At 70.8% G+C, this 53,189-nt stretch carries 58 protein-coding genes and 2 pseudogenes (2 of these 60 cut by a window edge); 31 read left to right on the top strand and 29 right to left on the bottom strand.

Annotated features, from left to right (window positions below; translation table 11 throughout):
• Positions 1-239, bottom strand: partial view of an ABC transporter permease gene (locus ACGGCP_RS09605; RefSeq protein ID WP_392963491.1) — the start only. 430 nt of this gene lie to the left of the window's left edge; the window shows 239 of its 669 coding nt (coding positions 1-239); its start codon is at positions 237-239; the stop codon falls past the left edge of the window.
• Positions 236-1,048 (bottom strand): ABC transporter ATP-binding protein, encoded by an 813-nt coding sequence (locus ACGGCP_RS09600; RefSeq protein WP_392963605.1) that lies wholly within the window; start codon positions 1,046-1,048, stop codon positions 236-238. The genes ACGGCP_RS09605 and ACGGCP_RS09600 overlap by 4 nt, the downstream gene beginning before the upstream one ends.
• A gap of 267 nt (positions 1,049-1,315) precedes the next feature.
• On the opposite strand from ACGGCP_RS09600, the gene ACGGCP_RS09595 reads away from it, so the two are divergent.
• Complete coding sequence (locus tag ACGGCP_RS09595) at positions 1,316-2,134, top strand: NAD(P)H-binding protein (RefSeq protein WP_392963488.1); 819 nt, start codon at positions 1,316-1,318, stop codon at positions 2,132-2,134.
• A 393-nt stretch (positions 2,135-2,527) separates the two neighbouring features.
• Positions 2,528-4,510: a potassium transporter Kup gene (locus ACGGCP_RS09590; protein WP_392963486.1), complete on the top strand. Its 1,983-nt coding sequence runs from the start codon at positions 2,528-2,530 to the stop codon at positions 4,508-4,510.
• A 53-nt stretch (positions 4,511-4,563) separates the two neighbouring features.
• On the opposite strand, the gene ACGGCP_RS09585 is transcribed toward ACGGCP_RS09590, so the two are convergent.
• Positions 4,564-5,430, bottom strand: a complete 867-nt coding sequence (locus ACGGCP_RS09585; RefSeq protein ID WP_392963483.1) for an SDR family oxidoreductase — start codon at positions 5,428-5,430, stop codon at positions 4,564-4,566.
• A 98-nt stretch (positions 5,431-5,528) separates the two neighbouring features.
• Between ACGGCP_RS09585 and ACGGCP_RS09580 the strand changes: the two genes are divergently transcribed.
• The 3 genes from ACGGCP_RS09580 (at position 5,529) to ACGGCP_RS09570 (ending at position 10,302) form a co-directional block, all read left to right on the top strand.
• Positions 5,529-5,921, top strand: coding sequence for a winged helix-turn-helix transcriptional regulator (locus ACGGCP_RS09580; RefSeq protein WP_392963480.1), 393 nt, complete (start codon positions 5,529-5,531; stop codon positions 5,919-5,921).
• Between the two features lie 61 nt (positions 5,922-5,982).
• On the top strand, positions 5,983-7,089 hold the full coding sequence (locus ACGGCP_RS09575) for a PP2C family protein-serine/threonine phosphatase (protein WP_392963478.1): 1,107 nt from the start codon (positions 5,983-5,985) through the stop codon (positions 7,087-7,089).
• A gap of 267 nt (positions 7,090-7,356) precedes the next feature.
• Complete coding sequence (locus tag ACGGCP_RS09570; protein ID WP_392963475.1) at positions 7,357-10,302, top strand: RICIN domain-containing protein; 2,946 nt, start codon at positions 7,357-7,359, stop codon at positions 10,300-10,302.
• 133 nt (positions 10,303-10,435) lie between these two features.
• On the opposite strand, the gene ACGGCP_RS09565 is transcribed toward ACGGCP_RS09570, so the two are convergent.
• The 3 genes from ACGGCP_RS09565 to ACGGCP_RS09555 form a co-directional block, all read right to left on the bottom strand.
• Positions 10,436-11,029, bottom strand: a complete 594-nt coding sequence (locus ACGGCP_RS09565) for a 3'-5' exonuclease (RefSeq protein ID WP_392963472.1) — start codon at positions 11,027-11,029, stop codon at positions 10,436-10,438.
• A 92-nt stretch (positions 11,030-11,121) separates the two neighbouring features.
• Positions 11,122-12,066, bottom strand: coding sequence for an aldo/keto reductase (locus ACGGCP_RS09560; protein ID WP_392963469.1), 945 nt, complete (start codon positions 12,064-12,066; stop codon positions 11,122-11,124).
• A gap of 118 nt (positions 12,067-12,184) precedes the next feature.
• On the bottom strand, positions 12,185-12,961 hold the full coding sequence (locus tag ACGGCP_RS09555) for an SDR family oxidoreductase (protein ID WP_392963466.1): 777 nt from the start codon (positions 12,959-12,961) through the stop codon (positions 12,185-12,187).
• 168 nt (positions 12,962-13,129) lie between these two features.
• Here ACGGCP_RS09555 and ACGGCP_RS09550 point away from each other — a divergent pair, with 168 nt between their 5' ends.
• From ACGGCP_RS09550 to ACGGCP_RS09530, 5 genes are all read left to right on the top strand, one after another.
• Positions 13,130-13,981 (top strand): helix-turn-helix transcriptional regulator, encoded by an 852-nt coding sequence (locus tag ACGGCP_RS09550; protein WP_392963464.1) that lies wholly within the window; start codon positions 13,130-13,132, stop codon positions 13,979-13,981.
• An 82-nt stretch (positions 13,982-14,063) separates the two neighbouring features.
• Positions 14,064-14,516, top strand: a complete 453-nt coding sequence (locus ACGGCP_RS09545; RefSeq protein ID WP_392963461.1) for an SRPBCC domain-containing protein — start codon at positions 14,064-14,066, stop codon at positions 14,514-14,516.
• Positions 14,513-14,866, top strand: a complete 354-nt coding sequence (locus ACGGCP_RS09540) for an ArsR/SmtB family transcription factor (protein WP_392963459.1) — start codon at positions 14,513-14,515, stop codon at positions 14,864-14,866. The genes ACGGCP_RS09545 and ACGGCP_RS09540 overlap by 4 nt, the downstream gene beginning before the upstream one ends.
• 12 nt (positions 14,867-14,878) lie before the next feature.
• Complete coding sequence (locus tag ACGGCP_RS09535) at positions 14,879-15,322, top strand: SRPBCC domain-containing protein (protein WP_392963457.1); 444 nt, start codon at positions 14,879-14,881, stop codon at positions 15,320-15,322.
• Between the two features lie 114 nt (positions 15,323-15,436).
• On the top strand, positions 15,437-15,976 hold the full coding sequence (locus tag ACGGCP_RS09530) for a hypothetical protein (RefSeq protein WP_392963454.1): 540 nt from the start codon (positions 15,437-15,439) through the stop codon (positions 15,974-15,976).
• Between the two features lie 13 nt (positions 15,977-15,989).
• Here the strand turns inward: ACGGCP_RS09530 and ACGGCP_RS09525 are convergent, their stop codons facing one another.
• Positions 15,990-16,790: a class I SAM-dependent methyltransferase gene (locus tag ACGGCP_RS09525; protein WP_392963451.1), complete on the bottom strand. Its 801-nt coding sequence runs from the start codon at positions 16,788-16,790 to the stop codon at positions 15,990-15,992.
• Between the two features lie 96 nt (positions 16,791-16,886).
• Here ACGGCP_RS09525 and ACGGCP_RS09520 point away from each other — a divergent pair, with 96 nt between their 5' ends.
• Both ACGGCP_RS09520 and ACGGCP_RS09515 read left to right on the top strand, forming a co-directional pair.
• A complete protein-coding gene (locus ACGGCP_RS09520; protein ID WP_392963449.1) occupies positions 16,887-17,528 on the top strand; it encodes a TetR/AcrR family transcriptional regulator in 642 nt (213 codons plus the stop codon).
• Positions 17,528-18,325, top strand: a complete 798-nt coding sequence (locus ACGGCP_RS09515) for an NAD(P)H-binding protein (RefSeq protein ID WP_392963446.1) — start codon at positions 17,528-17,530, stop codon at positions 18,323-18,325. The genes ACGGCP_RS09520 and ACGGCP_RS09515 overlap by 1 nt, the downstream gene beginning before the upstream one ends.
• Here the strand turns inward: ACGGCP_RS09515 and ACGGCP_RS09510 are convergent.
• Positions 18,261-19,622 (bottom strand): APC family permease, encoded by a 1,362-nt coding sequence (locus ACGGCP_RS09510; protein ID WP_392963443.1) that lies wholly within the window; start codon positions 19,620-19,622, stop codon positions 18,261-18,263. The genes ACGGCP_RS09515 and ACGGCP_RS09510 overlap by 65 nt on opposite strands.
• 80 nt (positions 19,623-19,702) lie before the next feature.
• Between ACGGCP_RS09510 and ACGGCP_RS09505 the strand changes: the two genes are divergently transcribed.
• Positions 19,703-20,167: an Lrp/AsnC family transcriptional regulator gene (locus tag ACGGCP_RS09505; RefSeq protein WP_392963440.1), complete on the top strand. Its 465-nt coding sequence runs from the start codon at positions 19,703-19,705 to the stop codon at positions 20,165-20,167.
• On the opposite strand, the gene ACGGCP_RS09500 is transcribed toward ACGGCP_RS09505, so the two are convergent.
• The gene (locus ACGGCP_RS09500; RefSeq protein ID WP_392963437.1) at positions 20,164-20,583 is read right to left on the bottom strand and encodes a hypothetical protein; all 420 of its coding nucleotides are present in this window, start codon (positions 20,581-20,583) and stop codon (positions 20,164-20,166) included. The two genes, ACGGCP_RS09505 and ACGGCP_RS09500, sit on opposite strands and share 4 nt — an antisense overlap.
• 91 nt (positions 20,584-20,674) lie before the next feature.
• On the opposite strand from ACGGCP_RS09500, the gene ACGGCP_RS09495 reads away from it, so the two are divergent.
• Positions 20,675-21,034 carry a MerR family transcriptional regulator gene (locus ACGGCP_RS09495; protein ID WP_392963434.1) on the top strand — a complete coding sequence of 120 codons (360 nt, stop codon included), beginning with the start codon at positions 20,675-20,677 and terminating at the stop codon, positions 21,032-21,034.
• Here ACGGCP_RS09495 and ACGGCP_RS09490 read toward each other — a convergent pair.
• Positions 21,015-21,635 (bottom strand): TetR/AcrR family transcriptional regulator, encoded by a 621-nt coding sequence (locus ACGGCP_RS09490; RefSeq protein WP_392963432.1) that lies wholly within the window; start codon positions 21,633-21,635, stop codon positions 21,015-21,017. The two genes, ACGGCP_RS09495 and ACGGCP_RS09490, sit on opposite strands and share 20 nt — an antisense overlap.
• 37 nt (positions 21,636-21,672) lie before the next feature.
• On the opposite strand from ACGGCP_RS09490, the gene ACGGCP_RS09485 reads away from it, so the two are divergent.
• Together ACGGCP_RS09485 and ACGGCP_RS09480 are read left to right on the top strand one after the other, a co-directional pair.
• Positions 21,673-21,999, top strand: a complete 327-nt coding sequence (locus ACGGCP_RS09485; protein ID WP_392963430.1) for a rhodanese-like domain-containing protein — start codon at positions 21,673-21,675, stop codon at positions 21,997-21,999.
• 93 nt (positions 22,000-22,092) lie between these two features.
• Positions 22,093-22,578: a DUF2871 domain-containing protein gene (locus ACGGCP_RS09480; RefSeq protein ID WP_392963427.1), complete on the top strand. Its 486-nt coding sequence runs from the start codon at positions 22,093-22,095 to the stop codon at positions 22,576-22,578.
• A gap of 9 nt (positions 22,579-22,587) precedes the next feature.
• On the opposite strand, the gene ACGGCP_RS09475 is transcribed toward ACGGCP_RS09480, so the two are convergent.
• Positions 22,588-23,493 (bottom strand): NADP-dependent oxidoreductase, encoded by a 906-nt coding sequence (locus ACGGCP_RS09475; RefSeq protein WP_392963425.1) that lies wholly within the window; start codon positions 23,491-23,493, stop codon positions 22,588-22,590.
• A 213-nt stretch (positions 23,494-23,706) separates the two neighbouring features.
• On the opposite strand from ACGGCP_RS09475, the gene ACGGCP_RS09470 reads away from it, so the two are divergent.
• Positions 23,707-24,324, top strand: coding sequence for a cellulose binding domain-containing protein (locus tag ACGGCP_RS09470; protein ID WP_392963422.1), 618 nt, complete (start codon positions 23,707-23,709; stop codon positions 24,322-24,324).
• A gap of 1 nt (position 24,325) precedes the next feature.
• Here ACGGCP_RS09470 and ACGGCP_RS09465 read toward each other — a convergent pair whose 3' ends face one another.
• The 4 genes and pseudogenes from ACGGCP_RS09465 to ACGGCP_RS09450 all read right to left on the bottom strand — a co-directional run bounded on the left by ACGGCP_RS09465 (position 24,326) and on the right by ACGGCP_RS09450 (position 27,331).
• Entirely contained in the window at positions 24,326-24,796 is a 471-nt protein-coding gene (locus ACGGCP_RS09465; protein ID WP_392963419.1) for an OsmC family protein, read from the bottom strand.
• Positions 24,797-24,995: 199 nt separating this feature from the next.
• A pseudogene (locus ACGGCP_RS09460) lies at positions 24,996-25,982 on the bottom strand (winged helix DNA-binding domain-containing protein); the annotation flags it as partial.
• A gap of 4 nt (positions 25,983-25,986) precedes the next feature.
• The gene (locus tag ACGGCP_RS09455; protein WP_392963417.1) at positions 25,987-26,796 is read right to left on the bottom strand and encodes an NAD(P)H-binding protein; all 810 of its coding nucleotides are present in this window, start codon (positions 26,794-26,796) and stop codon (positions 25,987-25,989) included.
• 121 nt (positions 26,797-26,917) lie between these two features.
• Positions 26,918-27,331, bottom strand: coding sequence for an SRPBCC domain-containing protein (locus ACGGCP_RS09450; RefSeq protein ID WP_392963415.1), 414 nt, complete (start codon positions 27,329-27,331; stop codon positions 26,918-26,920).
• Between the two features lie 201 nt (positions 27,332-27,532).
• Here ACGGCP_RS09450 and ACGGCP_RS09445 point away from each other — a divergent pair, with 201 nt between their 5' ends.
• Positions 27,533-28,114, top strand: coding sequence for a pyridoxamine 5'-phosphate oxidase family protein (locus tag ACGGCP_RS09445; protein WP_392963412.1), 582 nt, complete (start codon positions 27,533-27,535; stop codon positions 28,112-28,114).
• Between the two features lie 47 nt (positions 28,115-28,161).
• Here ACGGCP_RS09445 and ACGGCP_RS09440 read toward each other — a convergent pair whose 3' ends face one another.
• A complete protein-coding gene (locus tag ACGGCP_RS09440) occupies positions 28,162-29,289 on the bottom strand; it encodes an FAD-dependent monooxygenase (RefSeq protein ID WP_392963409.1) in 1,128 nt (375 codons plus the stop codon).
• A 162-nt stretch (positions 29,290-29,451) separates the two neighbouring features.
• On the opposite strand from ACGGCP_RS09440, the gene ACGGCP_RS09435 reads away from it, so the two are divergent.
• The 5 genes from ACGGCP_RS09435 to ACGGCP_RS09415 all read left to right on the top strand — a co-directional run bounded on the left by ACGGCP_RS09435 (position 29,452) and on the right by ACGGCP_RS09415 (position 33,942).
• Complete coding sequence (locus tag ACGGCP_RS09435; RefSeq protein WP_392963407.1) at positions 29,452-30,399, top strand: GntR family transcriptional regulator; 948 nt, start codon at positions 29,452-29,454, stop codon at positions 30,397-30,399.
• Positions 30,400-30,455: 56 nt separating this feature from the next.
• Complete coding sequence (locus ACGGCP_RS09430; protein ID WP_392963404.1) at positions 30,456-31,379, top strand: NAD-dependent epimerase/dehydratase family protein; 924 nt, start codon at positions 30,456-30,458, stop codon at positions 31,377-31,379.
• A 75-nt stretch (positions 31,380-31,454) separates the two neighbouring features.
• Entirely contained in the window at positions 31,455-31,772 is a 318-nt protein-coding gene (locus ACGGCP_RS09425; RefSeq protein ID WP_392963402.1) for a DUF4190 domain-containing protein, read from the top strand.
• A gap of 31 nt (positions 31,773-31,803) precedes the next feature.
• Positions 31,804-32,937 (top strand): trypsin-like serine peptidase, encoded by a 1,134-nt coding sequence (locus tag ACGGCP_RS09420; RefSeq protein WP_392963399.1) that lies wholly within the window; start codon positions 31,804-31,806, stop codon positions 32,935-32,937.
• 12 nt (positions 32,938-32,949) lie between these two features.
• Positions 32,950-33,942 (top strand): hypothetical protein, encoded by a 993-nt coding sequence (locus ACGGCP_RS09415; RefSeq protein WP_392963397.1) that lies wholly within the window; start codon positions 32,950-32,952, stop codon positions 33,940-33,942.
• On the opposite strand, the gene proC is transcribed toward ACGGCP_RS09415, so the two are convergent.
• The 5 genes from proC to ACGGCP_RS09390 form a co-directional block, all read right to left on the bottom strand.
• The gene (gene proC / locus ACGGCP_RS09410) at positions 33,939-34,727 is read right to left on the bottom strand and encodes a pyrroline-5-carboxylate reductase (RefSeq protein WP_392963395.1); all 789 of its coding nucleotides are present in this window, start codon (positions 34,725-34,727) and stop codon (positions 33,939-33,941) included. The two genes, ACGGCP_RS09415 and proC, sit on opposite strands and share 4 nt — an antisense overlap.
• A gap of 90 nt (positions 34,728-34,817) precedes the next feature.
• The gene (locus ACGGCP_RS09405) at positions 34,818-35,315 is read right to left on the bottom strand and encodes a DUF1990 family protein (protein WP_392963392.1); all 498 of its coding nucleotides are present in this window, start codon (positions 35,313-35,315) and stop codon (positions 34,818-34,820) included.
• Positions 35,316-35,317: 2 nt separating this feature from the next.
• On the bottom strand, positions 35,318-35,842 hold the full coding sequence (locus ACGGCP_RS09400) for a GNAT family N-acetyltransferase (protein ID WP_392963389.1): 525 nt from the start codon (positions 35,840-35,842) through the stop codon (positions 35,318-35,320).
• Positions 35,839-36,474, bottom strand: a complete 636-nt coding sequence (locus ACGGCP_RS09395; RefSeq protein ID WP_392963386.1) for a GNAT family N-acetyltransferase — start codon at positions 36,472-36,474, stop codon at positions 35,839-35,841. The genes ACGGCP_RS09400 and ACGGCP_RS09395 overlap by 4 nt, the downstream gene beginning before the upstream one ends.
• A gap of 40 nt (positions 36,475-36,514) precedes the next feature.
• Positions 36,515-37,507, bottom strand: coding sequence for a hypothetical protein (locus ACGGCP_RS09390; protein ID WP_392963384.1), 993 nt, complete (start codon positions 37,505-37,507; stop codon positions 36,515-36,517).
• 178 nt (positions 37,508-37,685) lie between these two features.
• Between ACGGCP_RS09390 and ACGGCP_RS09385 the strand changes: the two genes are divergently transcribed.
• Both ACGGCP_RS09385 and ACGGCP_RS09380 read left to right on the top strand, forming a co-directional pair.
• A complete protein-coding gene (locus ACGGCP_RS09385; protein WP_392963381.1) occupies positions 37,686-38,792 on the top strand; it encodes a sensor histidine kinase in 1,107 nt (368 codons plus the stop codon).
• The gene (locus tag ACGGCP_RS09380; RefSeq protein ID WP_392963379.1) at positions 38,789-39,454 is read left to right on the top strand and encodes a response regulator; all 666 of its coding nucleotides are present in this window, start codon (positions 38,789-38,791) and stop codon (positions 39,452-39,454) included. The genes ACGGCP_RS09385 and ACGGCP_RS09380 overlap by 4 nt, the downstream gene beginning before the upstream one ends.
• On the opposite strand, the gene ACGGCP_RS09375 is transcribed toward ACGGCP_RS09380, so the two are convergent.
• A complete protein-coding gene (locus tag ACGGCP_RS09375; protein WP_392963376.1) occupies positions 39,451-40,143 on the bottom strand; it encodes a class I SAM-dependent methyltransferase in 693 nt (230 codons plus the stop codon). The genes ACGGCP_RS09380 and ACGGCP_RS09375 overlap by 4 nt on opposite strands.
• A gap of 152 nt (positions 40,144-40,295) precedes the next feature.
• Between ACGGCP_RS09375 and ACGGCP_RS09370 the strand changes: the two genes are divergently transcribed.
• From ACGGCP_RS09370 to ACGGCP_RS09360, 3 genes and pseudogenes are all read left to right on the top strand, one after another.
• Positions 40,296-41,531 (top strand): RNA-guided endonuclease InsQ/TnpB family protein, encoded by a 1,236-nt coding sequence (locus ACGGCP_RS09370; protein WP_392963374.1) that lies wholly within the window; start codon positions 40,296-40,298, stop codon positions 41,529-41,531.
• 229 nt (positions 41,532-41,760) lie between these two features.
• A pseudogene (locus ACGGCP_RS09365) lies at positions 41,761-41,931 on the top strand (ATP-binding cassette domain-containing protein); the annotation flags it as partial.
• Between the two features lie 32 nt (positions 41,932-41,963).
• A complete protein-coding gene (locus tag ACGGCP_RS09360; protein ID WP_392963371.1) occupies positions 41,964-42,464 on the top strand; it encodes an ATP-binding cassette domain-containing protein in 501 nt (166 codons plus the stop codon).
• A gap of 46 nt (positions 42,465-42,510) precedes the next feature.
• On the opposite strand, the gene ACGGCP_RS09355 is transcribed toward ACGGCP_RS09360, so the two are convergent.
• On the bottom strand, positions 42,511-42,921 hold the full coding sequence (locus ACGGCP_RS09355; RefSeq protein ID WP_392963368.1) for a hypothetical protein: 411 nt from the start codon (positions 42,919-42,921) through the stop codon (positions 42,511-42,513).
• A 177-nt stretch (positions 42,922-43,098) separates the two neighbouring features.
• Positions 43,099-43,578: a hypothetical protein gene (locus ACGGCP_RS09350; protein ID WP_392963365.1), complete on the bottom strand. Its 480-nt coding sequence runs from the start codon at positions 43,576-43,578 to the stop codon at positions 43,099-43,101.
• Positions 43,579-43,737: 159 nt separating this feature from the next.
• On the opposite strand from ACGGCP_RS09350, the gene ACGGCP_RS09345 reads away from it, so the two are divergent.
• Positions 43,738-44,982 (top strand): endo-1,4-beta-xylanase, encoded by a 1,245-nt coding sequence (locus tag ACGGCP_RS09345; RefSeq protein WP_392963363.1) that lies wholly within the window; start codon positions 43,738-43,740, stop codon positions 44,980-44,982.
• 30 nt (positions 44,983-45,012) lie between these two features.
• Here ACGGCP_RS09345 and ACGGCP_RS09340 read toward each other — a convergent pair whose 3' ends face one another.
• The 3 genes from ACGGCP_RS09340 to ACGGCP_RS09330 all read right to left on the bottom strand — a co-directional run bounded on the left by ACGGCP_RS09340 (position 45,013) and on the right by ACGGCP_RS09330 (position 49,428).
• On the bottom strand, positions 45,013-46,752 hold the full coding sequence (locus tag ACGGCP_RS09340; RefSeq protein ID WP_392963361.1) for a hypothetical protein: 1,740 nt from the start codon (positions 46,750-46,752) through the stop codon (positions 45,013-45,015).
• 77 nt (positions 46,753-46,829) lie between these two features.
• Positions 46,830-48,521 carry a hypothetical protein gene (locus ACGGCP_RS09335; protein ID WP_392963359.1) on the bottom strand — a complete coding sequence of 564 codons (1,692 nt, stop codon included), beginning with the start codon at positions 48,519-48,521 and terminating at the stop codon, positions 46,830-46,832.
• Between the two features lie 28 nt (positions 48,522-48,549).
• Positions 48,550-49,428 carry a phosphorylase gene (locus tag ACGGCP_RS09330; protein WP_392963358.1) on the bottom strand — a complete coding sequence of 293 codons (879 nt, stop codon included), beginning with the start codon at positions 49,426-49,428 and terminating at the stop codon, positions 48,550-48,552.
• A gap of 102 nt (positions 49,429-49,530) precedes the next feature.
• Between ACGGCP_RS09330 and ACGGCP_RS09325 the strand changes: the two genes are divergently transcribed.
• On the top strand, positions 49,531-50,226 hold the full coding sequence (locus ACGGCP_RS09325; RefSeq protein ID WP_392963603.1) for an NUDIX domain-containing protein: 696 nt from the start codon (positions 49,531-49,533) through the stop codon (positions 50,224-50,226).
• On the opposite strand, the gene ACGGCP_RS09320 is transcribed toward ACGGCP_RS09325, so the two are convergent.
• Both ACGGCP_RS09320 and ACGGCP_RS09315 read right to left on the bottom strand, forming a co-directional pair.
• Positions 50,227-50,559, bottom strand: a complete 333-nt coding sequence (locus ACGGCP_RS09320) for a TfoX/Sxy family protein (RefSeq protein WP_392963355.1) — start codon at positions 50,557-50,559, stop codon at positions 50,227-50,229.
• Between the two features lie 207 nt (positions 50,560-50,766).
• Positions 50,767-52,674, bottom strand: a complete 1,908-nt coding sequence (locus ACGGCP_RS09315; protein ID WP_392963353.1) for a glycoside hydrolase family 127 protein — start codon at positions 52,672-52,674, stop codon at positions 50,767-50,769.
• Positions 52,675-52,981: 307 nt separating this feature from the next.
• Between ACGGCP_RS09315 and ACGGCP_RS09310 the strand changes: the two genes are divergently transcribed.
• Positions 52,982-53,189, top strand: the 5' end (the start) of a protein-coding gene (locus ACGGCP_RS09310) for a PhoX family protein (protein WP_392963350.1). It continues 1,874 nt past the right edge of the window; only the first 208 of its 2,082 coding nucleotides appear in the window; the start codon lies at positions 52,982-52,984; its stop codon lies off the right edge, out of view.

Here is a 53,189-nt window from a genome sequence, read left to right as displayed (position 1 = left end):
GGCGAGCGCAGGGGGATGCCGAAGACCACGGGGATGATGATGAGCAGCGGCAGGGCCGGGATGGCGTAGAGGAGGCTCGCCGCGCCCAGAAGCGCGCCGCCGAGGCGGGGCCGGCGCTGGGCGAGGCGTCCTATGGGGACGGCTATGAGGACGCTGAGAAGGATCGCGGGGGCACTGAGGAGCAGGTGGTCGCGGGTGAGTTCGACGACCTGCGGCCAGTTGAGGGTGAGCCAGTTCAAGGCGCGAGCACCCCCACCGGGCGCCCGGAGGCGTCGACGGCGATGGTGCGTCCGTCCACTTCGGTGATGTGGAGTTCGCGTTCGGCGCGGTCGGCGCCGACGAAGTCGCGCACGAAGTCGTCGGCGGGCGAGCCGAGGACCTCGGCGGGCGTGCCCTGCTGGGCGATGACGCCGCCCTCACGCAGGACCACGACCTCGTCGCCGAGGAGGAAGGCCTCGTCGACGTCGTGGGTGACGAAGACGATGGTCTTGCGCAGTTCCGCTTGCAGGCGGAGGAGTTCGTCCTGGAGCTCGCGGCGCATGATCGGGTCAACCGCGCCGAAGGGCTCGTCCATGAGCAGGATGTTCGGGTCGGCGGCGAGCGCGCGGGCGACGCCCACGCGCTGCTGCTGGCCGCCGGAGAGCTGGCCGGGGTAGCGGCGTCCGGCCTTGGCGTCGAGGCCGACGCGTTCGAGCAGTTCGCTTGCGGCCGTGCGGGCCTGGCGCTTGGGGACGCCGTTGAGGACGGGCACGGTGGCGATGTTGTCGAGCACGGTGCGGTGCGGGAGGAGGCCGCCGTGCTGGAGGACATAGCCGATGGAGCGGCGCAGGGCGACGGGGTCGCGTTCGCGCACGTCCTCGCCGTCGATGAGGACGCGGCCGGAGGTGGGCTCGACCATGCGGTTCACGGTGCGCAGCAGGGTGGACTTGCCGGAGCCGGAGGAGCCGACGAGCACGACCGTGCGGTGCGACGGCACGACCAGCGAGAAGTCGGCGACGGCGGTCGTCTGGCCGGGATAGGTCTTCGACACCGATTCGAACTCGATCACGACGGGGTCCTTGTTCGACGGGGGCAAAGCGGTCACGGCCCAGTCTATACATCGAATCGGGGCGCGGATTCGAACTGGAGATCGAATCCGAGAAATTCTTTCGTCCTTATTGGAGTATTGATGGGCGGCGTCTCTCGGTCCTAGGACTTTCGGCGTACCCGAATACACGTCGCTGGTCCGATGGCAGTGCGGCCCGGCGAATCTACCGTTGCCACAGCCGCCACGGGAGCCGGTCCACGGCTCCGGGCAAGGAGAGAGGGAACAGCGATGACCATCCTCGTCACCGGAGCCACCGGAAACGTCGGGCGACACCTCGTGGAACGCCTCCACGCCGACCATCAGCCGGTACGGGCCCTGACCCGCGATCCGGCGAAGGCGGGCCTGCCCGCCGGGGTGGACGTGCGCGCCGGGGACTTCACCGACTTCGCAAGCCTCGAAGCCGCGCTCGAAGGCGTCACGGCCCTGCACCTCATGACGACCTTCGGGCCCGGGAACACCACCGTCCCGAACAGCCGCGACCTCGTCGACGCCGCCGTCAAGGCCGGGGTCCGGCGCGTGACCCTGCTGTGGAACGGGTACGCCGGGCCCGTCGAGGAGGCCGTGGAGGACTCCGAGCTCGAGTACACGCACCTGCGGCCCGGCGAGTTCATGTCGAACGCCCTCGGCTGGGCCGGGATGATCCGCGCCGAAGGGGTCGTGCGCGAGGCCTACGGCGAGGTCGGCCACTCCCCCGTCGACGTGCGCGACATCGCCGACGTCGCCGCGAAGGCGCTCACGGAGGACGGCCACGCCGGGCAGGCGTACCTGCTCACCGGGCCCGAAGTCCTCACCGCGCCGGAGCAGGTCGCGGCGATCGCCGCCGCGATCGGCCGCGAGGTGCGGTTCGAGGCCAAGGAGCCCGAAGGCGCGAAGGAGCGGATGCGCGCCATGGGCATCGAGGAGCACGCCATCGACTACGTGCTCGACTGGCGCGCCGACCCGCCCGAGTTCGCCCGCAAGGTCTTCCCGGCGGTTCCCGAGGTCACGGGCCACCCCGCGCGCACCTTCGCGGCATGGGCGAGGGACCACGCCGACTCGTTCCGGTAGGAACGGCAAGCTTCCGGCGCAGCCGAGCCCGGCCCCGAGCCCAAGGCGGAGCTAGGAGGGTCGGGCTGGGTCGGGCTGGGCTGGGCCGGGCTGGGCTGGGCTGGGCTGGGCTGGGCTGGGCTGGCGACGAATACCGGGGCGGGCCCCGGTGCCGCGCGCCGACCTCGCCGGAAGCTCCGAAGCCCCGTGCGGCACGGAGCCGAAGCGGACAGAGGAAAGGAGGCAGACAGAAGCACGGAGACCGCCGGGCGGAAAACGAAGCACGGGGACGACTCGCAGGTCACAAGGTGTTCCTGATTACGCCACTCGGTAGTCGGGAACCCGTTTCGCGCGGTATCGTCCACCGGTCGGACCGGACCGCTGGTGCCCGGTCCTCGAAAAGGAGAAGCCGTCGTGACCGCCCATTTCGACGCGAGCAGCTCCGGTTCCGCCCCCGCACCGGAACCGACGCCCGCGCCCGCCGTACGCACCGTGACCCCGCGCGGCACAGTGAAACTCGCCCTCGCCGTAGGCGCTCTCGGCGTCGTCTTCGGCGACATCGGCACCAGCCCGATCTACGCCCTGCAGACCCTGTTCAACCCCGCCGACCCCCACCCCGTGCCGATCACCGACGCGAACGTCTACGGACTCATCTCCCTCATCTTCTGGTCGATGATGATCATCGTCACGATCTTCTACGTCATGCTCGCCATGCGCGCCGACAACGACGGCGAAGGCGGCATCCTCGCCCTCATCACCCTCATCCGCCGCCACGCCCACGGACGCAGCCGCAAAGCCAGCCTCATCCTCGCCGCCCTCGGCATCTTCGGCGCCGCCCTCTTCCTCGGCGACTCCATGATCACGCCCGCGATCTCCGTGCTCTCCGCCGTCGAAGGCCTCAAGGTCATCGACCCGCACCTCGAAGCGTGGATCATCCCCATCACCGCCGTGATCATCGTGCTGCTCTTCGGGTTCCAGCGCAAAGGCACCGCCACCATCGGCCGCCTCTTCGGACCGATCATGATCGTCTGGTTCGTCACCCTCGCCGTCCTCGGCCTCGGCGGCATCGCCGGGCACCCCGAAGTCCTCCAGGCGCTCAACCCCGCCTACGCCGTCGACTTCCTCTTCGGCCACTTCCACATCGCGTTCTTCGCCCTCGCCGCCGTCGTCCTCACCTTCACCGGCGCCGAAGCGCTCTACGCCGACATGGGCCACTTCGGGCGCAAGAACATCACCAGCGGCTGGATCTTCCTCGTCTTCCCCGCGCTCCTGCTCAACTACATGGGCCAGGGCGCGATGATCCTCGAAAGCCCCGCCAACGTCTCCGGCCCGTTCTTCCTGCTCGCGCCCGAATGGGGCCGCATCCCCCTCACAGTGCTCGCCACCGCCGCCACCGTGATCGCCTCCCAGGCCGTCATCACCGGCGCGTACTCCGTCGCCTCCCAGGCCTCGAAACTCGGCTACCTGCCGCGCCTGCGCATCTCCCACACCTCCGAGCACGAGATCGGGCAGATCTACGTCCCCTGGATCAACTGGCTGCTCATGGTCTCCGTGCTCACCCTCGTGTTCGGGTTCCGCAGCTCCGAGCACCTCGCCTACGCGTACGGCATGGCCGTCATCGGCACCATCACCATCGTCACGCTGCTGTTCTTCTACGTCGCCCGCACCCAGTGGCAGTGGCCCCGGTGGATCGTCTTCATCGGCGGCGGCCTGCTGCTCGCCTTCGACCTGCTGTTCCTCGCCGCCAACTCCACCAAGCTCGTCCACGGCGCCTGGCTCCCGCTCGTCATCGGCGTCACCGCCTTCACCGTCATGGTCACCTGGCAGCGCGGCCGCGAGATCGTCACCGCCAAACGCGCCCGCCTCGAAGGCCCCCTACGCGAGTTCCTCGACCGGCTCAACGCCGGCGAACCCAAGGTCGCCCAGGTCCCCGGCACCGCCGTCTTCCTCAACCGGGGCGTCGAGACCGCACCGCTCGCCATGCGCGCCAACATGGAACGCAACCACGTGCGGCACGCCCAGATCGTCATCCTCTCCGTCGAAGTCGAACCCGTGCCGCGCGTCGCCGAAGCCGACCGCGTCCTCGTCGACGACCTCGGCCTCGCCCACGACGGCATCATCCACGTCACCGCCCGGTTCGGCTACATGGAGCCCCAGGACGTGCCCGCCGCGCTCCGGCTCGTCAAGTCCCGCCAGTCCGAGGGCCGCAAGCTCAAGCTCAAGGACGCCACGTACTTCCTCTCGACCATCCAGCTGCGCTGCGGCCCGAAGAAGACAATGGCGCTGTGGCGCAAACGCCTGTTCATCGCCACCTCCCACATCACCGCCGACGCCGCCGACCACTTCAAGCTGCCGCGCGAGCGCACCGTGATCATGGGCTCCCACATCGACGTCTGAGCAGCGAAAACGGCCCGCGAGGTGATCCTCGCGGGCCGTTCACCTCGTCGCGCCTACGCCTGAGCGGCCTGGAGGCCCTCGGTGATCGAGTGCGCGATCGGGGTCGTCGGACGCCCGATGAGCTTCGACAGGTCGCCGGTCTGCACGGCCAGGAGGCCGCGCGAGATCGCCTCGTCCACGCCCACGAGGATCGCCGCGAACATGTCCGGCACGCCCGCGCCGACCAGGATCTCGCGGTGCTGCTCGCCCGGCACGCGGCTCACCGCGATCTCCTTGCCGAGCTGGCGCGAGACCTCGGCCACGTACTCCTCGTACGTCCAGGCGTGGTCGCCGCTGAGCTCGTAAGCCCGGTTCTCGTGGCCCTCGGTGGTGAGCACCGCGACCGCCGCCGCCGCGAAGTCGGCGCGGGTGGCGCTGGCGACCTTCGCGCCGTCGGTGGTGCTGGTCAGGACGCCGCCGTTCGCGATCGCCTGGCCCAGGGCCTGGGTGAAGTTCTCGTGGTACCAGCCGTTGCGCAGCAGCACGTAGGGGAGGCCCGAGTCGATCAGGTACCGCTCGGTGATCTGGTGCTCGCGCGCGAGCTCGAAGTCGGCGGCCGGGCCGCCGAGGATGCTGGTGTAGCCGAGGAGCGCGACGTTCGCGGCCTTCGCCGCGTCGATGACCGCCTTGTGCTGCGGCACGCGCTGGCCGACCTCGCTGCCCGAGATGAGCAGGACCTTCTCGCCCTCCTTGAAGGCGTCGGCAAGCGTCGAGGGCTCGTTGTAGTCGGCGACGCGGACCTCGACGCCCAGCTCGCCGAAGCGGGCGGCCTTGGCGGCGTCGCGCACGACGACGGCGATCTCTTCCACGGGGACCTGGTTGACCAGGCCTTCGACGACGAGCTGGCCGAGTTGGCCGGTGGCGCCGGTGACGACGATCATTTTGTTGCTCCTTCAACTGTCGGTTGCGTCTACCATTGCACTTACCAAATGAAAGCACAATCGATTCGAAAGTACTGTTGCAGAGGTAACATTCTGTCATGAGCACCCAGCCCACCGAACTCGTGCCCGGCTTCGAAGTGCAGGCCGAAGGCTGCATGTCGCGCACGATCCTCGACCACATCACCGGCCGCTGGGGCACGCTCATTCTGCTGGCCCTGCACGACGGGCCGATGCGGTTCAGCGAAATCAGGCGCGCCGTGCAGGGCATCAACGAGAAGGCCCTGTCGCAGAGCCTCAAGCACTTCGAGCGCGACGGCATCGTCGACCGCCTCGCCCCCGAGGAGGGCTACCCGTCCCGCGTCGAGTACCGGCTCACCGACGTCGGCGCCGGGCTCGAGGCGCGCCTGCGCGAACTCGTGGTGCACCTCTACGACGAGATGCCCAAGGTGCTCGACTCGCACGCCGCGTACGATGCGCGCCGCCCGTCCTAATTCTTCACTCGACCTGTTCGAAACCGCAGGTGGCGAGCGCAGCTCGGCCTAGACTCGGGCCATGGCTGCGCAGGTCCCGCGAGCGGGCGAGCTGCGGCCGGGCACGGCCATTCCGCGGTGGGTCCGGCTGCTGCCGCTCCTAGCCCTCGGCATCGCCGTCGTCACCCAGATCTTCTCGGACGACCAGTTCCACGCGGGGATCGCGATGACCGTCGTGCCGCTGCTCGCCGCGTTCGTGCTCGGGCCGCTGTGGACAGCGATCATCTCGGTGATCGCACTCGTCCTCATCGCTGCGCCGCTGCCGATCACCGAGGGGTTCGACCTCATCGACGACCTGGTCGTGGGCATCATCTTCGCGACCGCCGTAAGCATCTCGTGGATCCGCCAGCGCTTCGAGGCCGGCCTGGTGACGATGATGAGCGTCTCGGAGGCCGCGCAGCGGGCGGTGCTGCCGGAGCTGCCCGAGCGGGTGGGCGACCTGGCGTGCGCGGGACTGTACCGTTCGGCGCAGCGGGGGGCGACGATCGGCGGGGACCTGTTCGACGTGCGGCCGAGCCCGTTCGGGGTGCGGATGATCCTCGGCGACGTGCAGGGGCACGGGCTCGACGCGGTCGGGACCGCTTCGATGCTGCTCTCGGTGTTCCACGAGGCGATCCTGGATGAGGCGGAGCTGGCCGGGGTCGCGTGGCGGCTGGAACGGCGGATCCTGGAGGACGCGGCGCACGGGTACGTGCCGGAGCTGTTCGCCTCGGTGCTGCTGGCGGAGTTCGTGGAGGAGACGGGCGAGGTGCGGCTGCTGTCGTGCGGGCATCCGCCGCCGCTGCTCTTGCGGGGCGAGCGGGTGGAGGTGGTCGACATGAAGCCGGCGCCGGTGCTGGGGCTGCGGCTGTCGGAGCCGGTGCGGCCGGTCGGGGCGGTCTCGGTGGCGTTCGGCGAGGAGGACACGCTGCTGGCGTTCTCGGACGGGCTGGTGGAGGCGCGGGATGAGGACGGGAACTACTATCCGCTCGCCGATCACCTTGCGGGGCTTGTGGTGCCGTCGTCGCCGCGGCGGCTGGTGGAGTTCGTGTGGGAGGACGCGGCGCGGTTCGCGGCGCGGATGGACGACGACGTGAGCGTGCTGGCGGTGACGCGGGTGGCGCGGAGCGCGCGGGGACATGGCGGTTGAGCCGGAGCGCGCGGGGACATGCCGGGGGAGCCGGGGTGCGGGGGCACGTCGGTTGAGCGGGGAATGTGAGCGGAGGGTCTGCGCAAATCGGACATTGATGGGCCCCCGGTCATAACCCTGACAGGTGGGTGCGACATTTTCTGGTGAGGCGGGAGCGATTCCAGGTCAGCGTTTTTCAACCCGTTATACAAAGGGTGTTCACAAGCGTTGAGTTCTGTGCGAATATTCAGATCACTCGATTCGCACCCCCCTTTGAAGGAGACAACGATGTCATCTCCCCGACCGAGGCGCGGGCGCCCGCTGGCCGCGGCAGGCGCGGTGGGCCTCGCCGCCGTCGTCGCCGCGTCGGCGCTGCCGCTGCTCAACTCGGGCGCGAGCGCCCAGGAGAACGAGGCGACCGCCGTCAATGTCACGCTCGACCCGTCCTACCAGGGTCAGCAGTTCGAAGGCTGGGGCACGAGCCTCGTCTGGTTCGCCAACGCGACCGGCGGCTACCCCGACGAGATCCGCGATCAGCTGGTGGACATGGTCTTCGGCGACGAGGGCCTCAACCTCAACATCGCCAGGTACAACATCGGCGGCGGCAACGCCCCGAACATCGACAACGAGTACCTGCGCGGCGGCGCCTCCGCCGTCCCCGGCTGGTGGGCCGCTCCCGAGGGCACCACCCAGGAGGACAAGGACTGGTGGGACCCGGAGAACCCCGAGCACTGGAACTGGGACGCCGACGCGAACCAGCGCTGGTGGATCGACCAGGTCAAGGACGACGTCACCCACTGGGAGGCGTTCTCGAACTCGCCGCCGTACTTCCAGACCGTCTCCGGTTACGTCTCGGGCGGGTTCGACGCGAACGCCGACCAGATCCGCACCGACAGCGTCGACGAGTTCGCGGTGTACCTGACCGAGGTCATGGAGCGCGTCGAGGCCGAGCACGGCATCGAGTTCGACACCGTCGACCCGCTCAACGAGCCCAACACGAACTACTGGGGCACCCAGCTCGGTGCGGACGGCGTGCAGCCGACCGGCGGCCGCCAGGAGGGCGCGCACGCCGGGCCCGAGCTGCAGCAGCAGGTCATCAACGCGCTCGCCGCTCAGCTGTCGGAGTCCGAACTGGACGCGGTGGTCTCGGCGATGGACGAGACCAACCCGGGCCGGTTCACCACGAACTGGAACGCGTACACCGAGCAGTCGAGGGCGAACGTCGAGCAGATGAACGTCCACACGTACGGCACCGGCGGACGCACGGGCGTGCGCGACCTCGCCAAGGGCAGCGACAAGCCGCTGTGGATGAGCGAGGTCGGCGGCGCGTGGACCAACGGCCAGGACTACACCTCGATGGAGAACGGCCTGGGCATCGCCACCCGCATCACCGACGACCTGCGCGAGCTGGAACCGTCGGCGTGGGTCCTGTGGCAGCCGGTCGAGGACAAGAACGAGGGCCACAGCTGGGGCGAGATCCAGCTCCCGTTCGACTGCACCGCTGAGGACACGCTCGAGACCTGCAAGATCGAGACGAACACGAAGTACGACACGATCCGGAACTTCACCCACTACATCGAACCCGGCGACTACGTCATCGCCACCGACAGCACCTCGACCACGGCGGCGATCAAGGACTCCGAGGACGCGGCGGTCGCCGTGTACACCAACAACGCCGAGAACGCCGTCCACGTGACCCTCGACCTGTCGAAGTTCGGCTCGGTCGACTCCGGTGCGACCGTGACCCCGGTGGTCACCAGCGCCGACGGCGCGCTCGTCGAGGGCGAGCCGGTCGTCGTGAACGGCACCTCGGCGACGCTGACCGTCCCGGCGAAGTCGGTGACGACCTTCCAGATCGACGGCGTCTCCGGCGTGAGCGAGGACGCGGCGATGGTGCAGGAGCACCACGTGTACCGCTTCGACGGCGTGCAGTCGGGCAAGTCGATCGCGCCGTCCGCCGACGGCACGGGCATCGTGCTCGAGACCGACGACGCGTCCAGCGCCGCGCAGCTGTGGGAGATCGACCAGCTGACCGACGGCCTCTCCAACCGTGAGAAGTACGCGATCGTCAACGCCGACACCGGGACCCGTCTGGCGGTGGGCGACGGGCTCGCGGTGCTCGAATCCGCCGAGGGCGAGCCTTCGGAAGCGGCGCAGTGGTACCTGTCGACCACGGGCGACGGCACGTACGTGCCGGTGAACGTCGGCACCGGGCTGGTGCTCGACGTGTGGGGGGAGGCCACGGCCGACGGTTCGCCGGTGCAGACGTACACGCCGACCGCGGCGAGCAACCAGCGCTGGACCCTGACCGACGAGACGGTGCTGAGCACCGCGACGGTGCAGACGTACACGGTGCCGGGCTTCACGCCGGAGCTGCCGGAGACGGTGGCGGGCGTGTACCGCGACGGCGTGCGCGGCGCGCTGCCGGTCGTGTGGGAGATGCCGGCCGAGTCGAAGTGGGACAAGAAGGGCACGGTGACCGTGAAGGGCACCGCGACCGACGCTCTCGGGAACACGCACCGCGCGAAGGCGAAGGTCAGCGTGGACACGTTCGCCGAGACCGCACCGGCCGCGGCGAAGACGTACCCGGGCTTCACGCCCGACCTGCCGGGCACGGTGACGGCGGTCGGCAGCCGGGGCACGCAGGCCACGGTGCCCGTGGTGTGGGAGGAGGCGCCCGAGGGCGCGTTCGACGACTACGGGACGGTGACCTTGGGCGGCACGGCGACCCTGATCGACGGGACTGAGCTTCCGGCGAGCATCGAGGTCGAGGTGACCGACCCGATCGAGGTCAACGTGGCGCTGCGGGACGGCGTGACCACGTCGGCGACGTACACCGAGCCGGGCTATTCGACCGAGGCCCTGCGCAACGGGAACCTGACCGACAAGGCCTGGTCGAACTGGAAGTCCGGGCCGTTCAACACCGAGGACACGATCACGGTGACGCTGCCGGAGACGCGCGACGTGACCCGCGTGGTGTCGCACTTCTGGAGCGACGGCGGCCGCAACAGCTACGCCGACACGCTCCAGGTGCAGTACCTGGACGCGGAGGGCGTGTGGCAGAACGCCGGTGGCGTCGTGGACGTGCCGACCGGTGAGGCGCCGGTCATCGACGTCGAGGTGAACGCCGAGACCTCGGCGGTCCGGGTCGCCATGACCGCCGGCAGCGGCGGCACGGTCGGCTGGATCATCCTCAGCGAGATCGAGGTCTACGCGAAGGCCCCGGCCGTCTGACGCACTGCGCTCTGCGTTCTGTGAGAGCGGACCTGCAAGGCCCCTGCCGCCGAAAGGCGGTGGGGGCCTTCGGTTTGTGGTGGCCGAGCGAGGGAGAGGTACGGCGCGGCCCGAGCGGCGGGCGTGCGGCCGATTATCTTCGGCGGCAGGTGTCGTAGCCGCCGTCGTAGATGCGGCCCCAGTCGACACGAGCCGACTTGAGGAGGCCGTCGAGGGAGTCGACGCCGTGGGCGCGCTGCTGGGCGACGAGGATGCCCGCCGCGGCGAGCGTGTCGGAGGCGGCCTCGTGGTGGCGGGCGAGGTCGACGCCAGCCGCCGCGGCGACGTCGGGCAGCCGGTAGGAGCGCATCGGCCAAGTCTGCTTGGCGATGACCATGGTGCAGGCGTATCGCATCGCGGGCCACGGCAGCCCGGTCGCGGTGTTCGCCGCCCGGATGACCGAGGTGTCGAACGACGCGTTGTGCGCCACCAGCGGATCGCCGCCCACGAACTCGCTGAGGCGCGCCCACACCTGCCGCCACATCGGCGCACCGACCACATCGGACGCCTGGATGCCGTGGATCTGGGTATTGCGGTACTCGAACCGGTCGTGCCCGGCCGGGGGCCGGATGAGGGTCGCGAACCGGTCCACGACCTCGTCGCCCTTGACCCGCGCCACCGCCACCGAGCAGGCGCTCGCCCTGCTGCCGTTGGCGGTCTCGAAGTCGATCGCCACCCAAGAGTCCATCTGCCGCCCTTCGCCTGAGAGGACCGAAGGTTAGCAGCGGACGGGTGAGGCCCTTACCGCCGTTCGGCGGTAAGGGCCTCAGTGGCTCGCGCTCAGACGCCGATGATGTCGGAGAGCGCGGTGAGCTCGTCCGCCTCGTCGCGGGTCAGCTCGAGCTCGGCCGAGGCCAGAAGCGGGCCGAGCTGGTCGGCCGTGCGGGCGCCCGCGATCGGCGCGGCGATGCCGGGCCGGGTGCGCGTCCACGCCAGCGCGACCGAGGCGATCGCGACGCCGCGCGCCTGGGCGATCTGGTCGAGCTTCTCGATGACGGCGAGCCCGGACGGGTTGAGGTGCTTGGCGGCCGAGCCGCCGCGGACGCTCTGCTCGAGGTCGGCCTCGGTGCGGTACTTGCCGGTGAGGAAGCCCGACGCGAGCGCGTGGTAGGGGAAGGCGCTGAGGTCCTCGGCCACGGCGATGTCGCGCAGGCCGGGCTCGAAGGTGCTGCGGCTGACGAGGCTGTACTTGGGCTGCAGGGCGACCGGGCGGGCGTAGCCGTGGCGTTCGGTGATGTCGAGCCATTCGCGGACGCGTTCGGGGGTGTAGTTGGAGACGGCGATGTGGCGGATCTTGCCGTCGTTGACGAGGTCGTCGAACGCGGCGACGGTCTCTTCGAGCGGCGTGTCGGGGTCGTCGAAGTGGGCGTAGTAGACGTCGATGGCCTCGACGCCGAGGCGTTTGAGGGAGGCCTCGGCGGCGGCGCGGACGTTGGGTCCGGCCAGGCCCTTGTACTCGGGGTGCTGGGAGACCTTGGTGGCGACGAGGACGTTCTTGTCGCGGTTCTTGGCGAGCCAGGTGCCGATGACGGTCTCGGATTCGCCGCCGGAGTTGCCGGGGGCCCAGGCGGAGTAGGAGTCGGCGGTGTCGACGAGGTTGCCGCCCGCGGCTGCGAACGCGTCGAGGACGGCGTGCGCCTCGGCCTCCTCGGTGTTCCACCCGAAGGTGTTGGTGCCCAGGACGAGGGGGTGGATCTCGATGTCGGTCCTGCCGAGCTTGGCCATGTCGAACCTCCGTGCTGTCGATGCGTTCCCGGGACGCGTGGCGTCCTGCTGTCTGGTGTTGCTCCGTCGGCAATCCTGCCACGCGCGCCCGGGTGCCGCGCCTGTTTGTGAACGATCGTCAGTTGGTCTGGAACGTCGGCATGATGGTGAGCTGCTGGATGTTGACGCGGCGGGGCAGGGCCGCCAGGTGGGCCACGGCCTCGGCGATGTCGGCGGATTCGAGGACCTCGTGGTTGGCGAGCTGGTCGTCGAGCCATGCGTTGACGTCGGCGTCGGTGACGTGGCTCTGGAGTTCGGACCGGACGATGCCGGGCTCGATCACGGAGACGCGGACGTTCTGGGCGCCGAGCTCGGCGCGCAGGTTGCGGGAGGCGTGGGAGACGAAGGCCTTGGAGCCGGTGTAGACGGCGAACTTCGGGAAGATGTTCTGCGCTGCGATCGACGAGGTGTTGACCAGGTCGGCGACGCCGCGCTCTGCGGCGGCCTTGACCAGCTGCGGGGTGAACGCGCCGACGGCGTTCATCAGGCCGGTGACGTTCACGTCGATCTGCTGCTGCCACAGGTCGGTGCGGACGTCGGTGACGTCGCTGGGGAGCATGACGCCGGCGTTGTTGAAGAGCAGGTCGACGGTGCCCAGTTCGGTCTCGACGCGGTCGGCGGCGGCCTTGAGCGCGTCGAAGTCGGTGACGTCGGCGGCGACGGCGATCGCGGTGCCGCCGTTCGCGGCGATGCGGGCGACGGCCGCTTCGAGGCGGTCGGCGCGGCGGGCGAGGAGGGCGACTTTCGCGCCGCGTGCGGCGAGGAGTTCGGCGGTGGCCTCGCCGAGGCCGCTGGAGGCGCCGGTGACGACGGCGACGCGGTTCGCGAGCGGCTGAGTGCTGTTCACAGTGGACATTGTGTTCCTTCGGTGTGCTCGGGGTTCGGGGCGATCGCCCCGTCCTGTGCACAAGTGCAACACCGTTCCGGGGTGTTTTTCGGCGCTAGAAATGCCCTCTCGTAACTGGTACCGCCAGGACCACCCTCGGGCCGCCGGGCCCGCCGCGGCTGGGGCAGGATTGAGCGCATGGACCCCCGCAGCGAGCTCTCGGACTTTCTTCGCGGCCGCCGCGCGCGCGTGCGCCCGCAGGACGCGGGCCTGCCCGACGACGGGCGGGTGCGGCGCGTGCCGGGCCTGCGGCGCGACGAGGTGGCGCGGCTGGCGAACATGAGCGTCGAGTACTACACGCGCCTGGAGCAGGGCCGGGCCCAGCACCCGTCGCCGGAGGTGCTGGAGTCGCTGTCGGCCGCGCTGCGGCTCGACCCCTCGGAGCACGACCACCTCCTGGACCTGGCCGGGCGGCGCGCCCCGCGCAGGCGCGGGCCGGTCAAGGCGCAGCGGGTGCGCCCGGGTCTGCTGCTGACCCTGCAGAGCCTGGAGTCGGTGCCCGCGTTCATCATCGGCAGGCGCATGGACGTGCTGGCGTGCAACCGGCTCGCGAAGGCCGTGCTCGCCGACTTCGACGCGCTGCCCGCGAAGCAGCGGAACCTCGCTCGCTGGTACCTGCTCGACCCGGAGTCGCGGGAGCGCACGGTCGACTGGGAGGCGATGGCCAAGGCCTCGGTGGCCGTGCTCCGGTTCGACGCGGGCCGCCACCCGGAGGACCGGCAGCTCGCCGACCTCGTCGGCGAGCTGACGCTGGGCTGCCCGGAGTTCAGCGGCTGGTGGAACGACCACGAGGTGCTGCGGCGCACGCACGGCGTGAAGGCGTACCGGCACCCGGTGGTCGGCGAGATGGAGTTCCAGTACGAGTCGCTGGAGTTCCCCGACGACCCGGACCAGACGCTGTGCGTCTACAACGTCGAGCCGGGCTCGAAGAGCGCCGAGGCGCTGCGCCTGCTCGACAGCTGGACCGCCCCGGCCGCGCAGCGCACCTGAAACCTTTCGCAACAAAAGGTTGCACGTACCGGGTTCCTGCGGTAGCGTGATACGCAACCAAACGTTGCGAAAGGAGCCGGGCATGGAACTCGGATCGATCGAGCGGGAGATCCGCATCGAGGCCTCGCCGGAGGTCGTCTTCGACGTCGTCAGCAGCCCCGAGCACCTGAAGGAGTGGTGGCCCGACGAGGCCGAGCTCTCCCCCGCGGGGGACGGCCGCATCGGCTTCAAGGGCGACGACGGCGTCGGCTGGGAACGGTTCACCGTGGTCGACGCGATGCCGCCGCGCCACTTCTCGTTCCGCTGGACCCACGCCGAAGGCGAGACCGCCGCCCTCGGGAACTCGTACCTGGTCGTCTTCGAACTCGAGCCCGCCGACGGCGGCACGCTCCTGAAGATGACCGAGACCGGCTTCCGCGAGCGCGGCTGGGCCGAGGCCAAGGTCGCGGCCGAGCACGCCGACCACGTCAACGGCTGGGACTACTTCCTGGCGCGGCTGACCCCGTACGCGGAGAAGGTCGGAGCGGGCCGATGAGCACCGCTGTCGACGACGACCTCTGGTCGGCGATCGGCGACCCGACCCGCCGCCGCATGCTCGACCTGCTGCTCAGCGAAGGCAGCGGCACGGCCACCGGCCTGAGCGAACGCCTGCCGGTCACCCGCCAGGCCGTCGCGAAGCACCTCGCCGTCCTCGACCGCGTCGGCCTCGTGCACGCCGCGACCGCCGGGCGCGAGAAGCACTTCCGCGTGGACGAGACCCAGCTGGCGCGCGCCGTCGCCCAGCTCAACGAGGTCGGCTCCGCGTGGGACTCCCGGCTCCAGCGCATCAAGCGCCTCGCCGAGACCATCGAACGGCAGCAGCAAGAGACCCGGAACGACGAGTAGAAGGAGAAGGCAATGGTCGACATCCTGCACCGCATCGCCGCCGAGCGCACCGCGCCCGCGCAGGCCTACGAAGCACTCACCACACTGGACGGACTCGCCGGGTGGTGGACCGAGCAGACCACCGGGAGCACCCGGACGGGCGGCGTGATCGCCTTCCGGTTCAAGGACGACGGCTTCGACATGGAGGTCGCCGAGCTCGTCCCGGACGAACGCGTCGTCTGGGAGGTCGTCGGCGGTCCCGACGAGTGGATCGGCACGCGGATCCGCTGGGAGCTCGAGGCCGACGGCGACTACACCGTCGTGCGGTTCAAGCACGAGGGGTGGCGCGAGCCGGTCGAGTTCATGCACCACTGCAGCACGAAATGGGGCGTGTTCCTGATGAGCCTCAAGCGGCTCCTCGAGCACGGCAAGGGCGAGCCCTACCCGCACGACGTGCACATCGACAACTGGGGCTGAGCCGCAAGGGGACTCGGGGAGGGGCTGCGGCCCTCCCCCACCCTTGCTACCCGCGAGTAACCGACCGGTAGCGCTTGATGACGGGTTTGCCCTCACTGGTTATGATTCGCGACCATGACCACCAACTTCGAGGTGTTGACATGGGGCCGTGAGGGAACCAGGGTCGACGGCCAGCTCACCAGCCGCCTCGGCCCGGGAGTCGACTTCCCGCGCGGCCCCGAGTTCGCGCTCCAGCTGCTCATGGACGCCTGGTTCCAGGGCTTCGGCGCGATGGCGCTCGACACCGGGACCGCCCGCGAGTTCGAGGAGTGCTTCGAGCTGTTCCTCGGCAAGCAGGTCTGGACCGACCCCGAAGGCCACCTCCTCGACGCCGCCACCAAGGAGCCCGTGCGCCCCAAGGTGAAAGCCGCCGAACACTACGCCGACCGGCTCGACGGCTCCAGCGGACGCTCCGGCGGGTACGACTACCTCGTCCTCAAACCGCAGTGCGAGGAGTTCCAGCGCCGCGCCGCCGCGATCATCGAGGCCTTCCACGTCGAAAGCGAACCCGGCGGCGAGAAGGCCCGCTTCACCATCGAGGCCGCCGACCCGAAGTACGTGGCCCACATGGAGCAGCACCTCTACTTCAAGACCGCCTTCTCCGGCAGCCACTGACCGGGCCGGGCGCTCAGCGGCGCGCGGTGATCAGGCGCGCGTGCGGATCGTGCCGCCATTCGCCTTCGGGGGCACGGCTCAGGTATTCGGCGCGGAGGTCCCCCATGAAGTCCTCGTCCTGGGAGAGGGCAAGGGCGCGAAGGGGTCCGGACGCGGCGCTCGCGTCGAAGTAGGCGGCGGCACTGCTGTGGACCATCGGGAAGGCCGGGAGCTCGTCGCGTTCGAGGGTCGCGCCTCGGCCGGTCACGGCGGCGGCGAGGTCGTCCTCCCAGGCCGAGTCTTCTTCGCGGGCGGGGAACCGTTCCCGCAGGAGTGCGGCGATGAGCGCGAACGGGCCGTCCGACTCGGTGGCGTCCGGCCAGAACACGATCGAGAGGCGACCGCCCGGTCGGAGCGCGTCGACCCAGGAGCCAACGGCCGCAACCGGATCGGGGATCTGCTGGAGCCCGAAGACCGACACGACCGCGGCGCAGCGGCCACTCCAGCGCGCATCGAGCGTCTGGGCGTCGCCGACGACCGCGTCGGCGAACGGGACCGCGGCAGTGCGTTCGCGGGCGAGCGCGACCATGCCCTCGGAGAGGTCGATGCCGACGATCTCCCGGCCCGGCAGACGGGCCGCCAGGAGGTCGAGCTCGGGGAACGTCCCGCAGCAGGGCACGAGCACCGGCCCCTCCGGCACCGGGTGCTCGGTGACCATGTCGACCGCGAGCTCCACCCACGGCGCGAACCTCGGCACGAAGTAGTCCTCGTACCCGGCTGCGGCCTCGCTCCACGCCCGCGCGAGGCGGGCCAGGCGTTCAGTGTCGTCCTGCATAGACATCGAAGCGTACCGCCCGCGACGGCGCGAGGTAATCATCCTCACAGGTAACTCAATTATCCGGATGGTTGATTAAGTGGTAGCGTCGTCGGCATGGAACCGAAGAGGGCCGGGCGGCGGTCGCCGGAGGCGGCGGAGCGGGTGCGGGACGCCGAGCGCACCAAGGGGAAGCTGCTCGAAGCGGCGATGACCGAGTTCGCCGCCAACGGGTACGACGGCGCGCGCGTCGGCGAGATCGCGGCGCGCGCCGGGGTCAACAAGCAGCTCATCAGCTACTACTTCGGCGGCAAGGAAGGGCTGTACCGCGCGATGCAGCGCGAATGGCTCGAATCCGAGCGCGTGCAGAACGGCACCGAGGTGCCGCCCCAGGAGGTGCTGCGCTCCTATCTGCGCGACAACCTGCGCGACCCCCGCATCGGCCGTTTCGTGCTGTGGCAGGCCCTCACCGAGGACATGCCCGAAGAGGAGTCGCAAGAGGACGCCGACGGCGAGCTGGAGCGCATGCGGGCGCGCCAGGCCAACGGCGAGATCGCCGCCGACCTCGACCCGGCGGCCGTGCAGATCGCGCTCATGGGCCTGACGATCGCGCCCGTCGTCTTCCGCCGCACCGCGAAGCGGCTCTTCGGCGTCGACATCGACGACCCCGAGTTCGAAACCAGATACGGCGACACCCTGTCTCGCATCCTCGCGAGGCTCGCCGAGGAAACCGGACACCACCCTGAAAGGAACACCTGATGACCGTTCTCGTCACCGGCGCCCGAGGCGCCATCGCGCGCAACGTCATCGCGCAGCTGCTCGACGCGGGCGCGCCCGTACGCGCGGCCAGCCGCGTCCCCGGCGCGACCGACCTTCCCGCGGGCGTCACGCCCGCGCGGGTCGACTTCACCGTCCCCGAGACCCTCGCCCCGGCGCTGGAAGGCGTCGAGAAGGTCTTCCTGTACGCGGCCCACGAGGGCATCGAGGCGTTCACCGCCGCCGCGCAGGAGGCCGGGGTCAAGCACGTCGTGCTCCTCTCCTCCGCCGCTGCAGCAGACCCGTCCAACCCGATCGGGCACATGCACTACCAGGTCGAGCAGGCGCTGGAGGCCTCCGGCATCCCGTGGACCTTCGTCCGCCCGGCCATGTTCGCCACCAACTCGCTGTGGTGGGCCGAGTCCATCCGCAAGGAAGGCCTGGTGCGCCTTCCCTACCCGGACGCGCCCGTCAACCCCATCCACGAGCGCGACATCGCCGAGGTCGCGTTCACCGCGCTCACCGAGGACGGCCACCAGGGCAGCACCCATGTGGTCGACGGCCCCGGGCACCTGACGCAGCGCCGCCAGATCGAGCTGATCGGCGAGGCGATCGGACGCGAGATCGAGGTCGTGGAGCTGAGCCACGAGGCGGCCGCGAAGTTCATGTACCCGGCCGTGCTCGACATGCTCGCCGAAGGGTCGACCGAGGTCTGGGGCCCGACCGCCGAGGCCGTCACCGGCCGGCCTGCCCGGACCTATGCGCAGTGGGCCGTGGACCACGCCGACGACTTCCGCTGACCTGCAAGGAAACCGGGACCGCCTCCCGCCGCGCCGGAGTCCGGCGCGGCGGGAGGCGCTTTGCTCGCAGGTAGAGGTAGGCGAGCACGGCGATGCCCAAGGGCAGCAGCAGGTACCAGGAGAGGGCCGTGGCGATGGCGGCCGTGCAGGCGGTCGCGACGACCGCGCGGACGCGGGCATGGCCGTGGAGGAGGCGCACCGCCGCCGCGCAGGCCAGGACCGTGACCGCCGCCAGGACCGCCGAAGTCGCGCGCATCTGCGTGTCGAGCCCGAGGCCGAACCAGGTGGCGGCGATGAACGCGGTGCCGGTGAGCACCGCGAGGACGGCGAGGCTGCGGTGCGGCGTGCGGCCCGGCTCGCAGCCCTTCGCGAGCGGCGCGGGCATCGCGCCGTCGCGGGCGAGCGCCGCCCCGAGGCGGGAGGCGCCCGCGATGAAGGTGTTCATGGCGCCCAGGCTGAGCAGCGCCGCGCACACGGCCGTGAGCGGCGCCGCCGCCGGGCCGAAGCCGTACGCGAGCAGGTCCGTGAGCGGCACGGGCGACTCGGCCGCGCTGCCGCCGAGCGCGCCCGCTGTCGCCGTGGCGAGCGCCAGGTAGACCGTCGCGACGATCAAGAGGGCCAGAGCGGTGACGCGGCGCAGTTGCCTTGCGGGGTCGGCGAACTCGCCCGAGAGGTGGCTCGCGGCCTCCCAGCCGGAGAACGCGTAGAACAGGACGGCGGCGGCCGAGAGGATCCCGGGGATGCCGTGGGGCGCGAAGGGGCGCAGGTTCGCCGGGTCGAAGTGCGGGAGCGCGGCGACGCAGGCGACGGCGAGGAGCGCGATGAGCAGTCCCATGAGGACGAGCTGCGCGCCGCCGGAGAGGCGCAGCCCGATGTGGTTGGCGGCGAACGCGATCGCCAGGAGTGCGGCGGCGATCGCGGTGGTCGCGGCACTGCCGAGCCCGGCGGCGTCGGCGATGTAGGCGGCGCCGACGAGGGCGGCGGAGCTCGCGCCGACCGGGATGACGCTGAAGAACCACCAGCCGCAGACGGCGGCGGCGCGGTCGCCGAACGCGGCCCGGGTGAAGGTCGCGACCCCGCCCGCGTCGGGCCGGCGCGCGGCCAGTTCCGCGAACGTGGCGGCGACGGGGACGGAGAGGACGAGGAGCGTGACCCAGGCGACGAGGGCGGCGGGGCCGGCGGCGCGGGCGGCGAGGCCGGGCAGGGCGAGGACGCCGGGCCCGAGGATCGCGCCGAGGTAGAGGGCGGTGCCGCGGGCGGAGCCGAGGGTGCCGCGAGGGGGTGTCCGGTCGTTCATGAGGGACAACGCTATTCGGAAGTTCGGCGAGAGAGGGGCCTGTCCGAACGTTCGGCCGGAACCGGCGGGATAATCCGTGGATGGACGAACTTGACGCGTCGATCGTGCGCCTGCTCCAGTCGGATGCGCGGGTGTCGAACCGGGAGCTGGCCCGCAGGCTCGGCGTCGCGCCCTCGACGGCGCTGGAGCGGGTCCGGGCGCTGACCAGGCGCGGCGTGATCCGCGGGTACGGGGCCGATGTGGACCTGGCATCGCTCGGGCGGCGCGCGGAGGCGCTCGTGTCGGTGCAGCTGCGGCAGCACCAGCGCGCGACGTACGAGGCGTTCCGCGAGACCGTCGGGTCGTGGCCGGAGGTGGTGACGCTGTTCGTCGTCTCCGGCAGCAGCGACATCGTGATCCACGTGGCCGTGCAGGACGCGGAGCGGCTGCACGCGTTCCTCGTGGACCGGCTCGGCACGCGGCCGGAAGTGGCGCGCTTCCAGACCTCGATGGTGTTCCAGCGCCACCACAACCGCGTGCTCGAGCCGATGCCCGCAGAGGGCTAGGCGCGGCGGGCGCGCGGATACAGGCCGAGCTGCACGACGCCCCAGGCCGCCTCGAAGGCCAGGAAGACCCACAGGATCTCGGGGCCGCCGTGGGCGAGGGCGTAGGCCATCCAGACGGAGAAGAGGACGCGGGCGATGCCGTCCATGAGGCCGTGGATCGCTTGGGGCCGAAGGAGTCTGAGCGCGGACCAGACCAGGACGACCGAGCCCATCAGGTTGGCGTAGAAGACCTGCATGAGGTCGAGTTCGGGGAAGCCGCGCAGGCCGAGCGCGCCGCTGAGGGCGTCGAGCGCGGTGTGCAGGAGCGCGAGGGTCCAGGGCGTCGCGAACGCGGCGGTGACGACGAGGTCGTAGAGGGCGCTGGCGCGCACGATCCGGAGGTAGGGGACGGTCGGTGTGGCGGCGACGGCGGTCATGGCGGGTTCCGTTCGATCGGTTGTCGGGGACGGCCTACCGTAAACAGTGGAGTGCACTCCAAGGTCAAGTCGAGGAATGCGGGGAGGCGTCGTGCGCATCGGCGAGCTGTCGGAGCGGTCGGGTCTGAGCAGGGACGCGATCCGGTTCTACGAGACGTTGGGGTTGCTCGAATCACACCGCTCCCCCAACGGTTACCGCGAGTTCGGGGCCGAGGCGGAGCCGTGGCTCGCGTATGTGCGCACCGCGCAGCGGCTCGGGTTCACGCTGGCCGAGATCGCCGAGCACGGTGCGGCACTGCAGGAAGCGCCCGATTCGGCGGCGGCGCTGTCGGCGCTGTTCGCGGAGAAGATCGCCGTGGTGGACGCGAAGATGGCCGAGCTGGCCGCGTTGCGGGAGGAGCTGGCCGAGCGGGCGGGCACCGGGTGCCCGCTCACCCCCGACCCGCGTTAGTCCACATTCGACGCACGCCGGACCTGATCCGCTCCTCCCCCAGCTCGGGCAGCAGGGCGGTGAGCAGTTCGGCGTCGAGCATCGCCATGAGGGCGTGCGCCGCGTGCTCGGGATCCTCGTTGCGCGGCAGGAGGATCGCGATGTGGCGGGTCCAGAAGCGGTACGCGCCGATGCGGTAGCGCGCGCCGGGGCTCGCGGTCTCGGACATGCGCAGCAGCGGCAGGTAGGCGAACGCGTAGTCGAGGTAGGCGTCGGCGAACGCGACTAGGCGCTCAGGGTCGGAGGCGCCGGGTCCGAGCGGCGGCGGGCCGCTCAGGATCCCTTGCTGGAGTTCGCGTTCACGCGCGTCGAGGAGGGCCGCGGCGAGACCGGCCTTGTCGCCGAAGCGGCGGAACAGGGTCCCCTTGCCGACCCCGGCGGCCGCCGCCACCTGGTCCATCGAGACGGCGTCGACGCCGTGCTCGTTGAAGAGCCGGGCGGCCGCGTCGAGGATCGCGGCGCGGTTGCGCGCCGCGTCGGCGCGCTCCTTCGGCGGCGGGGTGCGCAGCAGTTCGAGCGGGGTTGCAGAACCGGACTGTGGTCCGTTATGATCGTCAGACACATATGGACTATAGTCCACTTACCTGGAAGGCGATGCCATGACCGTGCTCATCACCCGCGACGAACTGCAGACCGCGATCGCGGAGGGCGGCGTGACCGTGCTCGACACCCTCGGCGGCCAGTACCACGCCAAGCAGCACCTCCCCGGCGCGCTCCCGCTCGTGCTCGCCGACGTCGACGCCCTCGCGCCGACACTGCTGCCCGACCGCGACGCCGCGATCGTCACCTACTGCTCGGACGAGTTCTGCCCCAACAGCGGCCAGGTCGCCGAGCGGCTGACCCGGCTGGGCTACACCAACGTCCGCAAGTACAAGGAGGGCATCCGGGACTGGACCGAAGCGGGCCTGCCCGTCGAGTCCGCCTGAGCTCCAACAGGGCCGCTCCGCGCACGCGCGGGGCGGCCCGAGCGGGGGCAGGGGTACGGTGTCCTCGCAACAACCGCATCAGCCGCCCCACTGATGCCCAACCCCCCCGAGGAGTCCACAGTGAAGCTGCTGTTCCACACCGCCAACATCTACATGATCACGGGCCTCGTCAGCGGCCTGTACTACCGCGAGCTGACCCACCTCACCGGCTTCGAGGGCGAGACGCGGCTCAGCGTCGTGCACACCCACATCCTCGCGCTCGGCATGCTGTTCTTCCTCATCGCGCTCGCGCTGGAGAAGGTCTTCGCGCTCAGCGAGAGCCGCCTGTTCAAGTGGTTCTACTGGGTCTACAACTCCGGCGTGATCGTCACCGTCGGGGTCCTCACCCTGCGCGGGACGCTCACGGTCCTCGGGAACGAGCCGACCGGCGCGGCCGACTCGGCCCTCGCCGGGATCGCCGGGCTCGGGCACGTCGTGCTCACCCTCGGCCTGATCCTGTTCTTCCACACGATCGAGAAGCGCATCAAAGCCGAGAAGGCCGAAAGCGCTGCGGCCGAAGCGGAACCGGCTGCGGCCTGACAGGAGGACTCAGAGGTCGGCGACGTGGAGCACGGTCTTGCCCCGTGACTTGCCGGCCTTCAAGCGCGCCAGCGCGTCAGCCGCGTCCTCCAGCGGGACTTTGAAGTCGATGCGCAGCCGCAGCTGGCCGAGCTCGACCGCCTCGGCGAGGGACGCGAGCGTCGCCGGTCGGGCGTTCGCGTACAGGTTCGCGCCGCGCAGCCCCCGCGTGGCGAGCACCTCGGCGTCGACCGCGCCGTTGGAGGAGACGACGACCCCGTTCGGCTTGAGCAGCCCAGCGATCGGCTCGATCGCGGCCGCATCGGAGACGAGGTCGACGACGGCGTCGATGCCGCCGGGATGGGCGGCCCGCACCTGGTCGGCCGTGGGACCGGCTGTGAAGTCGACGGTCTCGGCCGCGCCGAGCTCGCGCAGGTAGCCGGCGGTCTCGGGGTCGGTGGTCGCGATGACGAGCACGCCCTGGGCGACCGCGAGCTGCACGGCCGCCTGGCCGACCCCGCCCGAAGCGCCGTTGACGAGCAGGGTCTGCCCCGGGCCGATCCCGGTGCCCTCCACGAAGTCGTGCGCGGCGGCTCCGGCCGTGGGGAGGGCGGCCGCGATGTCGAACGGCAGGTCTGCGGGGAGCCGGGCGAGCTTGGCGGCCTTCGCGACCGCGTACTCGGCGAACGAGCCGCGGCCTTCCTTCACGTCCATGAACTGCCCGAAGACGCGCTCCCCGGGCGCGAACCCGGTGTCCTCGCCGACCGCCTCCACGACGCCCGCGCCGTCCGAGCCGAGCACCAGCGGGAAGGCGTGCTCGACCGAACCGCGCATCGCGCCCTCGACGACCTTCCAGTCGAAGGGGTTCACACCGGCCGCCGCGATGCGGACGAGCACTTCTCCGGGGCCCGGCTCGGGCGCCGGCAGCTCCGCCACGGTCGGATCGGTATCGAAATCGGTCACTACAACGGCACGCATGGACATCCTTCCGTTCCGCCCGAATCTACACCGGTCACAGTGGCGGTTCAGGCGTTCGCCCTGGGCACCGGCGCCTTGTACGCTTCATCTGGCTCAGCACCATTGAGGCCGGTACCCCCGACCGGAGGCCTGAAACCCCTGTGAGCCCCGATCCCCTTGGAGGAGTTCACCATGCGCCCATGGATGGACCGCGCCGTGCTGCGCGGACGAATCCACGGCCGCCTGATGCTCGTGCTCATCGCGGTCGCCGTCCTCGCCTCCGTCATCGCGATCTGGCAGTTCGGCGCCCTCCGCGACGACCACGACCCCGACCTCGCTGGCATCGGTGACCTCGCGACCACCGGCGCCGACGACCCGGGCACCGGCACAGAGAGCCCGACCCCCGGCGACGCCGCGTCCGTCTCCCCCGCGGTCGCCGAGTCGCCCTCCGAGACGGCCTCGGCCAGCGCGAGCGCGAGCGAACCGGCCGCGGCCACCGAGGAGGCCGTGACCGGTCCGCAGTGCACGGCCTCGCTGACGCTCGACAACGCCTGGGACGGCTCGGTGTCGGTCACCGTCACGATCGCCAACTCCGGCGCGGACCCGGTCGACGGGTGGGAGGTCCTCATCGGGATCAAGCACCTGACGGTGACGTCGACGTTCGGGCTCGCGCACATCGAGGGCGAACGGTACGGCGACATCCTGCTGAACGCCGCGCTGGACCCGGGCGGGAGCGTCGACACGAGTTTCCAGGCGAATGTGCAGGGCCGCTACGAGATCCCGGCGACGGTGCCCTGCACGCCGGTCTGACCTAGCCCGCGAGGATCCGGGGGTTGTGGCGGACCGGGAAGTTCACCGAGTTCGCGATGAAGCAGTCCCGGTTGGCGTCGTGGTGGAGGGCCATCGCGCGGTCGGCGTGCGCGGGGTCGGCGATGGTGACGACGGGGTTGAGCACGACCTCGGTGAAGCGGCCGCCGTTGCCGTCCTGCGCCATGGTGCCGTGGGCGGTGTCCTCGTAGGCGGTGACGACGATGCGCTCCATGGCGCAGAGCGCGAGGAACGTGAGCATGTGGCAGTCTGCGAGGCTGGCGACGAGGAGCTCTTCGGGGTTCCAGCGTTCGGGCTGGCCGCGGAAGGCGGGGTCGGCGCTGGCCTGGATGACGGGTTTGCCTGCGGCGATCAGGTCGTGGTCGCGTCCGTATTCGCGGTAGTTCGCGGTGCCTTTGCCGGTGTTGCCGGTCCAGCGCATGGTGATCTCGTAATGGTGCTCGCGGCCGCTCATGGCGGGCTCCTTCCGGTTCGAGGGCGGGGTGTGTCCTGGAGCCTAACCGAGGGGCCAGGAGCCGGGTCTCGCCTGCGGGGAGCTTGGGCCACCAGTGGCGGTAGCGGGAGTAGACGTCGGGGTCGCGGTCGGCGAGGAGCGCGGCGAGGGCTTCGGCTTCGGCGGTGAGCCCGGCCCAGTCGGCGTCGGTGACGGGGCGGAGCGCGGTGGCTTCGATGCCGTCGGGGGTGGTGCGCCAGACGCCCGCGGTGTGTCCGTCGACGAGGATCATCGGGAGGACGTCGCCGTTGTTGCGGATGACGGTGGTGCGGAGGTCTGCGGGGATGGTGCGGCTGCGGTCGTGGTAGGCGAGGAACACGTTGTCCCACATGGCCATGAGGCGCGGGGGCGCGGGCGTCTCGGGGTCGGGGAGCGGGATGTTGGGCAGGTCGTAGAGGGTCTCGCCGCCCGGGCCGGTGTACTGGCGCAGTCGGTCGCCGAGGGCTTTGACGGCGTGTTTGACGCGGCCGCGCTGGACCATGGCGAACTGGGCGACGTCGGAGACGGAGGCGGGGCCGAAGCCGGAGAGGTAGCGCAGGACGAGGCCTTGGAGGGCGGTTGCGGCGGCGTCCGGGTCGCCGAGCGCGGGCCGGTCGGGGGCGGCGAGGTAGGCGACTTTCTCGTTGAACGTCCAGGGGCCGCCGAGGGGGACGCGCAGGAGCGGGGCGTACTGGCGGATGCCGGGCCAGGCGGCTTTGGCGGTGTCGGGGCCGAGCCGTTCGGCGAGCCGGTCCTCGCATTCGCGGGCGGTGCGGATCTCGGCGGCGAAGTCGAGGATGTCGGCGGCGTGCCGGGCGGCTTCGGTGCCGGTGATGCCGGATTCGGCGATGCGTCCGCCGAGTTTCGCGGCGAACAGGGACGGTTCGGCGGCTTCGCGGAAGGGCCGGTACTCGTCGGCGGCGACGGCGTGCAGGGTCATGCGGACCGGGTTGCCGCGCACGAGTGCGTAGTCGAGGAAGGCGCGGTCGAGGTCGGCGGGGTCGAAGTCCGCCATGCGGTTCCACAGTCCGATGTAGGGGGACGCGGGCGACTGGGCCTGGACGGCGACGGCCGAGCGGACGGCCGCGACGACGTCCCCGGGGCGGCGTTCCAGGAGGGACTGCCGGTCGAGGGTGGCGCGGTTGAGCTGGGCGGCGGTGAGCTGCATGGGGTCAGCGTCGCAGGTACTCGGTGAAGGTCATCGGGGGCGTCCCGGTCAGGCGCTCGATGTCGCCGGGTGCGGAGGCGAAGCGGGCTTCGCGGACCGAGCGGAACATGCTCGCGTAGGCCTCGATGAGCCAGGCGGGTTCGCCGTCGGCGGCGAGGCGGGCGCGGTAGTCGGCGTCCTCGACCGCCTTGTAGCGCAAGGGTCTGCCGAGGGCTTCGGTCGCGGCTGCGGCGATGTCCTCGCCGGTGAGGTCGGCGGGGCCGGTGAGTTCGACGACGCCTTCGAGGCGGGCGGTCGCGGCGGCGGCCAGCGCGCGGGAGACGTCCTCGCGGGCGACGAGGGAGGTCGCGCCGTCGCCGAGGGGGAGGGCGAGTTCGCCGTGGGCGTCGGCGAGCCAGGTGTCGTGGAGGAAGTCGGCGAAGACGGAGGTGCGGGCGAGGCAGTGCGGGCGGTCGGCGAGGAGCGCTTCGGTCTCCTGGTGGCCGGGCGAGTAGTAGAAGCGGGAGTCGGGGGCGGTGTCGAGGATGCTCGTGTAGACGATGTGGGTGTCGGGCGGGCAGGCGGCGATGACGTTGCGGTGGTGGCGGGCCATGGTCTCGGCGGTGCCGTCGCTGGAGACCATGACGAGGGTGTCGAGGCCGCGCAGGGCCTCGGCGAGGGACGCGGGGTCGTCGTAGTCGGCGCAGCGGGCGGCGGCGTGCGGGACGGCTTCGGGGCGGCGGGCGAGGGCGACGAGGTCGTCCCGGCCCGCGGCGAGGAGGTGGCGGATGACGCCCGATCCGACGCCGCCGGTCGCTCCCGTTATGCCGATCATCGTGTCTCCGTTCAGCGTTCGGCCCCGGTCACGGGTGTGGCCGGGGCGGTGCGCTGTCAATTGTGCCTGGGGCGGCGCGTCGGGGCCGGGCGGTGGTCCGGCCCCGGCGCCTCCGCGGGGATCAGGCCTTTTCCACGAAGGCGACGCAGGAGTCCAGGAGCATCTGGCTGCCTTCCTTGGCCATGTCGTGCTCTTCCTTGGTGGCGCAGGTCTGGGAGATGGTGAGGCGGGTGCGGTCGTCGCCGAGGTCGACGAGATCGAGGCGCATGACCTCTTCGCCGCCGCCGGGGGTGTCCATGCCCATGACGAGCAGTTCGTTCTGCACTACCTCGATGTAGCGGCCGGTGATCGGGAACTCCTGGCCGTCGGGGGTGACGACGGTGCCGGTGTAGCGGCCGTTCGGGGTCGGGTCGATGGAGACCGAGCCGGGCTTGGAGTAGCTCCAGACCTCGTAGGGGCCTTCCTCGGTCCAGGCGGCCCAGACGGTGTCGATGGAGGCGTTGGCGTCGGCGGTGAGGGTGTAGGTGTGGCTCATCGTCTTCTCCTTGGTTCGTGTCGTTCGGTGTATGCCCATAGAGACTGCCCGGGTCTGGCGGATTCATCGCGGCAGCGGAAGATTTTTTCGGGGCGTCTCGGCGGGGCGCTGAGCGCCCGGTCGGCGGGAAGGGGGTTGCGGCCCTTGCGGGGCGGGCGTAGGTTGAGACTCGTCCACCGACTGGGAGTTGGAGTTCATATCATGGGAAAGACGTACGACGCGATCGACGGCCGCCTGAAGGAGTTCATCGAGGCGCAGCCGGTGTTCTTCGTGGCGACCGCGCCGCTCGCGGAGGACGGCCACGTCAACCTCTCCCCCAAGGGCCACAACGGATCGCTCAAGGTCCTCGACGAGCGCACCGTCGCCTACCTCGACTTCGGCGGGTCGGGGGCCGAGACGCACGCGCACCTGCGCGAGAACGGCCGCATCACCCTCATGTGGTGCGCCTTCACCGGGCCGCCGAACATCGTGCGGGTGCACGGCACCGGCGAGCCGGTCTACCGGGACGACCCGCGCTTCGAGGAGCTGATCCCGCTGTTCGCCGAGGCCGACGGCCCGGGCGTGCGCGGCATCATCATCGTGCGCGCCAAGCGGATCGGCGACACGTGCGGGTTCGCGGTCCCGTTCATGGAGTACCGGGAGGAGCGCCCGCTCCTGCGGCAGTTCTTCGGGCGAAAGAGCGACGACGAGTTCGCCGAGTACTGCGAGTCCAAGGAGTACAACGTGAACAGCATCGACGGCCTGCCCGCGATCCCCCTGCCGCTGCCGCCCCGCAAGAGCTGAGGACGGCTGAGGGCCGCACCGGTTCCGGTGCGGCCCTTGGCGTGCCGCTAGTCGAGGACCGCGTCGAGGTCGATCGCGCCCTTCGCGGCGTCGGTGCGGGCGGTCCGCTCCTCCGGGGGCGTGGCCTGCGGGTCCATCAGGGCCAGCGCCTGGTTGACCTCGACGAAGGGGCGCATCCGGCGCTCGTAGCGTTCGAAGGCGACCCGGTGGTCGCCGGTGCGGCCGAGTTCGAGGGCGAGGACGTAGGCGCCGACGAGCGCGAGGCTGGTGCCCTGGCCGGAGAGGGGCGCGGCGCAGTGGGCGGCGTCGCCGAGGAGGGCGACGCGGCCCTCGGACCAGGTGTCCATCTTGATCTGGGCCATGGCGTCGAAGTAGAAGTGCTCGGCCTTCCACATGCGCTCGATGAAGCCGGGGACCTCCCAGCCGAAGCCGGTGAGGTGCTCGGCGACGAGCCGCTTCTGCGCCTCGACGTCCCGGTAGTCGTACTCGATGGGTTCGGGCGAGGCGAAGCCGAGGTAGATGCGCAGTTCGGCGTTGTCGCGGACGGTCATGACCGCGCCGCCGTCGGTGCCGTCGTTGAACCAGGTCTGCCAGTGGTCGAGGCCGAGGTAGTTCTCCTCGGTGAAGACCGAGAGATAGGTGCCGAGGTGGTGGGAGAACTGGGCTTCGGGGCCGAAGACGAGCCCGCGGGTGTTGGAGTGGAGGCCGTCGGCGCCGACGACGAGGTCGAAGCGGCGCGGCGCGGCGTGCTCGAATTCGACGTGGACGCCGTCCTCGTCCTGGTGGATCGCGGTGATGGAGTCGCCGAAGAGGTACTCGATGCCGTCGTTCTCGGCGTGGACGAGGTCGACGAGGTCTTCGCGGAGGATCTCGATGTCGTCGGAGTCGAGGGCGCCGGAGGAGAGCGCGAACTCCTCGGAGCGGAAGATCTCGTTGCCTTCGGGGTCGACCATGCTCATGCCGTTGCTGTGGTTGGCGAGCGCGCGGGCCCGCGTTTCGAGGCCCATGCGGCGAAGGACGTGGAGGGCCGCGCCGCGGACGTCGACGGCCTGGCCGCCGCGGCGCAGCTGCGGGGCGCGTTCGAGGACGACGGGGGTGAGGCCCTGCTCGCGCAGCCAGTAGGCGAGGGCGGTGCCGGCGACGCTGGCTCCGGAGATGAGGACGGTGGCGTTCATGGGGTGTCTCCTTCGGTACGTTGTACTCGCTTGTCTGGGACCAACATAGAAAATGCGGCTCTGACCTGCAAATACGTGCTCGAACTGCCCTAGTACAGGCGGTCCCGGGAAGGTGCGGCGGGGCTAGGATCTGTCGTAGTACAGACCGAGGGAGGGGCCGCTGTGCCTGAACCGACCGAGCCGCCTTACGCGCGGATCGCCGCCGAGCTGAGCAGGCGGATCACCGACCGGGAGCTGGCCCCGGGCGACAAGGTGCCGTCGACCCGGCAGGTCGCCCAAGAATTCGGTGTGGCGCTTGCCACAGCGACGAAGGCGCTGGACGTGCTGCGCGCCGAGGGCCTGGTGATCACGCGCCCGCGCTCGGGCACAGTGGTCGCGCCGAGGCGCGGCAGGGCGGGCGAGCAGGCCGCGGAGCTGACCCGCGAGCAGGTCCTGGCCGAGGCGGTCGCGATGGCCGACGCCGAAGGGCTGGAAGCGGTCTCGATGCGGGCCGTGGCGGGCCGGTGCGGCGTGGCCCCGATGTCGCTGTACCGCTTCGTCGAGGACAAGGAGGACCTGGTCTCGGCCATGGCCGATGCCGTGTACGGCTCGGCGCGCTTCGAGCGGGACGGCGCGGCCCCGTGGCGGTCGCAGGCGGAGTCGCTGTGCCGTGAGCTGTGGCGGCTGCACCGGGCGCACCCGTGGCTCGGCCGGACCCAGCCGCTCACCCGGCCGCTGCCGCTGCCGAGCGTCATCCGCTTCGGCGACCGGCTCCTCGGCTCGCTCGAAGGGCTCGGGCTGCCGCCGAAGCTGCACTTCGACGTCCATGTGCTGCTGTTCAGCCATGTCGTGGGCCTGGCCGCGAACTTCGAGGCCGAGGACGAGGCCGTCTCCGAGACCGGCCTCTCGTCGGAGGAGTGGACCGACCTCCAGTACCAGCCGCGCATCGGCGACGACGCGTTCATGGACGCGCACCCGCACTTCGCGAAGCTGTTCGGCCACTTCGGCTCGCTGACCGACGGCTACGACATGGACCTCGAAGACCTCTTCGAACTCGGACTCGCGCTGACCCTCGACGGCGTCGAGTCGCTCTCGCGGCGCGTCGGCGCCTCCGGAGACGCGGGCGGGTGACCGGGCCGGTTCGCCTGCGCCGTATATAACTTGAGTTTCCGAGTGAGGAGTCCACCATGTCCGAACTGCATGTCGTCCTCGGCGCCACCGGCGCCATCGGCAAGGCCGTCGTCGCCGAGCTCACCGCCCGCGGACACGACGTGCGGGCCGTCAGCCGCGGCGCCGAAGGCCCGCAGGGCCTCCAGGCCGACATCACCACCGCCGAGGGCGCGGCCGCGGCCTGCGCGGGGGCCTCGGTCGTCTACCAGTGCGCGCAGCCGCCCTACGCCGAGTGGGCCCGGGAGTTCGTGGGCCTCACCGACACCGTCCTCACCGGCGTCGAGAAGGCCGGTGCCCGGCTCGTCATGGCCGACAACCTCTACATGTACGGGCCCGTCGAGGTGCCGATGACCGAGGACATGCCGTACGCGGCCGATTTCCCCAAGGGCCGGGCCCGAGCCCGCGTCGCCGAGATGATCCTCAACGCCCACAAGGAGGGCCGCATCCGCGCATCGCTCGGCCGCGCCTCCGACTACTTCGGGCCCGGCGGCGTGAACACCGTCCTCGGCCCGCCGATCTTCCCCGCCGCGGCCGCCGGGAAGACCGCCCGCTGGATGGGCGAGCCCGACCAGCCGCACACCGTCAACTACCTCCCCGACGTCGCCGCCGGGCTCGTCACCTTGGGCGAGAACCCGAAGGCCGACGGCTACGCGTGGCACCTCCCGGTCGGCCCGCCCCTCACCGGCAGCGAGTTCCTGGAGCTCGTCTGGCAGGCCGCCGGGCGGACGCCGAAGAACGGGTACGTCGGGCGCGGCATGCAGCAGCTCATCGGCCTGTTCAACCCGGTCGTCAAGGAGCTCGGCGAGACCTGGTACCAGCGCGACCGGCCCTTCGTCGTGGACGACACCGCGTTCCGCGCGTCCTTCCCCGAGCACGTCCGGGTGACCCCGCACGACGAGGCGGTCGCCGCGACCCTGGCCTGGTTCAAGCAGCGCGGCTGATTCCCCCGAAACACCCCCATACCGCCCGAAGCCCTCCGTAGACTGCGCACACTCACCGTCTGCAATGGAGGCGTCATGACGCAGGACTACGGACCGGGCGCGCAGGTCAGCGTGCCCAGGGAGATGAACGGGCTCGCGATCGCGGCCTTCGTGCTCGCGATCGTCGGCCTGTGCTCCCCTCTGGGCGTCCTCGGGCTCATCCTGGGCTACGTCGCGAAGAGCCAGATCAAGGCCCGCAACATGGCCGGCAGCGGCCTCGCCACCGCCGCGATCGTCCTCGGCTGGATCGCGATCCTCGCGTTCGTCGCGCTCATCATCGCGTTCTTCGTCGCAGGCGGCTGGGAGACCTGGATGGACCGCTGGGACGAGTACAAGAAGGACAACGGCTACTAGCGGCACCGCGACGAACAGAATGAGGTCACCCTTGCAGCGCACACTCGCCCGAACCGCCGCCACCGCCATCGCCGCCGCCGCAGTGCTCGCCTGGGCGCCGCACGCCGCGTCGGCGGAGCCGCCCCAGTACCGCGCCGACCAGATCGCCCAGCGCGAACCCGCCGGTATCGTCCTCGCGCCGGGCGAGACCCGCACGGTCGCCCACGTAGGCGCGGCCTTCGTGAAGGTCCGCTTCGACCGCGTCGAACTCGGCGAGCGGGACACGATCACCGTCGCGGGCCCGGAAGGCGCCGAGTCCTCTGTGTACCGTGCGGCGGACGTCGCGGACGGGGAGCTGTGGGCGCTCTCGGTCGAGGGCGAGGCCGCCGAGGTCCGCCTCAGCGACGCCGAGGACGGCACGGCCGCTTCGGCCCGCGTCGCCGAGTACTCGCGGGGGCTGAACGAGGCCGAGCTGGCGGGCCGCCCGGGCGAGACGCGCGCGGAGAGCGTCTGCGGACGGGACGACTCGCAGAACGCCGTGTGCTACAAGGACTCCGACCCCGCCGCGTACGGGCGGAGCCAGGGCGTCGCGCGCCTCATCATCGGCGGCGAGTCCTACTGCACGGCCTGGATCGCCGGGTACGACCGGCTGATGACGAACAACCACTGCTTCGACACGAACGGCGAAGCGCGTGTGACCGAGGTGCAGTTCGGGTACGAGTGCGTCAGGTGCGCGGGCGGCCAGACCCGCACCCCGGTCAAGGTGAGCGGGGCGAAGGTCCTGGAGACGGACTGGACGCTGGACTTCACGCTGTTCACCGTGGCCGAGCCGGAGCGCATCGCCCACCTGCCCGCGCTGGAGGTCGCCTCGGAACCGGTCGGCCTGCACGACAAGATCTACATCGCCGAGCACCCGGGCGGGAAGCCGCTGCGGATCGCCTCGGCCAGCTCGTCCGAGCCCGACGGGCTCGGTTCGCGGTGCCTGGTCGGGGACGAGCAGCGGGCCGGGCGCGGCCCGGGCACCGACTTCGCGTACCTGTGCGACACGGAGGGCGGGTCTTCGGGCTCGCCGGTGTTCAGCCGCGAGACCGGGCAGGTCGTGGGCATCCACCACTTCGGCGGGTGCCCGAACCAGGCCGTCCGCATGGACCTGATCCACCCGTTGATCGCGCCGTACCTGACCTGATGGGAGCCGCACGTGAGCGAGACGCAGACCGAGGAGCCGGTGCGGGAGCCCGCGCCCGCGAAGGAGCGCAAGGGCGTAGTGCACCTGGTCCGGGGGATCGTGGGGCTGCTCGCCTGCGTACTCGCGGTCGTGGCCGTGACCGGCGCGGTCGCGGCCTATTACGCGCGGCTCGAACTGCTCGACACCGACCGCTTCACCGAACTGACGGCGAACATCGCGGAGGACCCGGACGTGCAGGCCGGGATCGCCTCGCTCATCACGGCGCAGATCGACTCGGCGCTCGACACGGATCAGATCGAGGCGGAGGCGGACGCGTGGATCGGCTCCAGCGTCGCGCCGGACGCGATCGAGTCGCTGGTGGACTCGGCGGTGGAGACGCTGAAGGCGTACATCGCGAGCGAGGTCGACAAGTTCGTGGCGAGCCCGCAGTTCATCGAGGTGTGGGACGCGGCGGTGCACGAAGCGCACAGCGGCCTCGTCTCGGCGCTCGAAGGCGAGAACACGGGGGCGCTCCAGGTCGACGGAGACACGCTCGTGGTCGACCTGGGCCAGGTGGTCACGATCGTCAAGGACCGCATGGTCGCGAACGGCGTCGAGCTCGCGTCCGAGATCCCCGACGTGGACGCGCAGTACGTGCTGGTCGACTCCGAGCAGGTGCCGGAGCTGCAGACGTACGTGGACCGGTTGAACTGGGCGGCGGACTGGCTGCCCTGGATCGCGCTGGGGCTCTTGGTGGTCGGGTTCCTGGTGATCCCGCGCCGGTGGGTGGGCGCGCTCGTCGTGGGCGTGCTCGGCGCGGTGCTGGCGGGCGGGTCGCTGTGGGGGCTCGCGGAAGGGAAGACGCTGTTCGTGTCGCGCGCGCGGGACGCGGCGTTCGCGCCGGTCACGTACGACGCGTTCACCGATCAGCTGCGCAACACGTACCTGGTGATGCTCGGGGTGTCGGTGCTGGTGGTGCTGGTCGCGGTCGGGGTGCTGTTCCTGCGCCGCAGGCGTTCGGGTTAGACGTCGAGGTCGCCGCCGCGTTCTGCGGCGGCGGCGACGGCGGCGCGGACCGCCTCGTCGACGTTCGACGCGTCGAGGGACTCGAGCGCGGCCTCGGTGGTGCCGCCGGGCGTGGCGATCCGGTCGAGGAGCTCGCCGGGGGGCTCGTCCGAGTCCTGGAGGTGCAGGCACGCGCCGAGGAGCATCTGGTCGACCAGGACGCGGGCGTCGACGGGGTCCATGCCGCCGTCCACTGCGGCGCCGGTCATGGCGTCGGCGAGGTAGTACAGGAACGCCGGGCCCGAACCGGCCACGGCCGTAATGAGGTCCATCTTGGACTCTTCGGCGGTGACGGTGACGCCGATGCGGTCGAACAGGTCCTCGATCTCGGTCAGGTCGGTGCCTTCGGGCGCGGACAGCGCGGTCGCGGCCCGGCGGGCCCCGGCGGCGATGTTGGTCATCGCGCGGACGACGGTGACGCCCTTGGGAAGCCGCTCGGCGAGCTTCGCGAGCGGGACGCCCGCGGCGAGGGAGACGACGACCGCGTCGGGCGCGAGGGAGGGCCCGATCGCGGCGAGCAGGGGGCCGACCGCGACGGGCGGGACGGCGACGAGCACCACGTCCGCTTCGGCGACGGCGCTCGGGTTGTCGGTGCCGACCTCGACTCCGTAGGCCTCGGCGAGCTGGGCGGCGCGTTCGGCGGGCAGCGCGGTGGCCCAGATCTGGGCGGGCGGCAGGCCCGAGTCGAGCAGTCCGGAGAGGACCGCCTCGCCGAGATGGCCGACGCCGAGCAGCGCGATGTCCATGTCATCACCTCCGTGTCAGTGGCGCTCCACCCACAGCCCGAAATCTACGGGCCGGGCCTCCCGGGTGCCGGGATTCAAGGGAAACGGTGCCTATGTCCGCTTCACCGCGCACGCGGCGCGCATCGCGTGCACGAACTGGTCGGTGGCCCGCGACTGCAGGAACCGCGCGACGGGCGCGCCGAGCCGCGCGGCGGCGGTGCCGGGCTCGGAGAAGGACCGCAGGGTGAAGCGGACCCGGCCGTCGACCGCCTCGAGCAGGAACGCGGCCTCGCCGCGCTCGGGGTGGCCGGGCATGGAGCCGTAGCCGAACCCGGCGCGCTCGGGCGTCTCCTCGGCCCACACGACCTGGCACGGAATCCGCAGGAGCCCGGCGAAGCGGAGCCGCACCTCGACGCCAGGCGCGGCGCGGGCGGCCGTGGCTTCGGGGCGGAGGCCGGAGCGTTCGTGCAGGCCGAAGGTCATGAGGAGGTCGGCGGCCTCCGCGAGGGAGCCGTCGAGGTCGGCGGTGCGCACGAGGTGGCGGTAGCCGGACGGCAGGTCGCCGGTGCGGGTCGCGCCGACCTGGGGGTAGTTCACCTTGAAGTCCACGGTCAGTCCATTTCGGGGTTGAGCGCCTGGAAGAGCAGGTGGTCCTGCCACTTCCCGGCGATCTTGAGGAAGGCGGGGGCGACGCCGATCGGCTCGAAGCCGTTGCGCTGCAGGACCTTCTGCGACGCGTGGTTGTCGAGCAGGGTCTCGGCCTGGACGCGGGCCAGGCCGAGGTCGTTGAACGCGAACCGTTTCGCCAGGTCAACGGCGGCGGACGCGATCCCGCGTCCGGCCTCGCTCTGCGCGACCCAGTAGCCGATGCTGCACGAGCGGAAGTACGGGCCGACGATGATCGAGTTGTGGAAGATCTGGCCGACGACCCGGCCGTCCTCCTCGATCGCGTGCGCGACGCCGGTCCCGGCCTCGGTCCGCGCGAACGCGGCCTCGATCGACTCCCGCAGGCCCTCCACGGTGTAGGCGGCCTCGCCGCGGTCGGGCTCCCAGGGCTCCAGGTACGCGCGGCTGGCGACGCGCAGCGCCGCGAGCGGCCCGGCGTCGTCGAGCACGAGGGGACGGATCGTGATCATGACCTGATTCTGCCGCGTCCCGCCCGCTCCGGCGGTACGGGTGCGGACATCGACAGCCCCCGATGGCGAACGAGGCCGGGCTCGACCGGCGGCTGCAGGACGCGATCCGCTGCAGGTAAGGCCCGCAGGTCCAGCGTGTGCCAGTCGAGCACGCGCCCGTCGGGTTCGCTGCGGCGCTGCAGGAACGCGAAGCCAGCACGCGCGGCGACGGCCGCCGAGAGCGTGTTCGCCGGCTCGCAGCGGATCACGGCCTCGGTGCAGCCGATCGAGGCCGCGTAGCCGCAGGCGAGGCGCACCGCGCGGGTCGCCAGGCCCCGGCCGCGCCACTGCGGGTACAGGCCGTACGCGAGGTTGGCCTGGCCCTCGCGCAGGTAGTACTGGCCGGTCTGGACGTCCACGGTCCCGGCCAGCGCGAGGTCGGGGAGGACGCGGATACCGAAGTTGTGGAACGGGCCGCCGTCGCGCCACCAGCGCGCGCAGCAGTCGAGGTAGTCGCGCAGGCCCTCCGGGGTGGCCGGGTCGCCGCTGAGCCAGCGCACCAGCTCCTCGTCCTCCCCCGCGTAGTGCGCCGCGAAGTCGGCGGGCCCGAGCGGGAGGAGCGTGACCGTGCCGTCGGTGAGCGCCTCGTCCATGCGTTCAGCCTCGCGCAGTCCGCGCCCTCCCGCAACGGATTCAGCGGGTGCGGCGCAGCGCGATCCAGCCGAGGACGACGACGAGGAGGGTCGCGGCGGCGTTGTGGGCGTACTTCGCGAGCGGGTCCACGTCGCCGATCGGGACGGCGAGGAAGCCGGTGAGCGCCTGCGACAGGAGCGCCCCGACCGCGAGCGCGGTGACCTGGCGGCGGCCCCACGCGGTGGAGCGGGCGAAGTAGGCGGCGGCGAAGGCCATGGCGCACAGCACGCCCAGCGTGACCGCGACGCCGGTCCAGGTCTCGTCCCAGCCGAAGGAGAACACGGCGAGCGCCGAGGCCGCGATGATCATCCAAAGGGGAGGGATGCGGCGTTCGACGCGTTCGGCCTTCCTGCGGCCGAAGAGGAACGCGAGGGCGACGAGCGCGACCGCCACTGCGCCGGCGCCCGCGAGCTGCCCGGCGGAGGCGTGGTCGGTCTCGGTCGCGTAGTGCCAGTCGAGGACCATCCAGGCCCCGGCGAGGTACAGGAGGACGGTCACGACCAGGCCGAACGGGCGCAGCCAGGGGCGGTCCGCGGCGCGCGGGCCGAAGCCCTCGACGAGGGCGATCGGCGCGGCGAAGCTCATGATCATGTGCCCGAGGACGAACGTCAGCGCCGACGAGGCCGCGAGTCCGAGCGCGGGGATCCAGGTGGGACCGACCATGTCCTGCCAGTAGTCGATGCCGCGGTAGTCGGCGGAGAACATCGACTGGTCGATGATCCCGGCCTGCACGACGCCGAGCGCGGCCGCGACGGCGAGCACGCCGCCCCAGCCGAGGCCGAAGCGGCGCGCGGCCTCGCGCAGGAGGACCGCCGGGGCGCCGTAGAGCGGGATGAAGACGAGGAGGCCGATGAGGAGCGCGAGCGGGTTCCCGGTGGAGTCGTCGTAGCCGACGAGGCTCTCGGCCGCGATCGGGGAGAGGACGGCGAGGGCGAGGACGAGCGGCAGCCGGACGGGGCCGACGCGGGCCGGTGCGGGAGTGGTGGTTTCCATGGCTTCGACGCTATGGGCGCGAAGGGGTCCGGCGCATCGGCGCACGGTATCGGAGGCGCTGTCGTCGGCATGGATTCGCGGGGCCGGGTCGCGACCGAGGGCGCGGGCGGGCCGACGAAAGTATCGGATCGGGGCGGGAGGCTCGCCCCGGCGGCGCGGGGCGGATAGGTTCGGGCCCATGAGCGGCGACGGAGCGAGGCGCGGTGCGCGCGGCCTGGCGGTGGACCTGGGCGTGTTCGCGATCGGGGTGTTCTCCTGGCTGTTCATCGCCGGGGAGCGGTTGAACGGCGGGATGCCTTCGCCGCCTTGGCTGTTCGACGTGGACATGGCGACGGGGCTGCTGGCGCTGCCGCTGCTGTGGATGCGGCGGCGCTGGCCGGTGCAGGCGGCGGTGGCGCTCGTCGTCGCCTCGGTGTACGCGGAGACCGTCGCATTCCCGCTGATCGTCATGCTGTTCTCGGTGGTGGTGCGGCGGCCGCTGCGCACGGCCGCGTGGGTCTTCGCGGCGGCGTTCGCGGCCGGGATCGGGTACATGCTCCTGCGGCCGGACGAGATGAGCGTCGCCGGTTCGCTCGGGTTCTCGCTGGCGCTGCTGGCGGCGACCGCGGGCTGGGGCATGTTCGTGCGGTACCGGCGGCAGTTGCAGGCCCGTGCGGCGCAGGCGGAGCGGGACGAGCGAGAGCGGGCGCGGCAGCGGGCGCGCGACGAGCTCGCGCGGGAGCTGCACGACATGCTCGGGCACCGTCTGTCGCTGCTGAGCCTGCACGCGGGCGGCATGGAGTACCGGCCGGACGCGCCCGCCGGGGAGCTGGCGCGCGCGGCGGGGGTGGTGCGGGAGCAGTCGCAGCTGGCGATGCGGGACCTGCGGGAGATCATCGCGATCCTGCGTGCGCCGATCGGCGAGCTGCCGCAGCCGACGATGGGCGACCTGCGGGACCTGGTCGAGGAGGCGCGGCCCGCGATGCGGGTCGATTTGCGCGTGGACGTCGAGGGCGAGGTGCCCGAGCGTGCCGGGCGCACCGCGTACCGGATCGTGCAGGAGGCGTTGACGAACGCCCGCAAGCACGCCGAGGACGGCCCGGTGTCGATCACTGTGGAGGGTCGGGTGCACGACGGTCTCGGCGTCACCGTGGTCAACGGGCCGGGCCGGGACACGGGGCCGGGGTCGGGGCACGGGCTCATCGGCCTGGAGGAGCGGGCCGCGCTCGCGGGCGGGCGGCTGGAGTACGGGCCCGGGGCCGATGGCGGCTGGCGGGTGCACGCGTGGCTACCCTGGAGCGCATGAGCGAGCCCTCCGTGAAAGTCCTGGTCGTGGACGACGACCCGCTGGTGCGTTCGGGCCTGCGGATGATCCTCGGCGGGGCCGGGGACCTGGCGGTGGTCGGCGAGGCGGGCAGCGGGGCCGAGGTGCCGGAGCTGGTGGCGAGGCTGCGGCCCGACGTGGTGCTCATGGACCTCCACATGCCCGGTGTGGACGGCCTGACGGCGACCGAGCGGCTGCGGGCCGTCCCGGACGCGCCGGAGGTGCTGGTGCTCACCGCGTTCGAAGCGGACGGCCACGTGCGGCGGGCGTTGTGCGCCGGGGCGGGCGGGTTCCTGCTGAAGGACACGCCGCCCGCCGAGATCGTGGCGGCAGTGCGCCGGGTCGCGAACGGCGAGCCGGTGCTCTCGCCGGAGGTGACGCGGCGGCTGATCGGGATCGTCGCGGGCGGCGCCCCTGCGGACCGCCGTACGGAGGCGCGGGAGCGCTTGGGGGCGTTGAACAGCCGTGAGACTGAGGTCGCGGTCGAGGTCGGGCGGGGCAGTTCGAACGCGGAGATCGCGGCGGCCCTGCATTTGAGCGTCCCCACGGTGAAGACGCACGTCTCGGCGGCGTTGAGCAAGCTGGGCCTGAACAACCGCGTGCAGCTCGCGCTGCTGGTCAACGACGCGGGGCTGGCCGACTAGGGGCGGCGCAGGCTGACGGCGAGGAACGAGGGCCGGGCGTTGAGCTTCGCGAACGCCTCCGGGTCGACCGCTTCCAGTTCGGGGACCGGGCGGGGCTCGGTGATCGTCTCGAGGGCGAAGCCCGCGTCGAGGAGTTCGGTGAGGAAGCCTGCGACGGTGTTGCGCTGGAAGTGGATCGGCGGCAGGTCCTCGCGCAGGTGCAGGTCGACCCAGTCGTCGGAGAAGTAGGTGCCGCCGAAGTGCTTCCAGTCGGCGGCCGGGTGGGTGGTCGAGACGAGGAGGCGTCCGCCGGGCTTGAGGACGCGGAAGACCTCGGCGAGGAGCGCGGCGCGGTCGCGGATGTGGTGGACGACGAGGGCGCAGAGCGCGGTGTCGAAGGAGGCGTCGGCGAAGCCGAGCGGCCGTTCGAGGTCGTGCTGGCGCAGTTCGGCGCGGTCGCCGACGCGTTCGCGGGCGTGGGCGAGGAGTTCGACGCTGCCTTCGATCCCGGTGACGTGGGCGCCGCGTTCGAGCAGGGCTTCGACGTAGAAGCCCGCGCCGCAGCCGATGTCGAGGACGCGTTCGCCGGTGACGTCTCCGGCGAGGGCGAGCATCGCGGGCCGGTCGATGTAGGCGTTGTAGACGCCGTGCGCGGCATGGGCGGCGAAGGCGTCGCCGAGCGCGCCGTGGTACGCGGTCTCTCGAAGCATCGGGCCAGTATCGGGGAACCGGACGCCGCCGCGCCAGTGCTTTCGAGCCAACGACTCTTACCGAACGGATGTCATAAAGCACTCCACGTTCGAGTGATACCAATTGAACCGGGAACGGCAAATCGTCATAGCCGCTCATTACGCTTGAACGCATGGGTACGCAGCTTCGTTACTCCTTTCGGGCGTATCCGACCGTGCCGCAACGGGTTCGGGCGGCGCGGTTGTTCGGGTGCTGCCGGGTGGTGTTCAACGATGCGGTCGCTGCCCGCAAGCGAGCTCGTGCCGAGGGGTTGCCGTATCCGCGCTTCGCGGAGTTGAGCAGGAGGCTGATCACCGAGGCGAAGCGGACTGAGGGCCGGGCCTGGCTCGGCGAGGTGTCGTCGGTGCCGCTGCAACAGGCGCTCCGCGACGCTGATGCAGCGTATGCGAACTTCTTCGCGTCGCTCCAGGGGAAGCGCAAGGGCCGCAAGATGAGTGAGCCGCGCTTCAAGAAGCGGTCGAACCGCCAGGCGGCGCGGTTCACTCGCAACGCCGGGTTCAAGCTCCTCGACGACGGGCGGTTGCGGCTGCCGAAGATCGGCGATCTGAAAGTCGCTTGGTCACGGCGACTTCCGGCGGCACCTTCGAGTGTCACCCTGCTGCGGGAGCCGAGCGGCAGGTACTTCGTGTCATTTGTGGTCACCGTGGAAGGCGATGAAACACTGCCGCCGGTCGATGATGAGACCGGGATCGATCTGGGGTTGAAGTCGTTCGCAGTGATGCGTGGCGGGAAGGCGATCGATAATCCGCGGTTCTTCAAGCGGATGGAGCGGAGGGTCGCGAAGACGCAGCGCGCCTTGGCGCGCAAAGTAAAGGGATCAGCGAACCGAGAGAAGGCCCGGGTGAAGGTGGCGCGGTTGCATGAGCGGACCGCGAATCGGCGTAAAGACTTCATCGAGCAGGCGACGACCAGGATCATCCGTGAGAACCAAGCGGTGTTCGTGGAGTCGTTGTCGGTGTTGGGCCTGTCACGGGGCCGGTCGGCGAAGTCGGTGCACGATGCCGCGTGGGGGCGGTTCCTGCGGTCGCTGGAGGCGAAGTGCGGCCGGTACGGGCGCGAGTTCGTCGCGATCGACCGGTGGTTCCCGTCGACGCGGTTGTGCTCGGAGTGCGGGGCGTTGACCGGGCCGCGAGGGCAGGCGGAGCTGAAGGTGCGGCGATGGGCGTGCCTGTGCGGTGCGAAGCACGACCGTGATGCGAATGCTGAGATCAACATCCGCCGTGAGGGGCGGCGGCTGCTCGAAGAACGACAAGTGATGCTCGCCGAGGGACGAAGTAGCTCCGAGTCCGGAGTGAAACCGGAGAGTCGAGACGACTGTGGAGGGATCGGGGACCCGCAGCCAGGCTAGCCCTGGTCGGGGAGACCTGGCCGCCTACCGGCGGCCGGGCGCGGCCCGCAACACCCCGCTGCCGGCGGGGAAGGAAGCAGTAACCACCACTGCCGCGAGGCAAGTGGACCACCGCAAGGTGGGCATCCCCGCCGGAAACAGCGAGGAGGACGTCAATGGATGATGTACACGTCTCGGCGTCGACCCCTCGCTCATCGAGAGCGACGAGGTCCCGGGCGACGGCTACGACCTCGAAACCGTTGCGGGAGAACAGGGCCGGAACTTCTCCGGCGGCGAGCGCCAGCGCCTCATCCTCGCCCGCGCGCTCCTCGTCGACCCCGAGATCCTGGTCCTCGACGACCCGGCCAGCGCGTGCGACGCGCAGACCGAGGCCCGCATCGCCGAACGGCTCGCCCGGGCGGCGCGGCGACCGCGGAGATCGACGAGACCTCCTTGCGGCGCTTCGTGATCCTCGCGACCCAGGAGTACCACCTGTTCAACGACACGCTCGGCTCGAACCTGCGCCTGGGCGCGCCCGGGGCCACCGACGCGCAGCTGCACGAGGCCCTGGCCGTGGTCGGCGCGGGCGACCTGCCCGGGCGGCTCGGCGACGGCCTCGACACCGTCGTCGGCGGGCGCGACCACGCCCTGACCCCGGCGGAGGTCCAGCAGGTCGCGCTCGCGCGCGTCATCCTCGCCGCGCCCGAGGTGATCGTCCTCGACGAGGCGACCTCGATGCTGAGCCCCAACGCGGCCAGCGACATCGAGCAGGGCCTCAACCGGATCCTGGCGGGCCGCACGGTCGTCAGCATCGCCCACCGGCTCAACACCGCCCACGACGCCGACCGCGTCGCCGTCGTCGAACACGGCCGCATCACCGAACTCGGCTCCCACGACGAACTCCTGGAGAAGGACGGCTCGTACGCGGCCCTGTGGCGCCGCTGGCACGGCTGACGCGCGGCGGCGCGCCGCCCTTGTGGGGCGGCGCGCCTTCGTGCGCTCAGACCCGGGTGGTCCACCAGTCGGAGCAGTCCCATCCGGTGGAGGAATCCCAGCAGACGCTCCACCTGATGTCGTGGCCGTCGGTGAAGTCCTTGTTGCAGTAGGTCCACGCCTTGGCCTGGCCGAGCGTGTCGATGCACTCGCCGGTGCGGGTGCCGTCCTCGTCGTACCAGCGGAGCTTGACGCCGTAGCCGTTGGCCACGTTGTCCTTGACCCACAGGTCGTCGCCGTTCGCCTGGACGCAGCCGTCGACGTTGGGGGTGTACCGGCGGTCGGTGCAGGAGCCGGTCCAGTCGGCGTCCACGGCGTAGTTGATCTCGGCGGCGGCCGCGGCCGGGGAGGCGAGCCCCAGGACGGCGAAGAGGGAGACGGCGAGTGCTGCAAGGAGAGCGGGAATCCGCTTTCGCATCGTTGCGGTCCTTTCTTGGCTAAGGCTCCCACTCAGTTCGAGTACTGAGCGGGGTGCCGCAGACACGCTGCGCGGCAGGGGGATCCGCGTCACACGACGTTGCCGCACTTTGGACGCGCGCGCAGGAGCGCGGGGTTGCCCGGGCCTTGCAAGTTTTTGGGATCGGTACCACGGACCTCAGGAGGTCTGCTCGTAGAAGACGCCGTCGAGGACACCCTCCTCGAACTCGTAGATGTACATCTTCAGTTCGTCGTCCCCGGTGAGGAAGAGCGTGTCGGTGAAGTCGGTGACGTCCTGGACCCCGGTCTCGCCGAAGTCGAGCTGGATCCACTCCCCCGCGCCGGCCTCCTCGCACGCGTAGCCGTCGGGGTCGGGCTGGCCGTCGTGGTAGTCCTCGAAGGGGTAGGTGTCGCAGAGTTTCCAGGTGCCTTCGGCCTGTGTGCCGGGCTCCTCCCTGTCAGCGGGCGTGAGCGTGAAGGTGCCGTCGTCGCGGAACTCGATCGTCCGATCGCCGCCTTCCCAGGTGCCCGCGATCGCGTCGAGCGGGGCCTTCTCCTCGGGCGGATCCTCGTGCGGGGCCGGCCCGAAGCCGCCGCAGGCGAGGCCCATGACGAGAACGACGGCGGCCGTGGCGATGAGATAGGGGCGCGGGGGCACTGGAGGCTCCAATCGGGGTTCGGATTCCTGGCATCGCCAAGCTACCCCGAAACATGAACATGTTCAAAACCAGATCGGCGTGAGGCTTCTCGCTTGACTCGGCGGCTTCGGACTGCTGGAATACATGGCATTGAAACTTCCATGGAAAGTAGCCCTCGAATGACCGAAACTTTCAGTGACGCTCGGATCAGGGAGCACCGCGCGGCCGACGCGACGGTGACCGTCACCCTCGACGGCGAACCGCTCGCCGGGCGCGAGGTGGTGCTGGAGCAGACGCGCCACAGGTTCCTGTTCGGCTGCACCGGATTCGAGCTGATCGACCACGCCAACGGCACCTCCCCCGACCCCGAGGCGGACGCGCGCAACGCCGAGCTGTGGGAAGGCCTGTTCAACTTCGCGACCCTGCCCTTCTACTGGGGCACGTTCGAACCCGAGCGCGGCAAGCCCCGCACCGAGGCGCTCCGCAAGGCCGCCCAGTGGTTCGCCGACCGCGGCCACCCGGTCAAGGGCCACCCGCTCGCCTGGCACACCGTCTGCGCCGATTGGCTGCTCGACCTCGAGAACGAGGAGATCGCCCGCGTCCAGGTCGAGCGCATCAAGCGCGAGGTGAGCGAGTACGCCGGCGTCATCGACATGTGGGACGTCATCAACGAGGTCGTCATCATGCCGATCTTCGACAAGTACGACAACGGCATCACCCGCATCTGCCGCGATATCGGCCGCATCCCCATGGTGCGCATGGTCTTCGACGCCGCCCGCGAGGCGGGCCCGAACGCCACCCTGCTGCTCAACGACTTCGACATGTCGGCGGCCTACGAATGCCTCATCGAAGGCGTCCTCGAAGCGGGCGTCAAGATCGACGCGCTCGGCCTCCAGAGCCACATGCACCAGGGCTACTGGGGCGAGGAGAAGACCGAGGCCATCCTGGAGCGGTTCTCCCGCTACGGCCTCCCGATCCACTTCACCGAGACCACGATCCTCTCCGGCGAGACCATGCCGCCCGAGATCGAGGACCTGAACGACCACCAGGTCGACTCCTGGCCCTCCACCCCCGAGGGCGAGGCCCGCCAGGCCGACGAGGTCGAACGCCACTACCGGACGCTCCTCGCCCACCCCTCGGTCGAGGCGGCGACCTACTGGGGCCTGTACGACAAGGGCATGTGGCTCGGCGCCCCCGGCGGCTTCGTCCGCCTCGACGGGACCACCAAGCCCGCCTACGACCGGCTCCACCACCTCATCAACGACGAATGGGGCACCCCGGCCACCACGATCGCCACGGACGCCGAAGGCCGCCTCCGCTTCAACGGCTTCCTCGGCGACTACAAGCTGACCTTCAAGGACCGCGAGGTCGCCTTCACCCTCGACAAGGCGGGCGCTGCGGAACTCGCGATCGACCTGGACTAGCCGAGCGGGGGCCGAACGGCCCCCGCTCGCTCAGGCCACCGCCCCGCTGCTCGCATCGCCGACCGAGCCGACGTTGGCGCTGGAGCCCGCACCCGCCGCACCGGCGTTGAGCTTCCCGTAGTTCATGACGCCGTTGTTGACGATGGCGAAGACCCGCTGCTCGAACTCGCTGAGGTCCACATTGTTCTCCCGCAGGTACGCACCGACGGTGTCGAGGATCTGCTTCTCGAGGATGCCGATGTACTTGATCTGGTCCCGGTACTGGAAGTAGTCGTTCCAGTGGCCGCCGGTGCCCAGCTCGCGGATGCCGACGAGGGCGCCGTAGTCCACCGGAGCGGCGTTGAACAGCCGGGTCTTGCGCCAGGCGTTACGCATTTCGAGTCCGATCGAGCGCAGCAGGTGGTACGGGCTGCGAACAAGGCGGCCGGGCATCGACGCGAAGCCCTGCACCGCACTGAGAAACAGCGCCGCGCCCGGCATCGGGCGCTCGCCGAAGACCTGGTACCGCGCGGCGGTGGGCATCAGGAGGTGGCTGGAGCACTCGACGTAGAGGCTCTCCCCTTCGAGAGCACAGTGGACGTACACGGTGGCGACGAGCTCGCCGCCCCACGAGTCCATCTTGCACCGCAGGTAGTGTCTCGCGGGCGTCCGCGGGTCGCGCTGGAACTCCTCGATGGTCTGGTATCCGTAGCCCGCGGCGGCGAACTCGTGCGGCTGGCGGATCGGCCCGGGTACGGCCAGCCCGGAGACGAGGATCTGGTCGCGCAGTTCGAGGTTCGGCACGCTCGTGGTGGTCGCGGTGTCGGAGGCGAGCTGCTCCAAGCGGTCGCGGACGAATCGGTTGAGCCCGATCGGGTCCACGGTCATCCCGGCCTTCCCGTCCTCGCCGCGGTCGGCCGGGCGCAGTGCGATGGCAACTTCCCAGGTCTCGACCGCCTGCCCCGCACCGATGAACGGGCCGCGGGAGGCGTTGTAGACGACCACCGTGTCGTCCTGCGCTTCGGCGATGTAGGCCAGTCGCTCATCGCGGGGCGTGCCCGACACGGTCTCGGTCGGTATCGCGTTGAGGCCCTTTGCTCTCAGGAAGCCACAGGTCGCGCAGGCGATGCCGAGAACCGTCAGGGTGACGGCCGCGGTGGTGATGTCGGCACGAGGGTCCTTGGCGAGGTATACCGAGGCACCGAACGGCGTGTCCAGATAGATCCGGGTCAGCTGCGGCACGACCAGGATCGCGACCGCCGCCATGAACCCGCCGACCGTGGCGACCAGTCCGACCACCAGGCCCGGGTGCAGGTACCGGGGCGGTCGACTCCCGGCAGTCGAAGTGAGCGCGCGCGCTTCGAGCGCCGAGACCGGCGCGCCGAGGCAGGTCCAGACCGCGAGGAAGAGCAGTGCGAGGAGGACGCCCGTGCCCGAGAGGACCAGCACCACGAAGCCGCAGAACAGGATCCCGAATTCGGCGAGGTTGATGGCGTGGGCGCGGAACACGTGTCGCATCACGAGGGCGGGCTCGATGCCGGGGTTCGGGGCCACGGCACGGCCCGGACGGTGGTACACGTCGTCGAGGACCCGGTCGCGGAAGCGGCGGCCGACATAGGCCGCGGCGGCCAGGTTCATGGTCGCCGTGTACTGGAATTCCGGCCGCCAGCCGCCGGACGGCTCGGACCGCGCTCCGTCCGGAGGCTGGTACTGCGACGGCACGTCGGGCGGCGGTCCGGCTTCGGGCGCGATCTCGGTGTCAGGGTCGGCTTCGGAGTACGGAGCGGTCATGGGGTGTGGCCTTTCTTGGAGTGGAGTACTCACTTCCTGTAGTCAATGGTGATGCGGCCGTGCGAGTTCCGCACCAGTCAGCTGACAGAGCCGCGGCTCTTGTCGCCTACCGAGCCGACGGTGGCCTTCGCGTTGGCTCCGGCGGCGGCGGTGTTGAGCTTGCCGTAGTTGATGACGCCGTTGTTGACGATCGTGTTCGCGCGCTCGTCGAGCTCGCTGACGTCGACGTTGTTCTCCCGCAGGTAGTCCAGGAGCGCGTCGAGGATCTGCCGCTCCAGGATCTCGATGTACTTGATCGAGTCGCGGTACTGGAAGTAGTTGTGCTCGACGACGTCCGTGCCGAGCTCGCGGATGCCCGCGAGCGCGCCGTGGTCGCCGATCCCGAGTCCCGCGCCGCCGCTCGGCGCCGCGGAGCCGCCGCGGGCGAGCTCCCGCATGAGGTCGACCGGGCTGCGCACGAACTCGATCGGCATCGCCGCGATGCCGCGCGCGAGCCCCAGGAACACCGCCCGGTTCTCCGACACGCCGCTGCCGAACACGTGGTAGCGCCCCCGCGTCGGCGGGAGCACGCAGCTGGTGAACTCCACGTACAGCGTCTCTCCCTGGAACGCGCAATGCAGGTACACGGTGGTGACCAGCTCGCCGCCCCACGAGTCGATCGTGCAGCGCAGGTAGTGCCGCACAGGAGTGGTCGGGTCCGCTTGGACCTGCTCGACCGTCTCGAACGGAAACCCGGCGCGGGCCAGTTCGTAGGGGTGGAACACCGGTGCGGCCGTGTCCCGGCCCGAGACGTAGACGTGGTCGCTCAGTTCGAGGCCCGGCAGCCGCCTGGTGACCGCGGAGTCCGAGCCGAGCTGCTGGATGCGCGCCTTGACGGAGCGGTTGAGCGCCACCGGATCGGCCGTCATGGCCGAGCCGTCGCCCGCGGAGGCGTCGGCCGGGCGCAGGGTCATGGCGAGTTGCCATGTGGCGAGCGGGAACCCGGAGCCGACGAACGGCGCCCGGGCGGCGTTGTAGGTGACCACGGGCGAGTGCTGGGCCAGGCCGATGAAGTGCGCCCGCTGGTCGGCGGTCCCGGCCGGTTCGAGTTCGGCCGGGATGGACATGAGGTTCCGGGCTCGAATCGCACCGCAGGTGGCGGTCACCGAGGCGAGGACGAGCAGCCACCCGAAGACCGACCCCAGGCCGGGGCCGCGTTCAGGGGCGGAAGGCTCGCCGAGCTCCAAGGACGCGCCGCTGCTCACCGAGTCGCTGAACGAGTCTGTGAGGCTCATGAACCAGATGTAGTAGGCGATGAACAGGCCGGCCAGGACCGCGAAGACGATGAGGGCGACACGGGCCCAGTTCGTCCGGACCGCGGTGGCGGCCGAGATGCTGCCGGTGGGCAGGTTGGACTTGAACTCCGCGATCAGCGTGGGCACGCCGACCAGGGTCCAGAGGATCAGCCCGGTGATGAGCCCGAGCTTGTCCACGACCGGCGCGCAGAGGAGGAAGAGCATCATCCCGGCGAGGATGCTCTGCTGGGCGAGGTCGAGCCTGCGGGAGAGGCGCATGTGGCGCAGGACCGGGACCGCGTCGGTGCCGGGGTTCGGGGCGACCGCGCGGTCGAACCGGCCGTACACCTCGTCGTACACCGCGTCGCGGAAGTCCCGGTCGATGTAGGCGGCGGCGCAGAGGTGCTGGGTCGCCGCGTTCTTCGGGTACTGGTGCAGCGGGACGGCCTGCGGCGGGCCGACGGGGTCGGGCTGAGGAGAGGGCGGTGAGGTCATGGGGGTCGCCTTTCTCGTCGGGGCGGGCCTACTTGCCGTTGTTGATGGTGATCTGGCCTTTCGCCTTGGGGCCCATGGCGGCGATGTTCGCGGTGGCGCCGTTGCCGACCGCTCCTATGTAGGTGTTGCTGCGGCCTCCGCCGATCTTGCGGATCTCGGCCTGCTTGGGCTTGGATCGGGCGATGAGGGCCAGGGAGAAGGCCGCGGCGTTGCGGGCGGCGACGGGCTGGCGCAGCTTGTCCGCCTCTTTGGTCTTGTCGCCCAACAGGTCCGAGATGCCGCGGACGACGAAGGCGTCCACCGCGGGGCGGCGGTGGGCGGCGGCCATCGCGCCGTAGCTCTCGGTGTCGACGGCCTGGGCGTCGCTGGAGTGGCGGTTGATGAGCGCGGCGGAGGCCGAGGCGTTGCCGGTGATCACCTTGGAGCCGGAGGCGATGGGGCGGTGGAAGACGCGGGGCGCGCCGTCGAGACCCTCGGACCAGGACGTGTCCTCGGCGATGAGCTGGGCGCGCTGGTGGAGCGGGAAGGACGTGCGGAAGGACTCGGGGCGCGGGAGGAGCCCGTCGTCGGTGTCCTGGCCGGACTCGTAGCCGTAGACGTGGGTGGCGGCCACGACGTCGCCGACGCGGGCGTCGCGCAGGCCCCCGGCGATGCCGCAGAGCACGAGGATCTGCGGGCGCCAGGTGGCGAGGGCGTGCTCGACGGACGCGGCGGCGCGCTCGTTGCCGCGCCCGGCCATGGCCAGGACGAGACGCCAGACCCCTTGGGGGCCTTCGAACTCGGTCTCGCGGTAGACGGTGCCGCCGATTTCGTGGTCGGTGAACTCGCGCCCCGGGAGCAGGTCGAGCACCGCGCGGCGTTCGAGGTCGATCGGTGTGCAGAGGACGGCGGTCGGCAGGTCGTTCATCGCGTCTCCAGGGGGTGTGGCGGAGCCTCGGTTATTGTTGATATAACAACAAGAGCGAGCGTATAACGCGCCGCCATTAATTGTCAAGACGTCAATAAGGGGATCATCATGAGCGACAGCACGAGCCCGCAGTACTTCGTGGCGGCCGACGTGGCGATCCTGACAATCCGCGACGGCGCGCTCTCGGTCCTGCTCATCAAGCGCGCCAACCCGCCGTACCAGGGCAGGCTCGCGCTCCCCGGAGGGTTCGTCGAACCCGACGAGACCGTCGAGCAGGCGGCCGCGCGGGAGCTGTTCGAGGAGACCGGGATACCGAAGTCGGCGTCGCGGCTCGACAGCATCGGCGTCTACTCCGGGCCCGAGCGCGATCCGCGAAGGCGCGTGATCAGCGTCGCCTTCGCCGCGCTCGTGCCGCACCCCGGCGAGTCGCGCGCGGGCGGCGACGCGGCGTCGACGCAGTGGCTGCCCGTCGACCGGGCCCTCAAGGAGCCCTTGGCGTTCGACCACGTCGAGATCCTGGAGAGGGCGGTCGAGCACGCGCGGCGGCAGCTGGAGTACACGACCGACGCGACCGCGTTCTGCCGCGAGGAGTTCACCATCGCCGAACTGCGGCGCGTCTACGAGATCGTCTGGGAGACCAAGCTCGACCCGGGGAACTTCCACCGCAAGGTCACTCGCATCGAGGACTTCCTCAGGCCCACCGGGGCGACGACAACGAGGGACGGCGGCAGGCCCGCCGCGCTGTTCACGGCGGGCACGCTCCAGCGGCTCCCGCTGCCGCTGTCGCCCGGGCGGTGATCACTTGCGGGGCAGGGACTCCGCGTACGACAGGCCGCGCTCGATCCAGGCGCGCAGCTGGTCGTCGGAGGCGCAGACGTCTTCATCGATGCGGATCCAGGTCTTGGAGTCGTTGCCGCCCATGACCATCGGCTCCGCTCCAGACTCCAGGACGAGGTCGGGGAAATCGTCGCGGCCGACCCGGATCATCGCCCCGCCGCCGCCCAGGACGGCCGCGGCCATGTTCCCGTGCGCGAACCAGCACAGGCCGCCGAACATGAACTTCTCGGTCACGTACGGCCGGTTGTCGAAGATGTCGCGGACCCGCTCGGCCAGCGCCTTGTCGTAAGCCATGGGGCCAGGTTCCCATGGGGCACCGACAGGGCCCGTGCTTTGGGGCCGGGCGTGGCGAGATCCGAGTCCATTTGTTCGCTCGCAAGGCGGAAGGCCTTTCCGATACCGGGGTTGTATCGGGAAGGCCGACAACGCAGCGAGCGGGCGAATGGGCCGGATGTCGACCGGCCGGCCCCAAAGCACGGGCCCTAGGCGCTGGCGATCGGGCTAGAGGGCCTCGCGGACCCAGACGGCCATGGTGCCCTTGCCGCGGTTCGCCCACGCGTAGTAGGGGACGGTGCGGATCTCGGTCGGCTGGGCCTGCAGGGGCGCGGTGGCGTAGAGGCCTTCGGGCGCGGGGCCGTCGACCAGGCCCGCGGCGACGATGACGTCGTGGCCGTCGGCGTGCTCGGTGCGGAGTTCGCCGCCGCGGCTGACGAGGAGGCGCGGGACGGGGGCGGCGTTGTCGACCTCTTCGACGCAGTGGACGACAGGCCCGCGCTGGATGGCGACCTTGCCTGCGGCGGAGGTGACGCGGGGGTCGGCGCGGACGAGCGCGGGGGCCATCGGGAGGGTGAGTTCGACGCGGTCGCCGAGGGCCCAGGTGCGGTCGAGGACGGCGTAGCCCTTGTCGGTGGTGTACGGCAGGACCGTGCCGTTGACGCTGACCGTGGCGGCGCCGGTGGCCCATTCGGGGAGGCGCAGGCGGAACGTCATGGGAAGGGGCGCTTCGGCTTCGGTGATCGTGAAGGCGATCGCGCCGTCCCAGGGGTAGTCGCTCTCCTGGGCGACGGTGACCCGCTGGCCGCCGTGGGCGAAGCGGGCGGAGCCGGTGACGTAGAGGTTGACCCACAGGCCGTCGGCGTCGGCGACGTAGGCGTACTGCTCCAGGGAGGTGAGGAGCCGGGCGAGGTTGGGCGGGCAGCAGGCGCAGTCGAACCAGTCGCTGCGTTCGACGGTGCCGTCGCTGGCGAGGGGGTTGCCGTAGAAGTACTTGGTGCCGTCGGCGGAGGCGCCGGAGAGGACGCCGTTGTAGAGCGCGCGTTCGAGGACGTCGACGTACTTGGCGTCGCCCGTGAGGATCATCATGCGGTGGGCCCAGAGGACGAGGCCGATCGCGGCGCAGGTCTCGGCGTAGCCGGTGAAGTCGGGGAGGTCGTAGGCCTTGCCGAAGCCCTCGATGGAGGGGTCGGAGCCGATGCCGCCGGTGACGTAGAGCTTGGTGGAGACGAGGTCGTCCCAGAGGCGTTCGCAGGCGTCGCGCAGGCCGTCGTCGCCGAGTTCGAGGGCGAGGTCGGCCATGGCGGCGTACTGGTACATGGCGCGCACGGAGTGGCCGACAACGGTGTCCTGCTCGCGGACGGGCGCGTGGGACTGGGCGTATTCGCGGCCGCGCTGGTCGCGCGGGGTGAAGGGGCGCGCCTCGCGTCCGGCGAAGTACCCGGCGTGGCCTCGGCGCTCGCCTTCGACGTCGAAGTAGAAGGGCCTGGTGCCGCGGTTGTCGATGAAGCGCAGGGAGAGGTCGAGGTAGCGGCGTTCGCCGGTGGCGCGGTAGAGCTTGACGAGGGCGAGTTCGATCTCCTGGTGGCCGTCGTAGCCGCCTTCGCAGGAGCCGCCGGGGCCGAATTCGCGGTCGATGAGGTCGGCGTAGCGGCGGACGATGTCGAGGAGGCCGGTCTTGCCGGTGGCCTCGTAGTGGGCGACGCCCGCTTCGATGAGGTGTCCGGCGCAGTAGAGCTCGTGGGCGTCGCTGAGGTCGGTGAAGCGCTTCCCGGGCTTGACGGCGGTGAAGTAGTTGTTGAGGTAGCCGTCCTCCTGCTGGGCTCCGGCGAGGAGGTCGATCGCCTTGTCCACGGCCGCATCGAGTTCGGGGTTCTCGCCGGTGGCGAGGACGTTGCTGGCGGCCTCGATCCACTTGGCGACGTCGGAGTCCCAGAAGATCGGGAAGCGCTCGCGGTCGTCGTCGTCGTGGCTGCGGGGGGTGAGGAGGAGGGCGTCGAACATGCCGCCTTCGCGCAGGCGGGTCTCCTGGTGGGGGATGGTGCGGGTGCGCACGGTCTCGCGGCGCGGGGACCAGAACCCGTCGGCGATCTGCACGTCGGCGATGGGGAGGGAGGTCCGTTGCGGAGCGGGCATGGCGGTTCCTTCGGCGTGGCGGAGAGGACGGACGGAAAAGGTTTTCGGACAGGCTACCCGGGCCGTGCATTTACCGATACATGGGTCCCACGCTGCGGAACGCGGTCTCTCCGGATCCGCTCCGAAAACGTTTCCGAAAACGTGTGTCCTTGCGCAATCCGAGAGCGCCCCTTCACTTCCTGTTCATGTTCGGTTGGCGAGCGGGGTACCCGCGGCCAATAGCCTCCGAAATCGGAACGCGCCGATCCGCCGCCCCGACCCGTGCGTCGGCGATCCTGTTCCGGACGTACTGCCATAGGAGTCCCAAATGAATCACCGTGACGCCGCCAAGCGGCGCAAGCTGCCGCTCCTGTCCGACCACATCGGCGGCCGCTCGCAGCTGACCTGCCTCTACCGCTGCGGCGACGCCTGCAGCCACCCCGTGCCGAACACCTCGGACAACCCCTACATGGGCGACCTCATCGCGGGCGTCGTCTCCCGCCGCTCCCTGTTCAAGACCGGCGCCATGGTGACCG

This window comes from Glycomyces sp. NPDC048151 (assembly GCF_043202775.1).
Classification (GTDB): Bacteria; Actinomycetota; Actinomycetes; order Mycobacteriales; family Micromonosporaceae; genus Glycomyces.
This window is presented reverse-complemented; position numbering and strand designations above follow the sequence as displayed.

What these genes read in the sequence shown, in the direction of transcription:
- ACGGCP_RS09440 (WP_392963409.1), bottom strand. Translation starts at nt 29,289, where the DNA reads ATGAACGCCACCGTCCTCATCTCCGGAGCCAGCGTCGCCGGCACCGCC.
- ACGGCP_RS09400 (WP_392963389.1), bottom strand. Translation starts at nt 35,842, where the DNA reads ATGATCACGATCCGTCCCCTCGTGCTCGACGACGCCGGGCCGCTCGCG.
- ACGGCP_RS09445 (WP_392963412.1), top strand. Translation starts at nt 27,533, where the DNA reads ATGGGAAAGACGTACGACGCGATCGACGGCCGCCTGAAGGAGTTCATC.
- ACGGCP_RS09560 (WP_392963469.1), bottom strand. Translation starts at nt 12,066, where the DNA reads ATGGCCAAGCTCGGCAGGACCGACATCGAGATCCACCCCCTCGTCCTG.
- ACGGCP_RS09450 (WP_392963415.1), bottom strand. Translation starts at nt 27,331, where the DNA reads ATGAGCCACACCTACACCCTCACCGCCGACGCCAACGCCTCCATCGAC.
- ACGGCP_RS09515 (WP_392963446.1), top strand. Translation starts at nt 17,528, where the DNA reads ATGACCGTTCTCGTCACCGGCGCCCGAGGCGCCATCGCGCGCAACGTC.
- ACGGCP_RS09330 (WP_392963358.1), bottom strand. Translation starts at nt 49,428, where the DNA reads ATGAACGACCTGCCGACCGCCGTCCTCTGCACACCGATCGACCTCGAA.
- ACGGCP_RS09425 (WP_392963402.1), top strand. Translation starts at nt 31,455, where the DNA reads ATGACGCAGGACTACGGACCGGGCGCGCAGGTCAGCGTGCCCAGGGAG.
- ACGGCP_RS09545 (WP_392963461.1), top strand. Translation starts at nt 14,064, where the DNA reads ATGGAACTCGGATCGATCGAGCGGGAGATCCGCATCGAGGCCTCGCCG.
- ACGGCP_RS09355 (WP_392963368.1), bottom strand. Translation starts at nt 42,921, where the DNA reads ATGCGAAAGCGGATTCCCGCTCTCCTTGCAGCACTCGCCGTCTCCCTC.
- ACGGCP_RS09370 (WP_392963374.1), top strand. Translation starts at nt 40,296, where the DNA reads ATGGGTACGCAGCTTCGTTACTCCTTTCGGGCGTATCCGACCGTGCCG.
- ACGGCP_RS09575 (WP_392963478.1), top strand. Translation starts at nt 5,983, where the DNA reads ATGGCTGCGCAGGTCCCGCGAGCGGGCGAGCTGCGGCCGGGCACGGCC.
- ACGGCP_RS09530 (WP_392963454.1), top strand. Translation starts at nt 15,437, where the DNA reads ATGACCACCAACTTCGAGGTGTTGACATGGGGCCGTGAGGGAACCAGG.
- ACGGCP_RS09340 (WP_392963361.1), bottom strand. Translation starts at nt 46,752, where the DNA reads ATGACCGCTCCGTACTCCGAAGCCGACCCTGACACCGAGATCGCGCCC.
- ACGGCP_RS09455 (WP_392963417.1), bottom strand. Translation starts at nt 26,796, where the DNA reads ATGATCGGCATAACGGGAGCGACCGGCGGCGTCGGATCGGGCGTCATC.
- ACGGCP_RS09430 (WP_392963404.1), top strand. Translation starts at nt 30,456, where the DNA reads ATGTCCGAACTGCATGTCGTCCTCGGCGCCACCGGCGCCATCGGCAAG.
- ACGGCP_RS09320 (WP_392963355.1), bottom strand. Translation starts at nt 50,559, where the DNA reads ATGGCTTACGACAAGGCGCTGGCCGAGCGGGTCCGCGACATCTTCGAC.
- ACGGCP_RS09375 (WP_392963376.1), bottom strand. Translation starts at nt 40,143, where the DNA reads ATGCTTCGAGAGACCGCGTACCACGGCGCGCTCGGCGACGCCTTCGCC.
- ACGGCP_RS09565 (WP_392963472.1), bottom strand. Translation starts at nt 11,029, where the DNA reads ATGGACTCTTGGGTGGCGATCGACTTCGAGACCGCCAACGGCAGCAGG.
- ACGGCP_RS09500 (WP_392963437.1), bottom strand. Translation starts at nt 20,583, where the DNA reads ATGACCGCCGTCGCCGCCACACCGACCGTCCCCTACCTCCGGATCGTG.
- ACGGCP_RS09540 (WP_392963459.1), top strand. Translation starts at nt 14,513, where the DNA reads ATGAGCACCGCTGTCGACGACGACCTCTGGTCGGCGATCGGCGACCCG.
- ACGGCP_RS09395 (WP_392963386.1), bottom strand. Translation starts at nt 36,474, where the DNA reads ATGGACGAGGCGCTCACCGACGGCACGGTCACGCTCCTCCCGCTCGGG.
- ACGGCP_RS09390 (WP_392963384.1), bottom strand. Translation starts at nt 37,507, where the DNA reads ATGGAAACCACCACTCCCGCACCGGCCCGCGTCGGCCCCGTCCGGCTG.
- ACGGCP_RS09550 (WP_392963464.1), top strand. Translation starts at nt 13,130, where the DNA reads ATGGACCCCCGCAGCGAGCTCTCGGACTTTCTTCGCGGCCGCCGCGCG.
- ACGGCP_RS09520 (WP_392963449.1), top strand. Translation starts at nt 16,887, where the DNA reads ATGGAACCGAAGAGGGCCGGGCGGCGGTCGCCGGAGGCGGCGGAGCGG.
- ACGGCP_RS09465 (WP_392963419.1), bottom strand. Translation starts at nt 24,796, where the DNA reads ATGAGCGGCCGCGAGCACCATTACGAGATCACCATGCGCTGGACCGGC.
- ACGGCP_RS09585 (WP_392963483.1), bottom strand. Translation starts at nt 5,430, where the DNA reads ATGATCGTCGTCACCGGCGCCACCGGCCAACTCGGCCAGCTCGTCGTC.
- ACGGCP_RS09555 (WP_392963466.1), bottom strand. Translation starts at nt 12,961, where the DNA reads ATGTCCACTGTGAACAGCACTCAGCCGCTCGCGAACCGCGTCGCCGTC.
- ACGGCP_RS09505 (WP_392963440.1), top strand. Translation starts at nt 19,703, where the DNA reads ATGGACGAACTTGACGCGTCGATCGTGCGCCTGCTCCAGTCGGATGCG.
- ACGGCP_RS09335 (WP_392963359.1), bottom strand. Translation starts at nt 48,521, where the DNA reads ATGACCTCACCGCCCTCTCCTCAGCCCGACCCCGTCGGCCCGCCGCAG.
- proC (WP_392963395.1), bottom strand. Translation starts at nt 34,727, where the DNA reads ATGGACATCGCGCTGCTCGGCGTCGGCCATCTCGGCGAGGCGGTCCTC.
- ACGGCP_RS09345 (WP_392963363.1), top strand. Translation starts at nt 43,738, where the DNA reads ATGACCGAAACTTTCAGTGACGCTCGGATCAGGGAGCACCGCGCGGCC.
- ACGGCP_RS09595 (WP_392963488.1), top strand. Translation starts at nt 1,316, where the DNA reads ATGACCATCCTCGTCACCGGAGCCACCGGAAACGTCGGGCGACACCTC.
- ACGGCP_RS09470 (WP_392963422.1), top strand. Translation starts at nt 23,707, where the DNA reads ATGCGCCCATGGATGGACCGCGCCGTGCTGCGCGGACGAATCCACGGC.
- ACGGCP_RS09525 (WP_392963451.1), bottom strand. Translation starts at nt 16,790, where the DNA reads ATGCAGGACGACACTGAACGCCTGGCCCGCCTCGCGCGGGCGTGGAGC.
- ACGGCP_RS09315 (WP_392963353.1), bottom strand. Translation starts at nt 52,674, where the DNA reads ATGCCCGCTCCGCAACGGACCTCCCTCCCCATCGCCGACGTGCAGATC.
- ACGGCP_RS09380 (WP_392963379.1), top strand. Translation starts at nt 38,789, where the DNA reads ATGAGCGAGCCCTCCGTGAAAGTCCTGGTCGTGGACGACGACCCGCTG.
- ACGGCP_RS09535 (WP_392963457.1), top strand. Translation starts at nt 14,879, where the DNA reads ATGGTCGACATCCTGCACCGCATCGCCGCCGAGCGCACCGCGCCCGCG.
- ACGGCP_RS09570 (WP_392963475.1), top strand. Translation starts at nt 7,357, where the DNA reads ATGTCATCTCCCCGACCGAGGCGCGGGCGCCCGCTGGCCGCGGCAGGC.
- ACGGCP_RS09510 (WP_392963443.1), bottom strand. Translation starts at nt 19,622, where the DNA reads ATGAACGACCGGACACCCCCTCGCGGCACCCTCGGCTCCGCCCGCGGC.
- ACGGCP_RS09580 (WP_392963480.1), top strand. Translation starts at nt 5,529, where the DNA reads ATGAGCACCCAGCCCACCGAACTCGTGCCCGGCTTCGAAGTGCAGGCC.
- ACGGCP_RS09485 (WP_392963430.1), top strand. Translation starts at nt 21,673, where the DNA reads ATGACCGTGCTCATCACCCGCGACGAACTGCAGACCGCGATCGCGGAG.
- ACGGCP_RS09385 (WP_392963381.1), top strand. Translation starts at nt 37,686, where the DNA reads ATGAGCGGCGACGGAGCGAGGCGCGGTGCGCGCGGCCTGGCGGTGGAC.
- ACGGCP_RS09480 (WP_392963427.1), top strand. Translation starts at nt 22,093, where the DNA reads ATGCCCAACCCCCCCGAGGAGTCCACAGTGAAGCTGCTGTTCCACACC.